This is a genomic window from Acinetobacter sp. GW821-FHT01C12 (assembly GCF_059422625.1).
Map to the genome: position 1 here is coordinate 1 of NZ_JBWKXD010000001.1, position 57,671 is coordinate 57,671.

The window sequence follows — 57,671 nt, forward strand, 5'->3', positions numbered from 1 at the left end:
AGTGAAACCTCTTAGCGCTGATGGTAGTGTGGGGTTACCCATGTGAGAGTAAGTCATCGCCAGCTTTTAAATCTAAAACACCCCGATCTCTAGCGAGAGCGGGGTGTTTTTTTATATGCGGAGAAAAATAATAAATAGTAAGAATAAGATGTAAATTTTGCTGTTTCACTTCCTCATCAAAATATAGCAAAGTAGGATAGAGTTAAGACTAACTATAGTTATTGGTTGCTTAGGCAGAATAGAAAGAAGAATGACATTTAACGGAAATAGATAAAATGTACTGCTTTAAAACCTATCTATCCTCCAACATATTTCCTTATTTTATGAAATTTCCTTTCCTTCCTCATAACTTGAAAAATGAAAGCATCAACTGAATAAATTTATGCAATATACAGTTAAATGAATTGAGCTTAAAATCCATTTTTATTTCTGTTAGGTGTTCTTATGCAATGGGTGGTTGCTGAAACATATTCATTTCCTTACGAGGCTCAGATTGCCAAAACGCAATTAGAAGCAGCAGAAATTCCAGCACGTATTGAAAATGAACATACCATTAATATGGATTGGCTTTACTCCAATGCTTTGGGTGGTGTGCGACTGTTAGTTCCTGAAAGCTATGCAGAAGAGGCTAAAGCATTACTTGCCCAAGATTTTAGTCAAGAATTAGAACAACAGTTTGGAGCAAGCGAAAGTTGCCCTCATTGTGGTAGTCGCGATATACAGCCATATACCGAAGGAAAACGTCCCGCTTATTTGGTTTTTCTATTGCTTGGTTTTCCGCTCTTTTTTTATAAAAATGGAACGAAGTGTAAACAGTGCCAACATTTTTGGAGTTAGTGCTCTATTGGAAAATCGGCAAGATATTTTAAATAAGCAAACTTTAGATCAAGTAAATTACTTACTAGAAAATATCGTAAAATTTGATTAACAAAACCAACGCAACATTCAACAGGATTTTGAAGTTGAAGAGATAGTCAAAGACGATGTGGATTTTCATATTGAAAAATTAGGTGATGATTGCTTAGAAAAAATTGGGATTTCTAATCCATCCACTGATTGTGGTCAAAATAGATCATCTAAGTATCTAAGTTGGGAAAGTTGAAATATAGAGCTAAATCTAACATGTTCATATTTTGCTAAAATGAAACAACGGCTAAGCTTTAAGCTTGATATATTCTGTGTTGAGTTTATATGCTTATTTTTACAAGCATAAGTAGTTAATATTTGCTGAAAGCCGAATAATACAATTTACAAATAATGGATGAATATGGATAGAAATACTCGCATTTATGTTTCTTTAACAGGTACAAATAGCCATCTGATAAAAATTCCAGCTGGGCAAGGAAGCTTCTCAATTGGTCGAATCGGCATGGACAAGAAAAAGTTTGATGTTCTTGTTGAAGAAAATGCTGTAATCAATTGGGATGCTTTTAATACTTTTTATACGCCACATGGTCAACAAAATGTGCATTTGCATCCTTATGGAGATTGGCCAAGATTTTTTTATTATTGGGGAAATGATCAGGGTTTTACTGAATGGTCGAAGAAAAGAGTGATAGAAGATTTTTCTTGGCGACCTACGCAAGCAATTTGTCTAGATTTAAGTCATGCTCAAATTCATAACTTTTCAATCAAAGCAGATCAACATCCAATCACATTAGTTTTAAATCATGCTGATGATGAGAATAAGAAGGGGTTATATTCACTTCATTTGGCTGGTCATATTGAGCATTTTGAAATTATTACCACAGCAGCATATCCCCATATGAGAATAGAACCAACGACAAACAAAGATCCAATGGTGTCGGCATACCATCTTCCTGTTATTAAAAATTTAGCGGCAATAACTTCGTTAGATTTAACTGTTAAACCTTTAGGTCAAGCTTTTGATTGTGAAAGCTTATTACAGTTTCCTAATTTAAAAAATCTAAACTTAACTGGAAATATAACCAATACAGCAAGTTTAAAACAACTTCAGCAACTTGAACGTATTGGAATACGCTATGCTGTAAATTTGGAAGGCTTTCCAGCTTTAAATACTTGGGAAAACTTAACGTCCTTTATTGGATGGAATATTGATGAAAAAATAGGGAAAAGGTTAAATGCTGAATTAAAGCATTTGGCTAAAGAAAAGCAATTGGACTATTCTTCGGTGTCTAAACTGAGGAGTTCAATATGGTTTACCACTGAATATGGAATTCCATTTGAAAACTGGGAAAGCAATAATGCAAAAATTGCGATCAAAGCATATAAATCTGCTTTAAAAGAAATCTCCAAGGCGAAGACGAAGCAAGATGTGAAAGGGGCAATTATTGGACTTGTTGAGATAATTAATACATTACCCAATATTGAAACTACTGAAAGAGAAGATACTGGTCTTGCTGTACTACAACTGGTTGAAGCTTCAACATTCGATATAGATCAAGAAACAGTGAATATTTGGTTTGATGAAATACGAGATTTTTAAAATATTCTGTTGTTAAGTAAAAAACGGCAAGATTTCTTACCATTTTTTAAATTAGGATTAGAAGCTATATCCCGTAATTTACGATCGCCACGACGATTTTTCTGTCGTTGCAAAAATAGATTCAGCTTTTAGTTGAATCGGTGTGGAAGAAGTTGCATATGCAGAGAACTCCATTGAATTATCCGTGCCACACTATTTAATCAATCCACTTCAGTATGTCTAAAAAGCGGATTTGGTTGCACTTGGTGGATAATGTTATGTTAGTAAAGGCTTAAAATCAGGCAGTAAAATAAATGATAAAACAGCAAGAAACATTGAGTCCGTTGCAAGTTGAAAACCTATTAAAAACCTTAGCACAGCGTTTTCAGCAGCATACAGAACGACATGCACAAATGAGCTGGGATTTTGTCCAAAAACAACTTTTGCTTTGTCCTGAAAAGTTATGGGCTTTACAACAAATGGAAATGACTGGCGGCGAGCCAGATGTGGTTGTTTTACCGAACACAGAAGGTGTGTATTTTTTTGATTGTGCAATTGAGTCGCCAAAAGGGCGGCGTAGTCTGTGTTATGACCGAGAGGCATTACTCAGTCGCAAGGATCATCCTCCTGAAGATACCGTGATCGACTGGGTAAATAAGCATGCCTTAGCACTAATGACTGAACAACAGTATTATGCTCTACAGCAAATATTCAATTTTGACTTAAAAACATCCAGCTGGGTCGAAACTCCAACGATATTACGTCAGCAAGGCGGGGCGATCTTTTGTGATCAGCGTTATGGGCGTACATTTACCTATCATAATGGTGCTGCCTCATATTATGCGAGCCGTGGGTTTCGAACCTATATCAAACTTTAATTGTTAAAAATTGACAGCGTGAAATCCTAAGATTCTGTCAAGCTTGTTTGTATTTTTGGTGTTTAGATATAACTGCTGTCATATGCTACATATTGATATTTAAATTAATGATTTTCAGTTTTGGTTTGGGGAGCTGTATGCCTATCCAACGATGAAATTCATGTTGCTAAACGAAAGATCTGTCATAGATGATGAAATGATATGTACACTATTTATAAAAGCGCTAAATTTATATGATGGTTACTCAGCTAATGAATATGTATTTTATAAAATGAGCTTTTGAATTATTGAGTCGAAAAAAACGGCAAGATCACTTGCCGTTTTTTATTAATGGTTCGGATTAGAAGTTATATTCCATACCTAAGCCAATAACAGTTTTCTTTTTCTCTGGTGTAGATGTAGTTGACCAATCACGCTTTTGTTGACCAACAACACCGTAGAAGCGAGCTTGCTTGTTGATGTTGTAATCAGCGCCAATCCCGTAAAGGTCTTGTTTACGATCATCACGGCCATCTAGTTCTGTCGTTGCAGAAATATATTCAGCTTTTAGCTTAATCGGTGTAGAAGGAATTGCATATGCAGCAGTGATGCCATAAGCATTTTCTTTCAAGCCTTTGAATGATGTTACTGTAGTACCAGAAGTGGTTGCAACAGTATCATCAGACGGTTTAGCAGTTTGCCATAATGCACCAAATACTAAGCCATCAAGACCCGCAGGTTTCAAGTCTACAGAACCTGTAACACGGATTGCGTCAGAGTAGATTGTGTTGCTACCTAATTCAGAGTTATATGCATTATATTTAGATGCAACACCGAAGTTACCTGCAACAGCAGCAGCAAAACCGTAGTCTTTGTTGTCATAAGTAAGTGATGTAGAGATACCATCACCGAAACTATCACGGCTACCTTTTTGACCTTTAGCATCATTTTTTAAAGCAGATGATTCTTCACCTTGCTGGAACATGATGTTGAAAGCTAAACCAGCCAATAATTTTTTATCAGTTTCAAAACCGATCACATTTTTTAAACGATCTTCACCAACTAAAATCGCAGTCATATCGAGTTCGTTGTGATCGTTGAAGATATCTTGGTTGTTACCAGCAGCATTTTTGAAATATGAATCAAACTGACCAACTTTTAACGTTGCGATACCGTCTGATTTAATCCCCACGAAACGGTTACGGTTAGTAAAAGCATCGCCATCACCATCAGCACTGATTTGCCATTCTGCCAAGTAAACAGCAGACAATTTATCTGTTAATTTCTCTTCACCTTTAACACCAATACGAGAAGCGTTAGAGTTTACTTTAGTTACGCTTTCGTCTTTAAAGCCATTCTTATCAATTTGATCTAAAGTTACGTTGAATTTACCATACAATGTTGGCGCTGCTTGAGCTGCGCTTATGCTAAGGGTGGCGATTGCTGCAGCGAGTAGCACTTTTTTCATTGAGATTTCTCCAAAACATGTTCAATGGGTTTGCAGTTACTTTTTTTATTCAGTAAGTGTGGGTTTGTGCACTACTTACTAACTTGCATGCAGTATCTGTAAACTTTGTTACATATCAGTGAAGAAAAAATGACAATTTAATGACGCGGATTTAACATTTGTGTAATTTGAATAAAAAATGAGGCTTGATTAGCCCCATTGATTCTAAAAAGGTTTTTAATTAAGCCAGTGCAGCCTTAATTTTTTCAGCAAACCCTTTAATTTTTTCCTGATCGCCCATTTGAATAGCATGACGACCTAATTCATGCACCGAGCTCGGAATCAAATGAAAGTGTACATGAGGTACAGTTTGTCCAGCAGCAGCTCCAGAAAGTTGCATCAATACAATACCTTGAGCATCCAAAGCTGTTTCAATTGCTTGTGCTATTTTTTGCACAATCTTGATTGTATAAGCTGCAATTTCAGGATCTAAGTCGAGCAATGTCACAGCTGGAGTCTTCGGAATAATCAGGGTATGCCCATCGGCTTGCGGCATGATATCCATAAATGCAAGCACATGATCATCTTCATAAACTTTAATTGCAGGAAGTTCACCACGTAAAATTCGTGCAAATATATTCTGATCATCATAAGCCATGTTTATTTCCTTGAAGGTGTGAATGTGATTATTTACAGTTCAATTCTTTCTGACGTTCCTTGATAGAGTCAAGTTTTTGCTGCTCTTTTTCAGAAAATTTAGGCTTACTTGTATAACAATTGTCATTATTATATTTTGCTTTTGCTTCAGGATCTTTAAAACAGAACCCTTTTGATGCGTAAATGACATTGTAATCATCTTGCAATTTTTTACATTCTTGGGTGTTATCAGCAAAAGCGTGACTAGCGACTAAAATAGATAAACTAGAAAGTGTAGCAATTACATATTTATTCATGATACGACCTCGAAATTGACATATTTACATGTCACTTAATGTGATTATAAGGTTTAGTTGTGATTATTCAATGACGAAAAATTAATCTAATGTAATTTTGCTCCATGATTCATACATTTTTACTGCGGTAGAAAAATCGCTATCAGGCTCTGAAAGACTATTGGCTGCGGTAATTAAGCTTTGTGTTAAACCAAGAATAGGTGCTGATAATCTTGCATCACGAACTAAATCAATGGCAATACCTGTATCTTTTGCCAATAAGGGTAAAGCAAAGGTCAGTGGAAAGCTACGATTGAGGATACGTTGCGGTAGTGCAGTTTCAGTCACACCACTTTTACCACTGGATGCATTGATACAATCAAGCGCTTCATTTAAATCTACCCCATGTGCTTTCAGCGTGGTAAATCCTTCAGCGGCAGCACATAAATGAACCGCCATCATCATATTATTTACAGCTTTTACAGCAAAGCCTGCACCTGAGTCACCAACACGTTTAATTAATTTACCCATCGCCTGCATTGCAGGTAGGGCAATTTGAAATGCTTCTGCCGCACCGCCAACCATAAAGGTCAGCGTTGCATTCTCAGCACCAATGGTTTGACCACTTACAGGTGCATCTAAGAAGTGAATATTATTTTTGAGCAGATACTCAGATTGTTTACGCGCAGCATCAGGTACACCACTGGTACAGTCGACCCAAATCGCGCCATTTTTGATCTTTAAATCTTGGATTAAATCATCGATATCTTGGCTGGTCGGTAAACATGAAAAAATAATATCAGCTTGCACCGCTTGATCGAGTTCGACAGCTTGAGTACCAAACTCAGTTGCATGTTGCTTGGCCTTTGCAAAATTTCGATTCCACACATATACGGTATCAAAATGTTTGGGTAAATGTGCTGCCATACGATAGCCCATTGCGCCTAAACCAATAAATGCAACTGTAGTCTTCATATCTATCTCTTAAATTTTTGTCGATCTTTGTTCTAACCATCTGGACAGTGTAGGCCAAAATTCATCTGCACTTTTTTGACTAGACATTAGCCCTAAATGTCCCCCAGGAATAAGAGTAAACGTGACATCAGTACTCTTTGTCAATTCGCTTAAAGGCTTAACTGCATCTGCGGTGACCATTTGATCATTTTTTCCAGCCCCAATCATCAATGAACAGTTGATATTGCGAAGTTCAATTTTATGGTTACTGAGCTGAATTGCCCCATTTTTCAGTGGATTTTGCAGCCAAACATTAAATAACATATCTTGATTGACACCGCCGGGGTAATCCACCATGTGATTTAAAAAATTTCCAAGGGTAGCGTGTTCATGTAAGAGCTCTTTGTCGTCTAAATTTAGCAACAACTGTTTATGACCCTCATACCAACCCTTTGGATCTAAAATCTTAAAACCAATGGCATTGAGTAAACCCGGGGTATGGATCAGTTTTTTCGGTAAACCACCTTTATATAAAGTATCTTTCAGTTTTTGATTCTTTATAATCAGGTTATTTATTTTTTGATAAAGTTTACCGATACCACCTGATGCATAACTGTCAATTGGGCTGGCCAGTATAATTAAGTTTTTAACATAATTGGGTTGACGTAATGCCGTGTAAAGTAATACAAAAATGCCAGCCATGCTCCAGCCATGCAATGAGATTTGCTCACTTTGGGCATGTTCTCGAATTTTATTAATGCATAACGGCATAGCTTCATCAATAAAATATAAAAAGTTTAAGTTGCGATCCTGATAACTGAGTTTTCCCCAATCCAATAAATACACATCATAGCCTTGTTCAGTAAAATATTTGATAAGTGAACGATAAGGGTAGAGGTCGTAAATTGCCATATTGATCGATAATGGCGCTGTAAAAACCAAAGGTTCCTTAAATTTTTTGTCAGCAGCTGCGTAGTAACGCACTTTGGTTTGATGATGCTCCGCAATAATTTCATAAGGGGTACTTTGAGATAAAACCAATGACTTACCATTGAAGATACGTGTGGTTAGATTCTTCAATTTGGATTTGCGCTGTTGGAACTTAGCTGATACTTGTGTCATAAGCGGTGATTGTCTCATTTTTATGCAGATTTAAGCGAAGTGTATGTGATAATTTACGATTTTACCTTGACCTTAAATACATAGGGCGCTCAAAATGTTGGCAATATTTTACAAAGGCAGTTTTTGGACTGAGTAGTTGAAATGAGCCAGCACGACGACATTGAATACCAACTTGATACTTTAGCGATTCGTACAGGTCATACACGCAGTTTTGAAGGTGAACATAGTGAGCCAATTTTCCTCACTTCGTCATTTGTGTATGAAAATGCAGCGGAAGCAGCAGCAAAATTCTCTGGTGCTGAACCAGGTAATATTTATTCACGTTTTACCAATCCAACTGTAGCAATGTTTGAAACGCGTTTAGCTGCACTAGAAGGTGGTGAGCGCGCTGTGGCAACAAGTTCAGGTATGGCTGCAATTATGGCCGTTGCAATGTCGTTCTTAAAAGCAGGCGATCATGTGATTTGTTCACGTGCTGTTTTTGGCTCTACAGTTTCATTATTTGAAAAATATGTCGCTAAATTTAATGTCGCAGTGACTTTTGTTGATTTAACAGATTTAAAAGCTTGGCAAGACGCGGTTCGTCCTGAAACTCGATTACTATTTGTCGAGTCACCATCAAATCCCTTGGCTGAAGTCGCAGATATTCAAGCATTATCAGATTTAGCACATGCAAATGATGCCTTATTGGCGATTGATAACAGTTTTTGCACACCAATTTTGCAGCGTCCATTACAATTTGGTGCAGATTTAGTGATTTACTCTGCCACCAAATATCTAGATGGACAAGGTCGTGCACTGGGTGGTGCTGTGGTCGGTAATCATAAATTACTTGAAGAAGTATTTGGTTATGTTCGTACCACTGGTCCATCGATGAGCCCATTCAATGCATGGATCTTTTTGAAAGGTTTAGAAACCTTAAGACTGCGTATGAAAGCGCATTCTGAAAGTGCACAAAAAATTGCCGAGTGGCTGGTTGCTCATCCAAAAGTGGAAAAGGTTTATTTTGCAGGCTTAGCAGATCATGTCGGGCATGAGTTAGCAGCCAAACAACAAACTGGTTTTGGTGGAATCGTTTCTTTTGAAGTGAAAGGTGAACGAGACGGTGCTTGGAAAGTTATTGACCATACACAATTTATCTCGATTACAGGAAATTTAGGTGATGCCAAGTCAACAATTACCCATCCAGCAACAACGACTCATGGTAAGCTTTCTCCTGAAGCAAAAGCAGCAGCAGGTATTCGTGAAGGTTTAATTCGTTTGTCTGTTGGCTTAGAAGATGTCGATGATATTATCCGTGACCTTTCTCATGGATTAGATTTAATTTAAGATAAGCAAAAATTTGCAAAACAGTTTCTTTCATTTTCTTCTAGGTTTTTAAAAACTAGCCATGAAAGTGCAAGACAAAGATTTAATTTAGGACTTTTGTTCGGAGTATTTTATGAACATTAATATGCTTATGCAGCAAGCGCAACGTATGCAGAAAGATATGGAAAGCAACGTTAAAAAGGCAAAAGAACAACTTGCTCAAACTGAAGTGAATGCTGAAGCTGGTGGCGGTTTGGTAAAAGTAACAATGACTTGCCGTAATGTTGTTAAGCGTATCGAAATCAGTCCAGATTTGTTACAAGACGATCCAGATATGATTGAAGACTTGATTGCAGCAGCAATGAATGACGCGGCTCGCCAAGCTGAAGTCATTACAGAAGCGAAGATGAAAGAAGCCAATTCAGGTATGGGTTTACCACCAGGTCTTTCAGGTTTGTTCTAAGGAATCATAGGTGTTTAGCGACCGTTTTGATCAACTCGTACAAGCTTTACGAATCTTACCCAGCGTTGGGCCGAAATCGGCTCAACGTATGGCACTCCATCTGATCATGAAAAATAAAGAAGGTGCTATTGGTTTGGCGCATGCGCTAAATGAAGCAACTTCCTATATTCATGAGTGTAGTGTTTGTCATTCTTTAACTGAAAATGAAGTCTGTGATATTTGTTGCTCAAATGATCGGGATGATCAGCTGCTTTGTGTGGTTGAGTCTCCTGCAGATGTAATGGCAATAGAACAGTCTGGTAGCTTTAGAGGCAAATATCATGTATTGGGTGGACATTTGTCGCCATTAGATGGTATTGGTCCTGAAGAAATAGGTATTCCATATTTAGTGCAGCGTTTAACCGATGGTAAAATTACTGAAGTAATTTTAGCCACCAATGCAACAGTAGAAGGGCAAGCGACTGCGCATTATCTTGTAGAAGCGACAAAACATTTGTCTTTGCAAATGACACGAATCGCACAAGGTGTTCCACAAGGTGGTGAATTGGAATATGTGGATAGTCATACATTGAGTCAGGCTGTTCATAATCGCATGAGAATGAAATAGCGATCTTAGACTTGGTATCATTTAGAGTTTGTTGAGATTGGGTGTTTAGCGTAAATGCGATAACGATTAAAAGATCAACAAACTCTTTCTCATTTAAAAATTATTTACATTCAATCTAAATTTTTTAGGTAAACTCAAGCTAAAGCAATGATTAGCCATGTTATTTATTACTTTAAAATATACTTTTATTAAGTTGTAAAACCTATATATAAAATAAATATTCACAAGAAACTTTATTGAAAAATAAGGTGTTTACGGAGAATTAGTTTAAAAATATTATATTTAAATTTTATATATTAAGGTAAAATCATATTTCATTTGAATGTAACATTTTGACTTAAACTGACATGTTTCAATTTATTAATCAACAGACCGATCTCGAACATGTGTTGAACTTGATGCAACATACCTCGACTTATGGTCTAGACACTGAATTTATTAAAGTCGACACACTTTGGCCAAAACTCGGTGTATTCCAAATTAATGTCAATGGTCAAGTATTTTTGCTCGACGGCACAACCTTAAATTTAGATCGCTTTTGGTTTCAACTTTTTCAAGCACAGCAAAATATTTTTCATGCTTGTGGAGAAGATATTGATCTCATTTATCATTATGCAGATCAGAAAAATCTGAAGAATGTCTTCGATACCCAAGTGGGGTTGTCTTTTTTAGGACATGGTCTACAAGTCAGTTATCAAAATGCATTGAAATTGGTGTTAGAGATTGATATTGATAAAGATCAAACACGTTCAGATTGGCTGGCTCGACCATTAACAGATGAACAAATGAATTATGCAGCCAATGATGTTTTATACATTATGCGTCTGGCTGAAAAAGTAAAAGCTGAATTGGTCGAGAAAAGCTTATACTCACATGTGCTTGAAGATTGTCAAAATTTAACCTTTGAAATTGCTTCAGAAACACCAAAAGAAAAATTATATTGTGATATTGGTAATTATCGTCATTCCAGAAAACAATTGATGCAATTGCAACAATTAAGTGTTTGGCGTGAAGAAATGGTCAAAGCACTCAATCAACCACGTAGCTTTATTCTAAAAAATGCCACGATGATTGATTTGGTTGAAGTTAATCCTAAAAATAATTTTCAATTGTCCTCTGTGAAGGGAATACGTCCAAATATTGTGCGAGAGCATGGAAAAACAATTTTAGATTTATTGAAATTCCTACCTGAAACCGATGAATGGCCATTGCGTATTGCACGTCCAATCAAGCATTCTTCTCAGGGAATCACCCTTGAAGTAGATGAGTTAATTTCTCAGGTTTCATTTGAAATGCAAGTACCTAAAGAAGTACTTATGCGTAAAAAATGGTTAAATGCCTTGTATCATCATGTGGTATTTCATGGCAATGAACAGGATTTACCCGGTTATTTGTTGGGGTGGCGCTATGAATTGCTTACCCAGCCACTTATCCATCTGTTACAAGAAGATATTAAGTTTTTAAGTATGCAGATGAAGGTCAATGAATAGCGGCTGTTGCTGCTGTTGTTAGATGAATAATCACCAATAGCCAAGAAAGCTTACTGCGTTATTGTTGATCAAAGATTTAGCAATTGGACATAAATAACGACTGATGCGTTAACTTTCGATAATGTATCCGTCGTTTTTTTCATGTATGCTGTCAACTAAGTTTTACTGAAGCTGTTGTTTAAAATGCATTGTGATATTTATAAATCGAGCAAAAAAGATGAAATGTATCTTTATGTGGCTCGCCCAAATCATCCAAATACAGACGAAAGTGCAGATCCCTTAGCGGCTCTTTCTGAGCCACTACGTGTTGCCTTTGGTCGTGCAACGCATGTAATGCATCTTGAACTGAGCGAAGCTCGACCATTGGCACGTGTAAATGTGTTACATGTAATCGATTCACTCAATACAAAAGGCTTCTTTATTCAAATGCCGCCAGAAGGTTTAATTAACCCAAATGCGGTTGAACCAGAGGGATTACGTGGTGCTTGATCAGTTATCAGGAATATGGGCAAATTTTTTAGATCTATTTGATGCTATCCCAGAAGATAATATCGCAATAACCGTCTATATTCTTGGGACGCTGTTGATTTTATGGTGCTGGTATTTGATTTCAAAACGATTGCCATCGCCACTTGGCGGTATTACATGGATCATTGTATTTGCCGTTCTTGCAACCCCGACCATTTCTGAAGGACCAAACTCAGCGATTGCGCCAGCAATATTTGGACTGTTATTTGGTATTCTAACCAAGGATTCACCATTAATTTGGTCAAATCTTGCCTTAATTACATTTGTCATGGGTATTGGTTTAGTCATTGGATTTTTTTGGTCTAAATACAAAACCACGAAAAATACCCAAGCAAGCGCTGTAGCAAAAAATATTTCACCACTTTAAATAAAAAATAAAGGTAAGTTATGTCTGTCGATTCTCAACAATTCACAGGTACTGAACAGTATATCGCAACGGATAGTTTAAAACTGGCTGTAAAAGCAGCTCGAGCATTGCAAAAGCCATTATTGGTGAAAGGCGAACCTGGTACAGGTAAAACCTTATTGGCTGAACAAGTTGCTGAGAGTCTAGGTCTTAAATTAATTACTTGGCACATTAAATCTACAACCAAAGCACAGCAAGGTTTGTATGAATATGATGCAGTTTCTCGTTTACGTGATAGCCAGTTGGGTGATGACCGTGTTTACGATATTAAAAACTACATCAAACCAGGTAAGTTGTGGGATGCATTTACCAGCGAAGAACGCTGTGTATTGTTGATTGATGAAATAGACAAAGCAGATATTGAATTTCCAAATGACTTGCTACATGAATTAGACAAAATGTCATTTTTTGTCTATGAAACAGGCGAAACCATTACTGCAACTCAACGTCCAATCGTAATCATTACTTCAAATAATGAAAAAGAACTGCCAGACGCATTTTTACGTCGTTGTTTTTTCCATTATATTGAATTTCCTGATGAAGCAACGATGCGTGAAATTATCGCAGTTCATTTTCCAAATATCTCTGGAACACTGGTTTCAGAAGCATTACAAGTCTTCTTTAAATTACGCCAAGTGCCTGGCTTAAAAAAACCACCTTCAACATCTGAATTGATTGACTGGTTAAGCTTGTTAATGGCAGATGATATGCCAGAAGACATTTTGCGTAATCATGATAAATCAAAAGCGATTCCACCTTTATATGGTGCATTAATTAAAAATGAGCAAGATGTACAGTTGCTTGAACGCTTAGCCTTTATGTCACGTCGTTAATGAGGAGATCGCAACATGTTTGTGCGATTATTTTATACCCTCAGGAAATATGGTGTTCCAGTTTCAACACGAGAACTCATTGATCTCAACCAAGCAATTAGTGAAGGCTTGGTTTTTGCCGATCAAGATGATTTTTATCAATTAGTAAAGACAGTCATGGTCAAAGATGAACGCTTCTTTGACAAATTTGACCGTGCCATGAAAGATTATTTTGAAGGTATTCATACTTTTGATATCGATGATCTGCTCAGCAAAGTTCAAAAACTTCCCAAAGACTGGTTTGATTTAGAGTTACTTGAAAAACATCTCACACCTGAACAACGTGCTGAATTGCTGAAAGCAGGTTCGCTTGAAGAACTGATGAAGATGTTGGAAGAGCGCTTGCGTGAACAACACAAAAAACATCAAGGCGGCAACCGTATGGTCGGCTCAGGTGGAACTTCACCGTTTGGTGCTTTTGGTGATCATCCTGAAGGCGTGAGAATTGGTGGTCCGAGCCGTAAAAATTCAGCAGTAAAAGTTTGGGAACAGCGTAAGTATCAAAATTTGGATGATGAACAAATTTTAGGTACTCGACAAATGCAAATGGCTTTACGTCGTTTACGTAAGTTTGCTCGTCAAGGCGCTGCAGAAGAATTAGACATTAACAGTACCATTTATGAAACTGCCAAACAGGGCATTTTAGATGTACAAATGGTGCCTGAACGGCGTAATCGTATTAAAGTTTTGATGTTGTTTGATGTGGGGGGGTCAATGGATTCACACATTGCACAATGTGAAAAATTGTTTAGTGCGGCAAAAACTGAATTTAAAACCTTAGAGTATTTCTATTTCCATAACTGTCTATATGACTATGTATGGAAAGATAATCATCGTCGTTCGTCTACCCGAATGAATACATGGGATTTATTTAATACCTATGGTAAAGACTATCGTGTAATTGTGGTAGGTGATGCAAGTATGGCACCTTATGAGCTGAAATCGGTCGGTGGTTCTGTCGAATATATGAATGATGAAGCTGGGGATGTATGGTTACGTCGCTTACGCAATCATTTTGAAAAAACAGCATGGTTAAATCCAGAAGAGCAAGGTTATTGGCATTACACGCAAACCATCGCATTAATTAAACAATTATTTGACGATCATATGTTTCCAATGACCCTGAAAGGCATTGAGGATATGACGAAATATTTATCACGGTAAATTAGAGTCTGTTGATATTGGCTGATTTATTAAATAGGGAAAGAAATGGATCATCAAATAAATGGTATTGCATTACCAAATGAACACGGCTTTTTTGGTGAATATGGTGGTCAATTTATTCCACCTCATTTAAAAGAAGCAATGGATGAAATCAATATTGCATATGAAGAAATTCGTAAAACGCCTGAATTTCAAAATGAATTGGCTGATTTATTTGCCAACTATGTAGGTCGCCCTAGTCCTTTATTTCATGCAAGACGCCTTTCTGATCAATTGGGTGGCGCACAAATCTATTTAAAGCGTGAAGATTTAAATCATACAGGTGCACATAAAATTAACCATTGTTTGGGCGAAGCTTTGCTTGCCAAATATATGGGAAAAACCAAAGTAATCGCAGAAACAGGTGCTGGTCAACATGGCGTTGCACTTGCAACCGCTTGTGCTTTGGTTGGCATTCCATGTGAAATTCATATGGGGCAGGTGGATATTGAAAAAGAGCATCCCAATGTTGTGAAAATGAAGATTTTGGGTGCAAAACTGGTTTCAGTCACTCAAGGTACTGCAACACTGAAAGATGCTGTAGATAGTGCATTTGAAGAATATTTAAAAGACCCTAAAAACTTTATTTATGCGATTGGTTCTGTGGTTGGACCGCATCCTTTCCCAAAAATGGTACGTGATTTCCAATCTATTATCGGCAATGAAATTAAAGTTCAAACCCAAGATCGCTTTGGCGCACAACCCGATTATGTGGTTGCGTGTGTAGGCGGTGGCTCAAATGCAATTGGCGCATTCACAGCATTTTTAAATGATGCAGAGGTTAAACTGGTTGGTGTGGAACCTGCAGGTCATGGTCTGGATACTCAACAGCATTCAGCAACATTGACTTTAGGAAAGCCAAGTCAGATTCATGGTATGGCTTGTTATGTACTAGAAGATGAACAGGGTGCACCATTGCCTGTGCACTCGATTGCATCTGGTTTGGATTATCCGGGTGTAGGCCCTCAACATAGCTTTTTAAAAGATTTAGGCCGTGTGGAATATTCTACATCAACTGATCAAGAGTGTTTAGATGCGTTTATGACCCTTTCACGCGTAGAAGGGATTGTTCCTGCATTGGAAAGTTCTCATGCTGTGGCGTGGGCAATTCGTGAAGCGCCTAAATTAGCGAAAGAAATCAAAATTGTTGTAAACCTTTCTGGGCGTGGTGATAAAGATGCCGACTATGTTGCTGAAAAGTTAAATCTAAACTGATAAAAAATTGATTTGATCTAAAAACCTAGCTTTGGCTAGGTTTTTTATTATTTCGTTAAATTTGAAATTCAGTCTTGGATTTCGTTTAATGAGCTCAATTGTTTATCCCCGTGATAAATGAAGACATACAACTCAAAGCTGGTGGTTATTTCTATTATCTAGAAATTTAAAAAAAAGGTTTTACATACAAGCTGAGCTGCCAATTTTCTGTACACAATAAAAAAACCCTCCACATGGAGGGTTATATTTTTATAATGTCACTTAACCTGAAATATATTGTCTTAACTGTTCAATCAATTTTCGTTGATCTTCCATGGTGGCTTTGACTAAATCACCAATAGACACAAATCCAACCAGCGTTTCACCTTCAATCACAGGTAAATGGCGTAAGTGTCCGTCAGTCATTAAATTTAAACATTCTTCAACTGTATGGCCACGTGTCACAGAAATCACTCTAGACGTCATAATTTCAGCGACCGTTGTATGGTCAGAGGTACGCTGCATAAGCGCAATTTTACGCGTATAGTCGCGTTCTGAGAGGATTCCGACGACCTTTGTATCTTGAGTGACAACCACAGCACCAATACCTTTGTTTGCCATAAGTGTAATGGCTTCTAATACTGTGGCAGAGGGTGAAATCGTATAAATTTCACGACCAATCTTATCTTGGATTACTTGTGCTACTGTCGTCATAATTATTCTTCCTTTTCTAGGGTGCTTACTAATCTGCACACCTTTAACTTAACTGTATTTTTTAACTTTGCAAATACTTTGCAGTCATAAAAATATAAAGTTTATTTTTTACAACAATTTTAAACCACTAAAAATATATCTTCGCCTTTAAGCTGGTTGAAATTGAACATGACTATGGAAAAAGAAATGTTCCATTTGAGAGGTTGAGAGTTTAAATTTCCGAGATGAGGAATTAAACAATGCAGGCATGATATTGAGTCGTGTTAATGTAGGTAACAGTGATTCTCTAAAATCTTTAGGTGTTATTCTGCGAGGGGTGTAGTGAGGCCAATGAATCTTTGCATACTGATGGGCTTGAACAGCGTTTAGCCAAAAAGGAAAATAAACTTCATTTGAACCAGACTTCATTGCCCAGCCATCGTGGTAAAGTCCCCAAAGTACACCACAATACATGAGTGATTTTAAAATAGAAATTTTAATAAACAATTCATTCGAAATGGGTTGAAGATGAATATACTTTTTCATAATTAACAATCTTATTTAGTACATTGCCTATTGTAGTTGAAAATCTTATAAGAACTGTTGGTGCTTTATGCTCAATCGTAAGCATTTATTAAAACAATAAAAAATGTATTGAAAGCGTAATGATTTATTAAAAAATAAAAAAGATAGGGGTTAAAAAAACGCCACCTAGGTGACGTTTTATTATGCTTGCATGGTTGCCATCTTTTGCCAATATTGGGCTTTTAGAGAATCACGTTCAACGCGGAAACCTTGGTAGTAAAGTTCTGCAAGAAACATTGCTGCTTTACCATGACCCGCTTTCGCCGCATCTTCTAATGCTTTTACCGCTTCTACAAAGTTCATTTCACACTGGATTGTATTTACAGCATCTGCATAAACATGTTCTAAGTCTTGGTGAGAGATTTGATGAATCATATATAACTCCTTATTGTAATTATGATCTTTTAACATAGCTCCCCAACGGAGCTTATACTTAACTAATCTAACTTAACTTTATTAAACTAATATTACAATTAGCCTTGGTTGTCAAGCGATTTGAAATCTATGCTTGACGAAGATAAGATTACATGATTAAACATTAATCAGAAATAATATTTATTAAAATCAATATGAGAATTAAGACAAAGGGAGAGCAAAATGACAAACACTATAGATGGCTTTATTTTTGATGTACCCGCTGCTGAGTCTCAGATCGTAGAATTAGCTCAGTATCACCGTAAACAACTGGATGAGGCAATTTATCATCAAGAAATCCATCTTGGGGATTATTGTTTAGCCCAGCGTAAACGCGTGTACGATTATACCCGAAACTTAAATCCAGTGCAAAAAGCGGGCTTTTATCGAATCTATGATGGTGAATTAAGGCGTCTTGCTGATGATGATGATTTGCATCCTGCACATGCAGAGGGGGGAGTGAGTATCTTTGCTGTCAGTATTGCATTGGCAATAATCGCGATTATTTTATATTTCGCATTCTTACGTGCAACGATCCTTTAATTGGCACGATATAGAAATGATTCACGCATTATTTAACTTGGCTCAAGCCCTTTTCTTGAATAAGAGAAGAGGGCTTTAAATTTCATATCGACAGGCGATGATATCTATGGGGAGAATATTTAAGCGCTGTCGTTCTCGCAATTTTGATCTTAAAGATCATCTTACAACCGATCTTCAGCTGTCTTGAAGAAAGGCCTATATTTTTATGGTCAGGATGATAAACTATCTGTAATTAGAGGTAGTTCATGCAAAAATTCAAAGATTATTTTCAAAAATTATTCTATTCATTTCCTGTGGAAAAAATCTTGAATTCTTTTGTTGTTGTGATCATCGCACTGATGATTTTTCTTGCAACATTGGCTTTAACACGGCCAATTAATCCAGATCAATACAAATATGTGATGCAATATTCACAACAAGCCGCCAATCCCAAGACGCAAAAAATTGCCAATCAATTGCGCCACCAAGATCGTATTTATGTGGTTGAATATTTACGCCTACTACGTGCCTATCATTTTGAAAATCAACAAGTAAAACGATATCCTGCGGTAGATAGTAAAGACCCGCAATAATTGATAATACTCATTTGGCTGGTTCCGCTTGCGGGCGAATTGTTTTTTGAATGATCAAAGTTGGGACATCTGGCATGGCTTGCGTATCCACTTGTTTGTTTTGATTTGTACTGGATTGATCTGGGTTGGCTAAATCCGCACTTAACATGTCTTTTAATGCAGTTTGATCCAATGTTGGTGCAACAACAACCAAAGTGAGACGATCCGCACGAAGATGTTTTTGAATGGCTTTTTGAACTTGTTTGGTGGTGACTTGGCTCAATTGCTTTTGATATTGGGTCAAATAATCCGCAGGAAGTTGATAAAAACCAATCGATGCGATTTGGGCATTGATATTGGCATTGGAACTAAAGGTCATTGGAAATGAACGTAACATGCCTTCTTTGGTTTCTTCGAGCTGTTTTCTTTGGATTGGATTTTTTACAAAATCACGTAAGGCTTGATGTGCAACTTTGATACTGTCCATCAATTGATTTTGTTCAGTGGAATAACTCAAACTAAAAAAACCCTGAGCCAATGTGGAGGTCAAATTACTATAGGCTCCATAGGTATAACCCCGTTTAACCCGAAGTTCTTTCATTAAAATGGAATTAAATCCGCTTCCACCAAACATTTGATTGGCAACTTCTAATGCAACACGATCAGGATCGCTGCGCTGAATAGCCAAGTGCCCCATCATCACATTGGCTTGTGTTGAGTTAAATGGAATGTAATGGATATTAAAATCACTTTGATCTTGTGGTTCAGGAAGTGTTTGTGCAGCTTCACCTTGGGTTATATTTTGACTGATTAAATTGGCCAGTTGGGTTGCATCGGCTGCAGTTAAATTACCTGTAATCGCAATATTCATATTTTGGGCAACAAGCAGTTTTTGTCGATAAGCCCTAAGTAGTTCTGGGGTAATTTTTTTAAGGCTCCCATTGGTCCCTACAGTGGGTTCGGCATAAGGATGTTGTCCATATAACGCACGATAAAAGCGAATATTCATAATTCGACTTGGATTTTCTTGGATTTGCTTTTGCCCAACCTTGGTATTATTTAGCACAAGATTTAAACCCGATGGATTAAATTGTGCATGATTCAGCACATGCAACATGGTATTGATGGCAGGGTTTAATTTTTCAGGATCTGACAAGACCCGAAGTCGGATCACAAACATATCACGGTACGCGGTAACGCTAAATTGAGCGCCTAATCCTTCAAATGTAGACGCGATTTCTTTTGCTGTATATTGATCTGTACCTTCAGTGATCAGTTTGGCTGCCATATTTGCCATACCATACAAACCTTTTCCTAGAGCTTCATCCTGTGACGAACCTGCATTAAAGGTGAGTTGAATATCGACAATAGGCAGGTCGGTGGCTGAAACAAACAGTGTTCTGACTTTTTGGTTGTTGGAGAGGTCTTGAACAAAGGGTGCTTGGTACTGTTGATGTTTATCTAAATTTTTTAAGCTCTGTAAGGTCGAATTTGCTTTAAGTGCTGAATCATCTATAACCGCATCCGTTTCATCATGATTGTCTAATTCAACCTCCGCATGGTTAAGGGGGGAGTAGAGTAAGCTGATGCACACAAATAGGGGTATTTTTATCGAATAGGTCGAGAATGGATTAAAATTCATGAGAGATCCTTTTTTATTCTTTTGTACTTTCAGGCATTAAATACAAACTACTCAGATTGGCTTTGACAAAATAAATATTGGCAATTCGTTGTAAATCTTGTGGTGTCACTTTGTCATAATGTTTGGGTAATTCATCCATTAAACGAAAACTTAGGCCGTTTACTTCTAAATTCCCAATCATATTGGCTTGTCCACCAATATCATCCTGACTATAGATTAAATTTGAAACGAAGTTGTTTTTGACACGATCGAGTTCAGTTTGATTGACCAATTCTGTTTTAAATAAATTCATCTCTTTTTCAATCGCTTTTTGTGCCTCATCCAGAGAAACATCATCACTTGGGATCGCGGAGATCATAAATAAACTGTCACCGCGATTATAGGGGTCATAACTGACACTGATTGCGGTCAGCACTTTTTTATCCCGAATCAGACGGTCTTGTAAGCGTGCGGAGATTCCGCCATCCAGTAAGGATTGGATAATGGTTAGTGCGTAAGCATCTTGTGGGTTTTTTGCTGTGGCAATGGATTTAACATTCCAAGCCATAAACAAGTTGGGGACTTGTACTGGCAACTGCACTTCCATGTGCCGATACCCCATTCGATCAAACTCTAAAACATCATTACGATCAGGAAGTTCTTTTTTTGGAATTGCCGCAAAATATTTTTCAACCTGTTTAAGTGCCTGTTCTGCATTGACATCTCCCACAATGACCAAAGTCGCATTATTGGGCGTGTACCATGTTTGATACCAATGTTTAAGATCATCCAGACGAATATTCTGTAGGTTTTTCATAAAGCCAATCACTGGTTGACGATGGTGACTGGTTGGATAGGCGATCCATTTAAAACGTTCGTAGGCTAGATTTCGTGGGTTATCATCTGTCCGTTGTCGTCTTTCCTCCATAACCACTTTGATTTCAGGATCAAAATCTTGTTGTTTGAGGACCAGATTCGTCATACGGTCTGCTTCAAGTTCCAATGCCAATGGAAAATACTTCTTAGGGTAAAGCTGATAATAGTTGGTGTAATTTGTATATGTGGCAGCGTTGGTGCGGCCACCATAAATTCGACTCAAACGAGCAAACTCATCATCAGGAACTTTTTTGGTTCCTTTAAACATCATATGTTCAAGCACATGCGAAATACCAAGTACATTACCTGACTCATCACTACTCCCCACGCCGTACCAGATTTGGGTCATAACAATTGGTGAACGATGATCTTCACGGATAATCACTTTTAAACCATTTTTTAGTGTGGTTTCAAAGGTGGTCCTAGAGAGTTGGCTTTGAGGTGCTGCCTGAAGTTGCGTATTTACCGTGTTAAAAGATAAAAATAAAAGTGGCGCAAGGATAACTTTGGATTGTCTAAGAAGATTTAAGAATTTAGATTTCAGAATATACACAGATAACCCAAAAATTTATTTCAAATTTAGAACTATTCTTAAAAAATTAATGATTTAAAGCAAGGCTGGAATGTTGCATTTTGGTTTGCTTGTTTTATCGCTGCTTTAACGCTAAAAATGATGCAATCTATGCTAAACTCATTCTTTTTTAACGCTATGCTTTTCAAGGAATCGGCATGCAAGAACAGCAAAATAAATTCTTGATTGATGCGGATATCGGGGATGACGATGTCACATTACCTAGTTTACCAGCCGTCAATGTGCCTATTATTGAAAATAATGTAGAAACACCTAAAACGGAACCTGTTCAAACTGAGAGCCAAGACGAACAGATTGAATCGGCAGATGAAAAATCTAAAGGTGGCTTTTTTAGCCGCATGAAAGAAGGTTTGACCAAATCGCGTAAAAGCCTTGCCGATGGTATGGTCAATATCCTGATTGGTGGTAAAGAAATTGATGATGAGTTGCTCGAAGAAGTAGAAGAGCAACTTTTGGTTGCTGATATCGGGGTAGAGGCGACTAAAACCATTATTGCGAATTTGACTGAGCGTACAGAACGTGGTGATTTGATTTACTCACATTCATTGTATAAAGCGCTACAAGAAGAGCTGGTTGCTTTACTTGCACCTCGGGTAAAACCATTGCATATCGATCCCAATAAAAATCCATTTGTGATTTTGGTGGTGGGTGTAAATGGTGTGGGTAAAACCACCACGATTGGTAAATTAGCCAAACGTTTACAAGGTGAAGGCAAGAAAGTCATGCTTGCGGCAGGAGATACCTTCCGTGCAGCGGCAACTGAGCAACTTCAAATCTGGGGTGAACGTAACAATATTGCTGTCGTGGCTCAAGGCCATGGTGCAGATAGTGCTTCAGTCATTTTTGATGCCTTTGAAAGTGCACGTGCCAAAGGTGTGGACGTTTTAATTGCTGATACAGCAGGGCGTTTGCATAATAAAAGTAACTTGATGTCTGAGTTGACTAAAGTAAAACGTGTGATGCAAAAAATTGATGCAACTGCGCCACATGAAGTGATGTTGGTGGTGGATGCTGGTACTGGTCAAAACGCGATTAACCAAGTTGAAATGTTTGACGAAGCTGTAGGCTTAACAGGTTTAACCATTACCAAATTAGACGGAACAGCAAAGGGTGGTGTGTTGTTTAATATTGCCAGTCGTACCCATGTACCAATTCGATATATTGGTGTGGGTGAGAAGATTGATGATTTACGTCCATTCTCTGCAAAATCATTTGTCGCTGCACTGTTTGAAACAGATAAATAATTTAGAAAACTATTTATTTTAAATGAGACTCCGCTTTATGCGGAGTTTTTATTTTCTAAGATTGGGGTTGATGGTGGTATGTTATTGAAAGAAGGCATCATAAGAATGCCATCAAGTTGTACTTTAATGCGATGTCTAGAATCATCTGTTCAGATTTGCAATATTTTTACCACAAAACAAGCAATGAAAAGTATATAGGATATTTGCCATATTCTTATCATTGAAAAGCTCAAGGCAATAGGCTGAGTTTAATGGTAAATTTTAATTAAATTGTTTGATTAATAAATACTTTAATTACAATTCAAAAAGGGGACCACATAAAACACGATAGCATTTTAAAATGCCCGATTTCACATATTGTTCTAAATATAGAACACATTGTTATGTATATAAGCATGACGAAACTAAGAATGATGCAATACACTCAAACCATGTTAAATAACACGACCCATTTGGTCATAGAAGGATTAACACCATGTCATTTTTAAATCAAATCAAACAACGCCGTACAATTTATGCAATTGGTAGAGATTTAAGCTTAGACCAAGCGAAAATTGAAGAAATCATCAAAGATGCAATCAAGCATAGCCCATCTTCATTTAACTCACAGTCTTCTCGTGCTGTGATTTTATTTGGTGATTCACATGTTAAATTCTGGACAATCGTTTTAGAAACTTTACGTAAAATCGTTCCAGCTGAAGCATTTGAAGGAACTTCGGGTAAAATTAACAGCTTTATCGCTGGTGCTGGTTCAGTGTTGTTTTATGAAGATTTAAGCGTGATCAAAGCTCTACAAGAACAATTCCCATTATATGCTGATAATTTCCCAGTATGGTCTGAGCATTCAACTGGTATTGCACAATTTGCAACTTGGACTGCATTGGCTGAAGCGGGTATTGGTGCATCTTTACAACATTATAATCCAATCGTGGATGAAGAAGTGGCAGCAACATTTGATGTACCTGCTGACTGGAAACTTCGCGCACAATTAGTATTTGGTTCAATCGAAGCACCAGCGGGCGAAAAAACATTTATTGATGATGCAACACGTTTTAAAACTTTTAACTAAGTGAAGCATTTCGTTTTAAGCTAAGGTCTATTGCTTATTTAGCTTAGACCTTGCGATTCCAGAAACCTGTTTAGAATGAAAATTTTAAACAGGTTTTTTATGTGCAGCACGTTATCTCTACTTGTCGCCAGATAATAGATCGACGCTGTAAAATTAAATAATCTAAAAAAGTATAAGTGGTTTAAAAAAATTATGCGATTCCACCTTGTTGCTAAAGATTCCAATCATCTAAATTGAAACAATAAGATGAGATTTGAACAAACAGAAAAAATATAAGTGAGTCGAACAATTCTTTACACAGAATTATGGATTGGTTTTATCGACATTTAGCGCTATTCATGGCTTAATCTTTGCTCAAGGAATAAAAGTGTATAAAAAAATGGGAAAATTAGGGTTGATTCAGCACTTTGGTCTAATTTAGACATTTTAAAAAATTTATACACTGTTAAAAAGCGATTTAAGTTGATGATTTAGTTGATGGTGTTGCTGTATTTTTGATCATTATTTTTTAAGTTAATGTAGCTATTTTTTTTAATTAAAATGATCACTATTTAGCAATGTGATAGTACTATTCAGCATGGTTTAAATCGGTATACTAGAAACTCTTGTTATAAAAAGTAGCAATATCAGGAAAGACAATGACTGCACGTATTCAAAAAGGCAAGTTAGCGATTGCTAAAGAACTTTACGATTTCATCGAAAATGAAGCACTACCAGGTTCTGGTTTAGATAGTGAAACATACTGGAAAAACTTTGAGCAAGTTGTTGTCGATCTTAGCCCTAAGAATAAGGCGCTTTTAGCGAAGCGTGATGAGATTCAGGCTAAAATTGATGAATGGCACCGCAACAATAAATTTGAACTCCAAGCTTATAAAGCTTTCCTAAAAGAAATTGGCTACTTATTACCAGAAGTAGAAGATTTTCAAATCAGTACAGAAAATGTAGATGAAGAAATCGCATTATTGGCTGGTTCGCAGTTGGTAGTACCTGTGCGTAATGCACGTTATTGCTTAAATGCGGCAAATGCACGTTGGGGTTCTTTATACGATGCGCTTTACGGTTTTGACGTGATCTCTGAAGAAGGTGGCGCGGAAAAAGGTAAAGGCTATAACCCTGTTCGTGGCGATAAAGTTATCGCATTTGCTAAGAATTTCTTAAATGAAACATTCCCATTGGCAAATGGTTCACATGCAGATGCAACAAAATATGCTGTTGAAGGCAAAAAACTTGTTGTAAGCCTTAAAGATGGTTCAACCTCGACTTTGGCGAAAGAATCACAATTTGTCGGCTTTAATGGCGAAGAATCTGCACCTGTTGAAATTGTACTTTTAAATAACGGCTTACACGTTGTTATTGAAATTGATGCAAATAGCCCAGTGGGTAAAACTGATGCGGCGGGTGTTAAAGATCTTGTTTTAGAAGCTGCTGTTACTACGATTCAAGATTTGGAAGATTCGATTGCTGCTGTAGATGCAGAAGAGAAAGTAGAAGGCTACCGTAACTGGTTAGGTCTAATGAAAGGTACGCTTGAAGAATCAATTGAGAAGAACGGTAAAACCGTGACGCGTACATTGAATAAAGATCGTACACATAAGAACTTGATCGGTGGTGAAACAACACTTCATGGTCGTTCATTGATGCTTCTTCGTAACGTTGGCCATTTAATGACGAACCCTGCGATCCTTGTAGATGGTGCTGAAATCTACGAAGGTATTATGGATGCTTTAATTACACCATTATTGACTTTTGCAGACATCAAAGGCCAAAACGAAAACAAAAACTCTCGTAAAGGGTCAATGTATATCGTTAAGCCAAAAATGCATGGTCCTGAAGAAGTTGCATTCGCTGTTGAATTGTTTGAACGTTCTGAACAAGCACTTGGCTTACCAGCGAAAACGTTGAAAATCGGGATTATGGATGAAGAACGCCGTACATCTGTAAACTTGAAAAACTGTATTGCACAGGCGAAAGACCGTACTATTTTCATCAATACTGGTTTCATGGACCGTACAGGTGATGAAATTCATACCTTTATGGAAGCAGGTCCTTTCGTTCGTAAAGGTGAAGTGAAAAGCCAAATTTGGTTCCCAGCTTATGAAAACCGTAATGTGATGGTCGGTCTACAAGCAGGTTTACGTGGTAAAGCACAGATTGGTAAAGGCATGTGGCCTAAACCTGACATGCTTTTAGACATGTATAAAACCAAAATTGAACATCCAGAAGCAGGTGCAAGCTGTGCATGGGTTCCTTCACCATCAGGTGCTGTGATTCACGCGATTCATTATCATCAATGTAATGTTTCAGCACGCCAACAAGAGTTATTGAAAACTGAAGCGCTTCCGTTAGATGACTTGTTGACACCGCCTTTAGCCACAGATACAAACTGGACTGAAGAAGAGAAGACCAAAGAGCTTGAAAATAACCTTCAAGGTATCTTGGGTTATGTTGTTCGTTGGGTTGATTTAGGTGTGGGGTGTTCTAAAGTGCCAGACATTAACAATGTCGGTTTAATGGAAGATCGCGCGACTTTACGTATTTCTTCTCAGCACGTTGCGAACTGGTTACGTCATGGTATTGTGACTAAAGCGCAAGTTGAAGAAGTTATGCAGCGTATGGCGAAAATTGTTGATGAACAAAATGCCAATGACTCTGAATATAGCAACATGGCACCTGGTTTTGACGGTTATGCATACAAAGCTGCTTATGATTTAGTATTCAAAGGTGGCGAACAGCCGTCTGGTTATACTGAGCCATTATTGCATGCGTATCGCTTAAAGTTAAAAGGCTATACAGGTGATTAATTTTATCGTCTAATTTATCCTATTAACTTATCAATAAAGCCTCTTCGGAGGCTTTATTATTTTTATGGTTTATTTTAAATGTTGCTTTGCTTTCATATATAAAATTTGTAGACGTGACTTTGAGTTTTCAGCCAATAAGATAAAATCTCTGATACAATTTAACGGAATTAATCATTAAGCTGAATTATAAATGACATCAATTCTGAAATTAGATGCGCTGAAAAATGCTGAAGTTGCGAGTACGCCTTATCCGTATTTCGTAGTTGAAAATGCTTTGGCTGATAGTGAAGTCCAGGCGGTAATCCAAGACTTTCCTAAAATTGAACAGGGCGGAAGCTTTAACATCGAAGATGTAGAAATTAAGCCTAATTTTGATCGATTTCTAAAATCATTGGATACACCAGAATTTCGTCAAATTTTAACAGATAAATTTGATGTGAATGTGATGGAACATCCGATGATGATTACTTTACGTGGTTATTCTCGTCAAAAAGATGGGCGGATTCACAGTGATTCAAAAAGCAAATTGTTGACGGTTTTGATCTATTTAAATGAATCTTGGGATGCGCCGAATGGACGTTTACGCATTCTTAATGATGATAAAGACATCAATAACTATGTCACTGAAATTAATGCAGGTCCGGGTTCACTGGTTGCATTTAAAGTAACTGACAATGGTTGGCATGGCTATATTCCTTATGAGGGGCAACGTCAATCTATTCAAATTAATTTTTTGACCAGCGAAAAAGCCAATGCAAAACATAAGTTTTTCCATGGCTTAAGTGCCAAAGTGAAAAAGATTTTTGGATAAAAGCTAAGTGAAGAGGGTAAACTTCGGTTTATCCCCAATTGAAATTGTGAGCTGTCTCAAGTTTTTATCAATGTCTCATCAATGGATAGTGCAATAGATAAATTCAACAATTATAAATCAATATTTTAAATCAATATTTTAAATCTTATTATTATGTGTGCCAATTTTAAACCGATCAGCTTATTACAACTTCAGCAGCTTGGCTTACCTGCGATTCCTTTCCTTTATGAAGAAGAAATATTTCCAAGCTTTCAAACGCCGTTGTTATTTAAATCCGATCAAGGGCTTGAGTGGCGTTTAGTCAACTTTGGTTTAGTGCCAAAATGGGCTGAGGATAAAGATGCCGCAAAACATACTTATAATGCAAGAAATGAAACCCTGATGGAAAAACGCAGTTTTGTCGAGGCTTTTAGCAAGTGCCAATTTGGTGTGATCCCCGTAACAGAATTTTATGAATCCAAATATATCAACGGTCGACCACAACGGTGGGGTGTACGGCGTAAAGATGGTCAGGCTTTTTATATTGCTGCACTGTATGAGATTACCCGATTAAAAACCGGTGAAGTTGTTCGTTCAGCCACCATGATTAGTATGGACGCCCACCTTCATCCGATGATGAGTGAGTTTCATGAACCTCGAACGGATAAACGTTCGGTGGTGGTCATTCCACATCACCGACTTGATGAATGGTTGGGTTTACAGCAACCCAATATTTTGAGTTTTATTGAGGGGTTCCCTGTGGCTGAGTTTGAGTGTTTTTATTGCCCCAAAAGATCGAATAACAAAAACTCGCCACAGTTGAACATCTTTGATGAAGAATCTTAACAATTAATGTGCAAGATTCTTAAAGATGATTTTTAAATTTTCCATGGTTTTTTCAATTTGTAGTGGTGTTAAACCGTCAAATGACTGTTCAAGTACAACACTCATTAAATCATTAATTTTATGGGTCATTTGTTGCCCAGATTCGGTTAAATGTACCCGTGTGATACGTGCATCATGTCCACAAGAATAGGTTTCGACAAATCCTTCCTCTTTAAGTCGATACACAATTTTGGTCGTCGTTGACATTTTTGAAACGATCATTTCTGAAAGCTCTGAGACACTTGCATCTGGTTTTGCTTCTAACGCGACCAATAATCGACGTCTCGAGTTGTCTACCCCATACTTTTTAAGTACGTGATCTAAATTTAAAACATACTGCGAATGAACTTGAGTGATCCAGTAGTATGGGAAATTTTCGATGTTAAAATTTTCAGCAGTAGGTAAAAATTTTGCATATTTTTTAGTCATTTAGAGGTCCCTGTTTTTTGTAATTATTGCCATATATTAAGCGCTAATCATATTTTACTTTGAATACTTGAATCAATATGTGATAGTTCACTTAATGAAAAAAACAATTAAAATTGACGAAATGTAAATTTTTCTTGAAGTAAACTTAAGCTAAAGTATCAAGTAAAAGCATTGTATAACTGTCTCTGTTTAGGTAAAAAAGTAGAAATACTTTGCGTAAATTTAGTCGCTTCTTCATGCAATATGGAATGAAGAAAAATCCATACTCTAATTTTGCTGTTGAAGACAAGGTCTCAAAAGCAACGCTAGAAGTTGATTTTTATTAAATGTCCTTGTGTCATAGTGGTTGATCCTATGTATTTCGGCTTACTCAACTATAAAATTACCAAGAAAATGATATTAAAAGCAAGCTTATTTGTTAAAAAAATTAACATCTGATGTTATTTTAACTGAAAAATGAAAGAAATCAACTTGGCTTAACTGTAATTAATTCATGTTGATTGGGTCATAATGTGAATAAATCTAAGTATTTCTTCTCTAAATACCTGTATATCCGATTGAAAATCATTCATTAAATTAAAGCGATTTATACCTTTAGAAGGTAAGTAGCATTTAATAACTATAGTTATACACAATTTATATTGAAAAAATCCAATGACATTTTTGTTAGATTGGGTGAAAATTAAATTGAATAAGATGAATCGGCATCTATAAAGCATTAAATTCGCATTGTGAGGAGAGTGATTACACAGAATTCACTTGTATCACTAAGTTACCCATAAGAAAAATCTTAAATAAATGTAAAATTTTTGTGAAAAATAATTACAACTGCAAGATATTGTGCATAATTAAGCTAATTTAGTTGAAAAGGTTTCATTCATGGATCCGTCGTCGTGTAGGTCAAATTTATTTTTCTCCGCTTTATATATTGATAATAATAAGCAGGAGCTCTAATAATGGAATTTTTATTAGACCCTGGGATTTGGGTTGGTCTTTTAACCCTGATTGTTTTAGAAATTGTACTGGGTATCGATAATCTGGTCTTTATCGCCATTCTTGCAGATAAACTTCCTCCAGAACAACGAGACAAAGCACGTATTATTGGCTTATCTTTAGCCTTAATTATGCGTTTAGGCTTGCTGTCTATTATTTCGTGGTTGGTCACATTAACCAAGCCTTTAATCACCTTTGGTGGGTTGTCTTTCTCAGGTCGAGACTTAATCTTATTATTCGGTGGACTGTTCCTCGTCTATAAAGCTGTTACTGAGCTACATGAAAAAATGGAAGGCAAACCTGAGGTTAAAAGTTCAGGTGCAGTTGTTTATGCAAGCTTCTGGGCGGTTGTGGCGCAAATTATCGTTTTAGATGCTGTATTTTCACTTGATTCAGTGATTACCGCGATCGGTATGGTCGACAATATCTACGTGATGATGGCTGCTGTAACGATTGCTGTGGTTGTGATGTTGATTGCGTCTAAGCCGTTAACTGCTTTTGTCAATAAGCATCCGACTGTCGTGATTCTATGTTTAAGTTTCCTATTGTTGATTGGTGTGAGCTTAATCGCGGAAGGTTTTGGTTTCCATATTCCGAAAGGCTATATCTATTCGGGTATTGGTGTAGCAATTTTAATTGAAGCCTTTAACCAGTTTTCCAGCCGTAATGTTGAAAAGCATCAGTCGAAAACGCCACTGCGTCATCGTACCGCAGATTCAATTTTAAAATTGATGGGAAGCAAGCTGGATGCAGATTTATTACAAAGCCCTGAAGCTTTAGCCGCTCAAAAAGCCTTTGGTGATGAAGAACGCTATATGGTTGGTGGCGTACTGACCCTTGCTGAACGTTCAGTTGCCTCAATTATGACACCAAGAAATCAAATTTCGTGGATCGATCTTGAAGATGATGCGGAGAGTATTCGTCAGCAAATCTTGGCTGTACCACATAGTTTATTCCCAGTATGTCGTGGACAATTGGATAAAGTGGTTACAGTTGTCCGTGCTAAAGAGTTAATTGATGTGCTGGATGAACCAGAGCAATTACAAGCTTTACTTAAACGTAGTCGTCCAATTTTTATTTTTGAAAAAATGAAAGTAATTGACGCGATTCATACTTTAAGAACATCTAAGGGTTCTTTGGTCTTGGTGAGTAATGAATTTGGCAATATCCAAGGTTTGATTTCTCCATTGGATGTGTTTGAGGCAATTGCAGGTGAGTTCCCTGATGCAGATGAACAGCTAGAGTTGATCAAATTGAATGATACAACGTGGAAGGCGTCAGGCATGCTGGACTTGTATCAGCTTGAGTTGGAACTTGGTATGTTGGATCTGGTTCAAGAAGACTCAGGTTACTTTAGCGTAGCAGGTTTGATTTTAGACAAGACTCAAGGCGAAGCAAAAGTAGGCACTCAGATTGAACAAGAGGGCATTTGGTTTGAAGTCATCGAAATGGATGAAAATCGGATCAAGACGGTAAAAATTACCCGTCCAGAACAATTTTCGTAACTGTTTTATGATTAAACCGCAAGCAGATATTGCAGATATAAAAACTAAGTAGAAAAATGCCTCATTGATGAGGCATTTTTTTTGAATAAAAAGAGCACTTAGATAGGATTACTTATCTAAGTACTTAAAACTAAAAATTAATTAAAAATATTTTGTGTCATCGTTGGCCATAAATTTTGGTGTGATTTCTTAAACATCAGCATATGACCAATGACTTTATGACCTGTATCTTTCGGTTTAAGCTCTATCATTTCTGTGGTGGCTTTGGGATACAAGCGAAGTAAGTCTTTGACATTGGCTTCAGTGGCGATCTCATCATCCGATGACCAATACACCGTAATTGGGCATTGAATTTCGTTGTGATAGTCCTCGAAAATCGTTTTACCTATAGCGTTCATCACATAACCAGGTTTACTGCAAAATTCAGCCCATTGTTTTGCAACATTTTTGGGTAAATTTTCTCCCATGCCTAAAAACTTGGTTGCGCCATAGCCTTTGACTAAGCTCGAAACAGGGAAGATCATCTTAAACATGACAGGCGCCATATGTTTGGTTTGCCCTTTAAGTCCTTTGACATGTCCTGTAGAACCTGAAATTGCAATCACTTGTGCCACTTTCTTGTAGTTAGAAACAATGCCTAATAATTGTCCGCCAGCACTATGACCTAAAAGTATAACTTGTTGTTTTCCTGTCTTATTCAGCAAAGTTTCAATGGCCGCAGGAATATCCAGTTGCCCCCAGTCTTGGATACTTGCTTTGGATTGACGAAGAGGACCGTGTAAGGACTCACCTATACCATGGAAATCGAAGACCAGAACATCTGAACCTTGTTGAGCAAGCCACTCTATAAAATGATGATAAAAACCTTGGGTAATCCCTGTTGCAGGGCAAACTAAAATAGGCAATCGATGGGTTGATTGTTTTGCCGGATAAAAACGTGCAGTTAAGCTATAGCTATCTGCACAAGTTATGGTTAAATTTTCAAATGTATTCATAACAATTCAATGAGTATGCTTTGATGATTACTTTACATAAGTTCCAAAAAGAAACTTGATCAAAGTATGACTTATGAGTCAAAGCTAATCTAAATATTTTAAGCTGTTGGAATTAGGGTGTTTTAAATGGACTTTGTGGGTTTAGGTTTGTCAGTAAAGTTAGCTTTAATATTCAGCGGGATTTATCTATGGGTAGGTATGCTGACAGGGGTGTGGAAATATTACCAAATTAGTCGATCAGAAATGGCCCGAGCGCATTATTATGTCGATATCGCACATCGCAGTAGCTTGCTTTATGCTCCAGCCACTTTGATTTTGGCGGTAATGGCCTATTGTTCAAGCTGGACAGAAACAACAAATTTGATATTTGTCTTGATCAATTTATTCTTTTTTAGCTTTTCAATCGCCAGTTATGTTTTGCATGGTTTTTTAAAAGATACGACCAATCAATTCAAACAACCACACCAATTAGGAACCATGCAATTACCGAAAATATTGTTACGTATAGCAATGCTGTTATTGGTACTCGGGGAGATTATTGCGACTGGAGGATTATTATTAGGAATGTTTAATACTTTGTTTTAATACTTAAATTTTTATAATTTTCTTATTTAAGATGGATGCATGGCATCCATCTTTTATTCTGTAATCTTCGCGAGTTTACGAGATTTATGGTCGACTACATCCCAAACATAGAAGGCAGCAGAAACGACTAATGCATAGGCAAAAAATTCAGGTTTTAAATTGCCTTGAATGAGTCCATGAATAAACAGAGTCACTAAAAGTGCAAGTGTTGTACTTAGATAGATGACCAGTTTTGTATTTGTCTTCAAAGAATTAATGAAGACTTGCTTATTGAAATGTATTGATAACATCCCCATTCCTCCTGTCTGCTCGACAAAAACCACATTGTTTTAGTCTGGATTGGTTTATTCAGTTGTACCACATCTAATTATTATTTCAAGAGCAAATACCTCTATTATTCAAAATAATTATGACATATTTATTACAAATGATGATTATTTTATAAAAAATGAAAATATGAGTGATTTTTTATATAAATGATGTAATTGTTGTGGAGTTAGTGTGAGCCAGTTATCAAAATAAAATACAATAATTGAATAGGTCTTGAAAGCACTTTCGACTAAAGTTGATGAAAAATTATGCAATATTTATGCAAAAATCGAAAAAATTGACTATTTTTTTAAATAATTCGATCTTGGTACGGAGAACGGTTCATTCATGTAAAAAATGCGACAACGCGACTGAATTTATCTGTGCTAAATAAAAATTGAGTTTTAGTATTTTTAAGCCAAATGATTTTATACATAGCGAAAAACTTGATTCGATCTATTCAGGTGCATAGATCACATGTTTGAAGCACTAAGGTGGATCAAAGGACGCTTTAAAAATTGTGTCGCAAACAATAACGGCCTGTGGGGTAAACATGACAATTATTGATCACTGTTAAAATAAGATTTGGGTAAAATCAAATTTTAAGGATGATAATTAAAAAGCTTTATTTTTTAATTTTATCAATTACGACACAGATGATTAACACGATCAATGATGGGATCACCCATGCAAGATTCTGTTCATTTAACGGTAAGTTTTGAATCATTAAAGGTAAGCTGTCTTTAAAGCTTGTGACTTTAATTCCTTCAATAAGACCAAATAGAAATGCAACACCAGTAACAGGTGCGATAACCGTGGTTGGGTTATTGAATTTGCCCCAAAAGAAGCTTAATAGAATGACCACAATTGCGGGTGGGTAAATTGCACTGAGTACTGGGACTGAAAAAGCAATCAGTTTGGTTAAACCTAGATTTGAAATCACCAATGAAAATAATACCAAAATAATTACTAAAACTTTATATGGGATTTTCGTGAGTTCAGAGAAGTATTCAGCACATGCACAGGTTAAGCCAATCGCGGTAACCATACATGCAATAAAAATCAAACCTGTCAGGAATAAAGAACCTAAGTCACCAAAAGCATGTTGAACATAAGCATGCAGGATCACTGCGCCATTTTCAGCATTTGGAGCAGCATCATGACTGCCTAAACCAAGTTTAAATAAGCTGAGATAAACTAGCGTTAAACCTACACCAGAAATCAAACTTGCAATAATGGCATATTTGGTTACGAGCTTTTTATCTGTGACACCACGAGAGTGGATGGCATGAATAATCACAATACCGAAAACCAAAGCGCCTAAAGTGTCCATGGTCAAATAACCATTTACAAAACCTTCAGAAACTGGGCTGGTAGCGTAATTGTTGATCGCAGGAGAAATTGAACCAGTCGGGATCAGAAATGCTGCAATACCTAAAATTGCCAGTGCAATAATTTTTAGCGGCGCAAGAATATGACCCACTGTATCCAATAATTTATTTGGATAAAGAGAAACTAAAGTTACAAATGCAAAATAGATAACACTATAAATAAATAATGATGTACCACCATTTCCAAAGTATGAGGAAAAACCAATTTCATAAGAAACAGTTGCAGTACGAGGTGTAGCAAATAATGGCCCAACCGAGAGATAACACACTACGGTCAGTATTAAACTTGCGACTTTACCTAAAGGCGAGCTTAAAAGCGCAATAGAACCTTCAGTTTTAGAAAGTGCCATAATGGTAATAACAGGTAAGCCTACAGCTGTGACTAGAAAACCTAGCGCTGCGAGCCATACATGTTCACCGGCTTGTTGAGCAACAATGGGTGGAAAAATAATATTGCCTGCCCCAATAAATAAGGCAAAGGTCATAAAGCCTAAAGCAATAATATCCTTTGTACGGAGATTAGTCATAAACTGTGGTTGAAAAAGCAAAACAGCGATTTTAGTAGAAATAGCTTATTTTTTGTATTTTATTTTATGGATAATATTCCCGTTTTTTATAAATTTTAACCAATTAGTCATATTGATTATATTTATGTGGATGATTCACAGTTAATTTTCAAAAATCAAAATTTTCAAAAAAAATAGAATAGATAAAATCATCATATGGAAAGATTATACTCATTCTAAAATTTATGTGCTTGATTTTGCATTTTTATTGAATAAGATAGGCGGTAAATTGCCCTAAATGTATTGAAAAGGCATATAATATTTTTTCACTTTTGCGGACAAATCCAATGAAAGCTTCTACCGTCACCATTAAAACCGAACAAGACCTTGAAAAATTAAGAGTGTCAGGGCGTTTAGCTGCTCAAGTTTTAGCAATGATTGGTGAATATGTGAAGCCAGGGGTGACGACTGAGTATTTAGATGATATTTGCAATGATTTTATTGTCAATACGCTAAAAGTGATCCCTGCAAATATTGGATATTATGGTTATACCAAAACCACCTGTATTTCTCCAAATGAAGTGGTCTGTCACGGTATCCCATCAAAACACAAAGTTTTAAATGATGGCGATATTATCAATATCGATGTTGCAATTATCAAAGATGGTTATTTTGGTGATACCAGTCGTATGTACTATGTGGGTACAGTTAAACCTGAAGCGAAAAGACTGGTTGAAACGACTTATGAGGCAATGGTGGCTGGGATTCATATGGTCAAACCCGGTGCAACACTCGGGGATATTGGTCATGCAATCCAACAAGTTGGGCAACGTGAAGGTTATACGATCGTTCGTGAATATTGTGGTCATGGGATTGGTAAGATTTATCATGAGCAACCTAACGTATTACATTATGGTCAACCCGGACAGGGCTTAGTGCTTAAAAAGGGTATGGTTTTTACCATTGAACCAATGATTAATGCGGGGAAATCCAGTGTTAAAGAGCTGAAAGATGGCTGGACTGTGGTTACTGCGGATAAGTCATTGTCAGCACAATGGGAACATATGGTTGCTGTCACAGATACAGGATTTGAATTGCTTACACCCTGGCCTGAAGGCACTGGCAACTACCCTGAGATTTAATCTTTAGACTTTGGTCTAATGAATGAATTATGCTCAGCGATTTATTGTTTTTTTATCTTTGAAAATGAGATTTTTCTCACTTTATTTGCTGGAAATGTGGATCTTTTAGGGGGTATTTTCGTTTAAGAAATATCCAATAAGTGTTTTTAAGTATTGGTTTAAATATTAACCAATCGCTAAGATAGCTTCCAGATTCTCGCTGTAGTTTCTATTGTTGTTTCAAGCTTTCTAGCTTACCCATCCTAGGGTAAGCTTTTTTTTGTCTATCGCTTCTCGATTTGCTTTGATTCGACGATTGCAAATTTAAAATAAGATGAATGAGCCTACATTCATCTTATTGATCAAAATGCTATTTTTTAAGTTTAAAGTTTAAAATAAACGAAACAGCGAAGCCAAATAGTAGTCCCCAAAAAGCGGAACCAATCCCAAAAAACTGAACACCTGATGCACTGAATAAGAAGGTGAGCAGTGCAGCTTCACGGTCTTTGACTTCATGAAATGCAATCGCAATATTATGGCTAATCGTACCAAACAAGGCGATCCCCGCTAATGCCACAATAAAAAGATGTGGAAAAGACATCAATAGACTTGTCAATGTTGCCGCAAATAACCCCATCAAAATATAAAAGAAACCACAGCTCATGCCGGCAATATAACGCTTCGCAGGGTCTGGGTGAACTTGGTCATCCAGACTGACAGCAGCACTGATTGCGGCAATATTCACGGTATAACAGCCAAATGGTGCAAGCAAAGTCTGCGCTGTACCAGTCCAACCAATAAGTTGGTTAACATGGGGTTTATAGCCATAACTTTTAATCATCGCAATCCCTGGTAAATACTGAGATGCCATATTGATTACAAATAAAGGCAGTGCCAATCCTAGAATCGCAGACCATGTGAACTCAGGTGTCATCCATACTGGTTTTGCCAATCCCCAATGTAAGGTTGGAACATGAAACTCCATAAAAAATGGACAAATGATGATTCCAGCGATCACGGTAATCACAATACAATAACGTGCCCATAGCCGTTTAGTGATGATATAAACCGCCAAGAGGCTGAGAATAAATGCCCAGTCGTTTTGCATACTGGCGAATAGAGCAATACCAAACTTGAGTAATACGCCTGCAAGCATGGCACTGGTCAAACTCTGGGGAATATACGAAATAATTTTTTCAAATATGCCTAAAAAGCCTAGGGTGGCAGTCAGTAAGCCGCTCACCAAGAAAGCACCAATCGCTTCATAGAGTGAGTAGCCGCTGGCAGTGGCAATGATGAGTGCAAGTGCAGCGGTTGACCATGAGGTGGCAACAGGATATTTGAATTTCCAAGAAAGAATTAATCCTGAAAGACCTATACCTAAACCGAGTGCCCAAAACCAAGAGGTAATTTGTTCAGGATTTGCGCCAAGTAATTGAGCTGCTTGTATAACGAGTACAGCCGAAACACTGATACCAATTAAGAAGGTAATGAAACCTGCAAATACAGCAGGTATAGAGAAGTCTTGGAGTAACTTTTGCATGATCCCTTGCTTTTAAATTTGATTGAATGGTTGAAAATGCAACCATCATACATGGATCATTTTAAAGCTTATAGGGTTAATTGGAATTAAATAGCAAAAGGAAAAATAAAATTGAATAAATTCTCATTTTGGGAGAATTTGGCTTTTTAAAGTTAAAATAGTTTAGTGGAAAGTAATTTATACCTACTTATAAGGATTAGATATTATCTTGAATAGAAAGCGCAGTTTATCCAAAAGAACGATCCAAAAAAGAATGCTTTTAATCGGGAAATTTATTGAGCTAAATCAGCTTACATCGTTGAAACGGCAAGTTTTATTCCAAAGGCACAGAACAGTAAGCCTACACAAGCAACACAACCTGCAGCAATTTTGTAGCGTGTATTGAAAAAAGTGGCGAGTTTAACCCCTGAGAAGATCAAGATCGTCAAATAACTCATACTGATGATTTGCAGAATCACTGAAAGTGCCGCAAAACTTAAAGCAGGGTAAGGGTAATCAGGATCGACAAACTGAACAAAGAACGAAAGATAAAATAAAATTGCTTTTGGGTTGAGTAAGCTAATGGTTAGTGCTGTTCGAAATGGATGAAATTGTTCGTGAGTTGCAGTATTCGATGTATTTGTTTGCAGCGTTTGTGGTTTGCTCTGCCAAGTTTTGATACTTGCGATCAACAAACGAATACCGAGATAAGACAGATAGCTTGCACCTACAACTTTGAGAATGATAAATAACCAAGGAAAGGCATGTAGTAAAGAGGCAGCACCTAAAACAGTACAGAGAATCAGGATTAAATCTCCTGTAAATACGCCTAAGGCACCAATATAGCCCGTTTTAATCCCAAATCGAGAGGCAATTGACATCACATACAATGAGTTGGGACCGGGTAAAATGACGATAAAAATAGTCCCTAGTATATATGTCACAATATCGGTAATACCAAACACAACATTCTCACTGTATAAGAAAAGCGAAATAAAAAAGCCGAGCGTTTATGATAACAAACTCGGCTTTAGAGTGTGAGCGATTTTAGTGCAATTTTAACCAAAAGCGCATCTACAATTTAGATTTATATAAATCATTCTAAAAGCATAGATTAGTCAATAAAATCAGCATCTAGGCCAAAAGATTGACGCAATAATAATGCGAGTTGTTCACGCGCTTTGATAAAACCGTCAATCCCGCTTTGCAATAATTGGAATGCCATTAAATCAGCTTCCAATTGTTGTTTAAATTCAGCTTTAGAGATCTCTTGATGTTCTTGAGCAGTCTGTTCAGTGTCTAAGCTGAGTTGAGAAACCACATGACGTTGATCATTTTTCAATTTTTCTAGCAGACCCGGTGCAACGGTTAAAAGGTCGCAACCTGCTAAACCTAAAACTTGGTCAATGCTACGGAAGCTTGCGCCCATCACTTCAGTTTTGATTTGATGTTGCTTGTAGTAATGATAAATTTGTTTAACAGACAATACGCCTGGATCTTTCTCAATTGGATAGCTCTCTACATTTTCAGCTTTTTTAAACCAATCTAAAATACGACCGACAAATGGAGAAATCAAAGTAACATTGGCATCTGCACAGGCTTTGGCTTGGTGTAAACCAAAAAGCAGGGTTAAGTTACAATGAATGCCTTCTGCTTCTAGCACTTTCGCTGCCTGAATACCTTCCCATGTAGAGGCAATCTTGATCAGAATACGGTCTTGGTCGATCCCATATTCTTTATACAATGTAAGTAGCTCTTTAGCCTTGGCAATGGTTTCTTCGGTATTATAGGAAAGGGCTGCATCCACTTCTGTTGAAACACGACCTTCTACAATATTTAAAATTTCGACACCCAGTTTGACGGTGAGAATATCGATGGTGCGTTCGACGAGCGCATCTAATTCATAACCTTCTTTTTTTGCTTGCGCATAGGCATCTTCAATCAGCTCACGACTTTCAGGCTGTTGTGCTGCTGCTGTAATGAGTGACGGGTTAGTCGTTGCATCCAAAGGGCGAAATTGTTGAATTGCGTTTAAATCACCTGTATCAGCAACGATAGTGGTTAAGCGTTTTAATTGATCTAATGCAGATTGTGTCATTACCGATTATTTCTTAGTTAAAATATTTGTGATTTATTTATAACACAATGCGATTTGAGCAAAAGAGGAAAATGTATTGAAAGGCCTATTATTTTGTATGAATTCTTTGATTTCGAATGTGATTAATCAAAAAACGAGCAGCTGAGCCTAAATTGCTCTCACGACTCCAGACTAAGTCGACAAAATATTCAAATTTTGGTGTGAAATCGAGCAAATCTAAGATTTTTAACTTATGTTTGAGCTCAGGATTTTCATTAAACATTTCCAAGGGAAGTACACCCCAACCCAGTTCTTTTAAAATTAAAGCACATGCTGAGTGGTGATTGTCTGTCCGCCAATAGTTTTTAGAATAAAGCAGTTCGGGTTTAATGGTTCGATCACGACTTGCCACGACAATTTGTCTGGATTGTAGAATTTGTTCAAAAGTAACTTGTTTATGTGCTGATAATGGATGATGAATAGCTGAAACAGGAACCAAGGCTTCTTTTTTAAATTCGACAAATTGCTCACGGCTTTCAAGTATTTCACGTTCAAACATCAATGCCAGTTGTGCCGTCTGATTCATCAGCATTTTCAGCGCATCTTCTTGTGGTGCTGAGAAGATATTAATTTCTAAAGTTGGAAAATGCTCTCCCAACAGTGCAATGTATTCAGCCCAGTCTGTATGCAGTAATTCTGAAACCACCACGATATTTAATGAGGATTCCAAGCCTTCGCTAAGTGCAATCGCTTGTTGTTTCCATTGATTCATTTCTACCAGTAGTTGTTCAGTTTTTTCATATAAGCGTTGAGCTTGAGGTGTGGGGATTGGTTCACGTCCCACACGATTAAAGAGTTTTAGATTTAAGTCTATTTCCAAGTTGGCGATAGACATACTGACAGCGGAGGGAACTTTGCCAAGCTGTCGGGCTGCTGCTGAAAATGAACCTGTTTCCATCACCGTTTTAAAGATAGTGAGTTGTTCTTGGTTAATATTCACGCGCTTGGCACCATTATGTTTAATTTTTCAGTCATTAAATTTACTCCAATTCACGCAACCTTTCAATAAAATTGAAAGAACCTGACTCGATTGATCAATATTATAAAAATATAATGCATCCATCGAATCAAGAAAGAGTAGTTTTAAATGATGATTTCCAAAAGAAGGGTTATTCATGCATTAAGCTATGAAGTCATCCTATTGGTGATCATAGCGATTGCATTAAGTTTTATTTTTGAAGTACCAATGGAAGTTACCGGTGTATTAGGTGTTGCAATGGCCGTGACTTCAGTGGTTTGGAATATGGTGTTTAACCATTTCTTTGAACAATTTGAGCGTAAGAGAAAACTTAAACGTACCATTGGTGTACGTATTTTACATGCCATTGGTTTTGAGGGTGGTTTGATGTTAGCCACGATTCCAATGGTTGCTTACGCAATGGATATGTCTTTGTGGCAAGCAATTTTATTGGATTTTGGAATGACCACCTGTATTTTGGTGTATACCTTTATTTTCCAATGGTGTTATGACTTGATTGAAGAGCGCATGGGGGCAAAGCCTGTACATTCTTAATTAAGCCTGCGATGCATTTATTTTATTTCAAATGTGTTGCGATAGAGATCCCCTTAGTTTTATTGAAAAGTAAGGGGATCTTTTTTATAAAAATTTAATTGAATAAATAACATATAATTAAAATAGATTTGAAATAATGAATAAAGACTGGATAAAACATAATCAATAAAGATAAAACCCGTTACACGATCACAGCTCAGTTTAAACAAACTTTTGCAAAAGATAATTGAATTCAATTTGTTTTGTAAAATTGTTCGCCTACAATAGGGTCTGTTAACATTTCATAAATGGCTTGCGTTGTAGGCTAAAATTGAGCAGGCAAGGCATGAAACGAAGAGAATAGCGAGACTATTTTCGAGTTTCATAACACAGACTGAGATAATTTTAACTACAACCCTTCGGGACTAGAGTTTTTTTGTCGCTACGTCGTTACGAACTACTCATTTAGCTGACTAAATTTCGTATTTCGTGCCTCGAATCGTCTAAAAAAACTCGTTGTCGCAAACATAGAAGAAGTGTCAACAGACCCTAATAAATTCAATATATGTAAGAGATGGATTGAGGCAAATATGGTGCAGACAGTTCAGGAGCAGCTGCCACATAGACACCAGCTTGCTGCTCAAGAATTACTTCAGGTTTCAGCAAATTTAAATAAGATTTATCTTGATCAATTTGACTATTTGTCCGAGATTACTGCGCACAACTTTTTCCAGTTTGATCCACAGCAGCATAAATTCAGTCTGGCAAATCAGTTACTCAATATTTACTTTGATGAAGAAAAGGGTTTAATTTTTGATTTAAATTTTGAAAAGTTACCGCGTTGTTTAGAAAATAAAATCAATATCAATCGTTTTGTTCAATATTTCTCAGAAAATATTTATTTTTATACAACAAAATATCATGAGATACATCCAACTGATTTAAAGACCAAAGCTCAAATCATCCGCCAAACGCTGATTGAGCAGGTTTTCGAGTGGGTGGATGGTGAAAATCGGGTAGAGCAGTATTTATATAATATTAGTGAAGCAGATGCAGAGCGTATTGATCAAATTTTGCTGTACTATGAATATTTTGATTATGCCTATGTTTCTGATTTTGCCAAATATGGTAAAGCGATTCCTTTAAGTGTTGAAATTAACATTAAGCATTTAGTGCTGATTAATTCTGTATTGGGTCAAGAGTTTTTACCGATTCAGTCATTGGTACCCAAATTTCAACAGGCCATTTTTTCTTTAGATCAGTTTATTCCAGCGCATTATTTGCGTATTTTAAAGATTTTTCACCCAGAATCATTACGCTTACACGAACTCAGTCAGTATTTTGCAAGTTATCAATTACTGGCTGTACATGCTCAAGAACAACCGCAAATGCTTGCTTATGCAAAATATATGAAACGGGGCTTTTGGCAATATCAGGATTTATTGAGCAAGCAACACTTTTTACAAAAAGATGCTGAATATTGGGAACAGGATCAAGTTCCACAATTTCCAATTTGTAGCCTTAAGCGCACTGCAAATTGGCTATTTAAACAAGATGAACAGGTCAATGATTGGATTAGTCGACATATAAAGGATCCCAATGTCAGGATCACGATCACAGCATTAAGTCTGATTGATACTTCAAAGATTTATCCTGAAGTCACTGTAGGTGTTTTAAAGTATTTTAAAAATATTGCAGCACGGCTATTTTTAATTGAGTGTTACTCTTTTGCAATTACAAATGAATGGCAGAATCATCCAAAGAACAATCGTTATAGTTTTTTAAAAACAGAGATTGAAAATAAATCGAATAAGAAAACGATTTCTAATTCTTATTTATATATCGAAGAATGGTTGGATTTCGCTGCATTGATGTTAGCGGATCAACCACAGATGTATAAAAAAATATACCTTAAGATAAATCGTATCATTCAAGCATTTATGCTGTTTGTACAACACATTGCTCAGGGTTTACCCAAGCAACTGATTAAATTTATTGATCCGCAACGACAACAACATGCAGAATTTTTTATTCAGTTGCAAAAGCACAATATAACAGTCGATGATTTTCGTAAAAAACTGAAACACATGCAGATCGGTCGTGCATCTAACCATAGTATTTACGACAGCTTTGTTTTGGACTATGTGATGCATTTATTTAATGATCATCACGATATAGAGCGGAATGTCACTTGGTCTGGTCTATATCAACAAGCACAGCGTTGGCATCAACATCATTATTTTGTTGATACCTTATCAACACTTAAAGAAAAAATAGATGTAGAGCATTGGGATCGCGTTGCACCAATGCAAAAGATTTATTTTGAAGAGTGGTGCTATGAGGAACTGAATAGCTTAAAACGAATTATCCAAGAGTCGCTGGTGTTTAAACACTGTTTGGCATTGTCCTATTGTGCGCGGATCGCAGATCGTGAATATGTAGCATTTCATGTATCGAAAGTTGATGATGCGACTCAGGAAATGACGCTAGGTTGTTATTATAAATTAGGACGTTTGGTCTTTGATCAATTGCGTTTACCTAATAATCATATTCCTGATGAGTTTTATATATTGAAAGCTCAAGCTTTTATTGATGATGTAAATCAGCATTTAAAATGGAAAAGCAGTATTCAACCCAATGAAGAATTGGGGAATTTATAGTTTGACGCAGATCATTTTTGAGTGAGCGACTTGGCTTTAATTCACTTTTCATGATGCATTTGGCTTAACTTTTTATGTAAAAATCGTTAGGCTATAGCCGTCCCATCCTGTTTAGGTAATTCAAGGCTGTTATGAAACAAGAAACTGCACTCAAACTTATGAAAGCGGGTGAAAATGTCTTTTTGACTGGATCTGCTGGTGCAGGAAAAACCTATACGCTTAATCAGTACATCAATTATTTAAAAGCACGCAAAGTCCCTGTTGCAATTACAGCATCTACGGGGATTGCAGCAACACATATGAATGGAATGACGATTCATACTTGGGCAGGCATAGGGATCAAAGATACGCTGACTGATGATGATTTAAAGCGTATGAAAGAGCGTAAATACTTAAAAGAGCATTTAGAAAATGCCCAAGTCTTGATCATTGATGAAATTTCAATGTTACATGCCAAACAGCTTAATTTGGTCAATCAAGTTTTAAAATATTTTAAAGAATCTGATGATGCTTTCGGTGGTATTCAAGTAATTGCAGCTGGAGACTTTTTTCAGCTGCCGCCTGTAGGAAAAAATAGCGAACTAAATCGAGATAAATTTTGTTTTATGTCAACCGCTTGGGTTGAAGCAAAATTTCGTGTTTGCTACCTGACAGAGCAGCATCGTCAAGATGATTCGGCATTGAATGATGTACTCAATGCGATTCGTGCCCAGAATATTCAGCCACAGCATATTCAAGCGCTACAAGATACCCGTAATCAAGACATTGGCGATACCTACACGCGTTTATATACCCACAATATGGACGTGGATAGCATCAACTTTCAGCATCTCAATGCGATTGAAGGGGATGATCATCAATTTGTAGCGGTGACAGATGGTAATGAAAAGCTGATCGAAACATTGAAATCTTCTGTACGTGCACCTGATGAGTTGACGCTTAAAAAGCATGCCAAAGTTATGTTCGTTAAAAATAACTTCGATATGGGCTATATCAACGGTAGTTTAGGTGAAGTTATTGGTTTTGAAGAAGACGATGAACTAGGAATGTTGCCTAAAGTCAAAATGACCGATGGTACAACCTTATTGGTTGCGCCAGAAACGTGGTCTGTTGACAATGAAGGTGGTAAAACCATCGCCAGTCTACAACAAGTGCCATTACGGTTAGCTTGGGCGATTACGATTCATAAATCACAAGGGATGACCTTGGAAGCCGCGGAAATCAACTTAAGCCATACCTTTGAAAAAGGTCAGGGTTATGTGGCTTTATCCCGGCTTAAATCGATTCAGGGTTTAAGATTGTTAGGTTTTAATGATCAGGCGTTGGAACTGGATAGTCTTGCAATTAAAGCAGATCGCCGTTTTCAAGAGTTATCCAATGAAGCCGAAGTGCATTATGCAGATTCAGACTTAACCACACAGCACAATGCCTTTATTCGTCATTGTGGCGGGACGTTAAATACCACTGAAATTGAACGTAATGAAAAGAAGCTGGCGCGTAATAGTGGTAAAACCAATTATGCTTCGGCAACACTTGATGAAACACGTGAATTGTTTGAAAGTGGCTATGAGATTCAGGATATTGCGGTTGAACGTGGATTAACTCCTGCGACGATTATCAATCATTTGGCTCGTTTACATCGAGAGCAAGGTTTAGATATCTCGATTGCAAATCCTGGTGAAGAAGTTGTAGAAAAAATTCGTGTGATCTATAAAAAATTGAAGAAACGTCAAGATCCAAGTCATTTTAATGATGATGGTGCGATTAAATTGCGTCCAATCGTTGATTTAACCAGTCCCAAAATGGGCTATGATCAGGTACGTTTGGCATTGTTATTTGTTGAGTGATAGATGTTTTTAGTGATGAATTAATGGCTAAATTTGAGAAAAAGTTATTAAGTCCACGTTTAGCTATTTTGTCTAAATGCAAATATTCTAATAGTTATAATCTCAGCTTTCAGTTGTGCCCATTTTATTATGCGCATGAATTGATAGATTCAAATATTTCTTTTGAAGGGTTGGAGCTACCATCTCCATTTTTAAAAGATTTGCTTGGGTTGACGTTGGTTTTTGATGAAAATGAATGTGATGCATTTAATGGGTGTTTTACCATTAAAAGTATCCATAATCCTGTCGATTTATACCAATTGGCATTTATTGAAAGTCGTGACGGTTATCTAAAAGTGATTGCGAAAATCAAGATCGATTTTGAGTTTGAGCAATTTGACGATTTTGAAAATCTAGAATTGGTGATCAATGCTACTGTTGCATCTCAGATCTTATGATTCAATCGTTTTAAGTTAAAAAGAATGCATTAACACAGATGTTTATTGATGATTTTGTTAAGGTCTATCAATAGAATACAATAGATGTCGTGCTTTGAATGAGATAAAGAACCATAAAGCACCCTAGTGCAGAAATGTTTCATCTTATGGTTATTCTTATTCTAAAATTAAAGTGAATTTCAGCATCGTATAGTTGTGTAGTAAATTTGGATGCTATACTCACACTTTAACTTCCTTCAAAACCAGTGCTTTTTTATGACACTTACGCCACCTTAAGTTTATTTACCTCTTCTAATCTGTAAATAACTCATCATTGTCTAGTGATGTGGTGTAGTCGTTTGTGTGTCGTATATCACATCACTAGCCTATCAAAAAATCAAAAAAATAGGCGCTATTTATGTTATCTAATATCCGAGAACAATGGTTCTCTAACATCCGTGGGGATGTGCTTGCTGGACTTGTTGTGGGGCTTGCACTCATCCCTGAAGCTATCGCTTTTTCAATTATTGCTGGTGTAGATCCAAAAGTGGGTTTATATGCATCATTTTGTATCGCCGTCGTGATTTCGTTTGTTGGGGGACGTCCAGCAATGATTTCGGCAGCAACAGGCGCTATGGCATTGCTTATGGTCACTTTAGTAAAAGAGCATGGCCTTGAATATTTACTTGCTGCAACAATTTTAACGGGTGTGATTCAAATATTTGCAGGCTATTTGAAGTTAGCGAAGTTAATGCGGTTTGTTTCTAAATCCGTAGTGATTGGTTTTGTGAATGCTCTAGCTATCTTGATTTTTATGGCTCAGTTGCCTGAATTTGTGAATGTGACGTGGCATGTTTATGCTTTGGTTGCATTAGGTTTGGTAATCATTTATTTATTTCCGTTCATTCCAAAATTAGGAAAAATACTGCCTTCTCCGCTTGTGTGTATTATTGCAATTACGATATTGGCAATGAGTCTTGGATTTGATGTGCGAACAGTTGGAGATATGGGGGCTTTGCCTGATACGCTTCCAATATTTTTACTTCCAGACATCCCTTTGAATGTTGAAACATTGAAGATTATCTTGCCGTATTCATTCGCATTAGCGGCAGTTGGTTTACTTGAATCTATGATGACAGCGACGATCGTGGATGAAATGACTGATACACCAAGTGATAAATATCAGGAATGCAAAGGGCAAGGAATCGCGAATATTGCATCTGGTTTTATGGGAGGAATGGCGGGTTGCGCAATGATCGGTCAATCTATGATTAATGTGAAATCAGGCGGTTTTTCTCGCTTATCAACATTCTCAGCGGGTATTTTTCTTCTTATTCTTGTTGTGTTTATTAGCGACTGGCTCAAAGTGATTCCAATGGCTGCATTGGTTGCTGTAATGATTATGGTTTCTATTAGTACCTTTGAATGGCGTTCTCTAACTAGCTTTAAAGCAAATCCTAAAAGTAGTAATGTTGTCATGATCGTGACCGTCATAGTGGTCGTAGCTACTCATAACCTCGCATTAGGTGTGCTCAGTGGCGTTTTGCTTTCAGCGCTATTTCTTGCCATTAAATTAGAAGATGATATTCAGGTGAAGTCTGCTTTTGAAGGATCAGCACGTTTATATGATTTAAGCGGTCAGATTTTCTTTAGCTCTTCTGAGAAATTCATGCAAGGTTTTGACTTCAAAGAGAAAATTTCAGATGTCATTATTGATTTGACTCACTCCCATATTTGGGATGTCACATCTGTTGCGATGTTGGATTCTGTTGTAAGCAAATTTCGTAAGAATGGAATCAACGTCACAGTACGTGGTTTAAATGAAGCGAGTTCAATTATGATCGATAAGTATGGCACACATGCCAGAATTTAAATTAAGGAGACTCTACATTTATGTAGAGTATGTAGAGTCTCTAAAATGGGTATAGCTTAATCATTCAAGTACTTCTTAATATGAATTAGCTAAGATTCATTTATGGGATATATGCCACAAATGCTAAAACTAAAATTAGCAAGAGAGAACGGTTTTAGCTTGTGAAATATTGATACAGCTGAAAAATATAATCAATGTAGTATAAAAAATAAAATGTTTGAAATAATTAAGATGCTAACTTAAGCCCAATATCTAGCTTTTAAAAAAGATTCAAACTTAAAGTAATATTTACAGATTAAAATCAACGAAATATAGATTAGTATTTGATTTATCTCGAATTCCTTATCATTTAGAAAATTTAGTATTTGGAAGTAAATTTGTAGAGCTAAAAGTAAGCTGAAAAAAATCATACCTTTACGGCTTGCTTTTTCTTTTACAGTTCTCATGAATCTAAGCGCTAAAATGCTAATTTAGTGTTAATTTTACAGTTTTTTTATATGTTAATGCTATAATTCTGACCAATATCCAGTACTTTCAAACGGTTAATACGATGCCACAAATGTTTATTGATTATTCTGACAATATTCAGAATTTAGATAAAAAGAAATTGATGTTGGGTTTAAATCATGCATTGTTTGATACAGGCTTAGTGAGTGAAGCACATGATATTAAATCCCGTATTCAATCAGTTTCGGATTATTTGATTGGCTTTGGGGATGAAAGTGGCGAGCAGAGTAATCAAGCATTTATTTTTGTACGTTTACAAGGTCTAAGTGGTCGTACTGAACCACAAAAAGATTTAATGACTGAAAATTTATCGCAATTTTTACAGTCATTTGAAGATTATTCTGCACAGGGTTTAGAAATTCAGCTCTGTGTAGAGTTTGCTGAAATGCCACGAGAAATTTATAAAAAAGTTTTTGTGCAAAAATAATCAGCTTGGGGCTTAAAAAATAAGCCCCAATCTTTTACTTATTCACTTCTGAGTTCGCATATTGCTTTAACCAGTTTTGGATATCGCGTTTGTAACTCAACACCATTGAGTAAATCTCTTTCAATCTCGCTCGCTGCAAAATCATAGTGATGTTCAGGATATTGTAAATATACCGCATCACGAATCACAGACTCTTCTTCATTTTCATGATGAACGCTATATGCCTCATCAGCAACATAGAGTAGACCCTCAGCCCAAGTGTCGCCTATATCAAAACTATATTTCCCGCTAACAAAGTTTTGAATATCTTCTTGTATGTCATCAAAGAATTCCTTGCCTTTGAGGATTAACCAACATCTAAAATAAATAAAACCATCATCTGATAAATAGGCATCGAAATTGAAAATACCATCTTTTTCAGTAAAATCAGATTCTAGAATTGTCGAGAGTTCTGCGATTTCAGCACTATAGAGTTGTGAGAGTTTGAGCTGGAGTGTTTTTTCAAAAGTAATCAGTTGTTGTTTATCTAATTGAGATAAATATTGCACAAGATCTTGTAAATGCTGGTCAATATCATAGTCAGACCAGTGAGCATCTTTGTTGTGATTCGACTGGTCTATTGCGTCCCAAAACAATTTTTCTTCTTCTCGTAATGACATAAGTGATTCCATAGGTTTAAGCTTAATTTTAATGCTAAAAAGCAACTTTATCAGTTTGGTCTAAAGGCTTAAAACTTCTATGTCTGCATATTGCCAAATTTTATCTGCACTCATTTGATATATTTCATCTAAAAATGCGACATTAAAGCTTCCAACAGCTTGGGCTTTTTCAAAAGCCAATTTTCCTGCAATCGCAAAATGGATATGTGCAGAGACTGCTGCGATTGTGGCTGTTGTGACTGCACTATACGCAGCAATTAAAGCGCCTAAAGCGCAACCTGTTGCCGTGACTTTAGGCTGTAAAAAGCTTCCGCCATTAACCTGAATCACACTATTAAATTCTTTAGATAGAATAAAGTCAGATTCACCAGAAATTGCAACACATTCGGTATGAGTTAAAAGTGCTAAAGCCTGTAAATACACTTCATTGCTTGACACAGTACTGTCTACACCTTTGGATTCAACTTGATTGCCTGCAAGTGCACTGATCTCTGAGGCATTACCACGAATAACAGTCGGTTTAAGCAAAACCAACTGATCAACCATTTCACTGCGCCATTTGAGAAATGCACCATAACCAACAGGGTCGAGAACCCACGGTGTATTTTTACTTGCTACAGTTTGCGCTGAAATTTGCATAGCCTGCATTTGTTCAGAGGTTGGTGTTCCCACATTGATACTTAATGCCGCAGCAATAGAAGCAAAGCTTTCAGCCTCAAATGGGTTATCAATCATTGCAGGTGAAGCCCCAGCAGCCAGTAAGACATTGGCAGCATAATTTGTTGCAACACTGTTGGTGATACACTGGACTAAGGGCTGTTGAGTTTGCAACTCAGTCCAAGCATCCACAACTTTTTGTAAAATGACATCAGTGTGGGTATGAAGTTGATCCGTTTGAGAATGTGTAATATTTTCAGGATGATTCATAAATGCTCCTTACTGAGTAAAGTAGTGGTCTTGGTGTTTGCAACTGCGACAAAATAATGTCACATAATTTTGTGCATCATACTCAACCGTTAATTCGTTTGAGCCACAATACATACAGCGCTTTTGCGAATAGAAATTTAAGCGTGGCTCAATCTTTTTCCAAGATTTCCACACAGGTTGAAAGAAGATACCTTCATCGTAGCCTAAAAACCGATAAAACAGTATTTCACTCATTCTACTCAATGGAATATTTGGTGGACGTGGCAGGGTTGAGGTTTCCCATTTTTCTGCAATTGCACGGTCTCGATATTGTTGCACTGTTTTCTTGAGAATATTGGTATTAATAAAGTTTTCGTTACGAACTTGTAGCGCCTTTTTTTGATATAGATATTCAAGCGCAGTCTGAATGAGATAGAAAATTTGCCCAACAGCCAATGTGTCGAGTAGGTGGTAACAGAAGATTTGGAAGTTTTTATTGCCCGAAATCTGGATACCCCACGTGCGGCAATAATGTTGGGTAAACTGTACAATTTCTTGATACAGCACAACATAGAGTGCATTTTTGACTTCTTCGGATGTTTTAAATGGGATACCTTGGCTTAGATTTTCATAGAACCAGTGGCGAAGTTGTGTTGCGATACTAAACATACTCGGTTCGGAATAACCATCCAAACGGACATTGATATAGTATTGGTGTGCATCATCACTAAAATCTTTGGCAACAAAAACATTGTCTTTAATCAGTTGGTTGAGAAGTTGACTTTGGAAATAGTAATTGGGGGTAATAGGATGATATTTAATCACTTCCCAATCAATAAACTCTTGATGGTTGGTATTTTCATGCACTTGATTGTCTAAAATACTCAGTAAAAATAATTTATGTAAAAAACTAAGCTGGTCTAAACCTAATTCAAAATTATCTTTTTTCTTTAGCTTACGGGTTTCTTGTAAGCGAGTTTCTTTAATCAGTTTACGCCGTTTGCTTTGGCATGTTTCACAATGACAGTTGCGTTGATTGTTTTGAAAAACTTGATGATTGCAATGGCTACATTGGTGAAAACTGACTTCTTTCTCAAATTCTTCAGCTTCAACATAATACATACTTGCCTGACAAAGTGGGCAAAATGTACTTTCATCCAGCTGTTTTTGCAGAATTTGAAGCATAGAGATAAATATATAAATTATTAAGGACTTTTCATTATACACATCTATATAGATGAAAGCTGATTGCTTAAAATGAATGTATTATAAAATATACATATTCGATGATGATAGAACCCATTGTATTATTATTCAATGATATTTAAAGACTAAATCTCAACAAGCGAATCCAGTTGAGTGCAAATTTAGATGTTTTGGAATGGGGTCATTTTTTAATCTTTTCATCTAGTCTGTACGTAGAATGCCGTTATGGTATTTTCTTGCTCAAAGCACTTAAAAATATTCAAATTGATCTGATTGAGAACCGTTATATAGGGCGCTTCGTTGCGTCAAAACATATTGACTATTCAAAAGTATTGCAGGATAAAATAGTGCAGTCTGGTTTACATTATTATTTTGAAAAGCAAATATTTATAATCCCTTTGTAAAAGCAACAATGTGGGACTTTGGGGGAAAGAAGCTTGTATGGTTTAGCAGTTTGTATGGTTTAAATGCGGTAAATAGAACGTATCTATTGATTCTATTTACCGATAAAAGGTGATTTAAACAATAACCCTAACGCTTACCTGCCTTAATAAGCAGCAGGGCACGGTAATTCAGAATCCTCAAAATGCTCCATTTTAGCCTGAAGCAATGCCTTGGCTTTTTTAGCTGGAACTTTGTGCTGTCCTAGCATTTCATATTGTTTTAAAAGCGCAGTCACTTCACTGGTTTTTAAAGGAATGCCTTCACAAGTCATAAACATCGCAATAACCTGATGATCTAACTTCGCTTTATCCAGCATTTGCATCGTTTTAATATTTTCAACACGGACTATATGGTCTTTAAAAATCATGTTGCACCTCATTTTTTGTTGAGTATTTTTATTGTGCGATATACACAACATTAAACAAGCAAGAACTGTGCTCAAAATGTAGTCGCTTTGAAAAAAGTGTAATGTTGTGCATCGGGGGTTTAATGTTTTATCGTGCGCCTACTGGTTGGTATAAGCCATTTCCTCTACCAATCTCTGCTTGATAGATGGGTATCCATGGCGCAAAGAATATATTTTGTTTCCATTCATTTAACACATTAAAACCATTACGTGCAATTGCGATACGATGTTGTACATTGGCCAGATTGGTTGCTGTGAATGGTGCGCGTATAATCAGATAGGGGGTGAAAATTAATTTAAATTTATTGATGCCCACAAAGATATCACCACGTAAGCCCAAATTCTCTAAACTCAGCGAGAGCATAAAATTATTAATTTTAGCAAAATCACGCATTATTGGCTTATCCCACATCGGCTGTAGAATTTTTTCCTGTTCATGAATGCCAAAGCTGATAGCTGCATCTGTAGCCAACTTTTTAAATTTTGATGAATAAATACCTGATCTAAGCGCTTCTTCATCCGCGATTTTTTGTAATTGAAACGCTTGTGTCAGGGTAGATCCATAGCCAGTCAGTTGTTGTGCTAACACCAAAGCATCATAGTGTTGATGCATAATACTGAGTCCACCAATATCTGCCATCACATTGGCTTGCCCATTAATTAATTCATTATTGGCTTGGGCAATGGTGGACTGTAATGTGGGTACATTCATCCCTGCAATAATGACACTTTGACCATTGGTGACATTTAAGGGGTCTAAAGCATTGGACAATGAGAAGGTTAATGCATACGTAGAACGGACATCATTGGCTACAAAAATACCCAGATTTGGCCAGAAGAATTTTGGGTTATTACGACTGAGTGCATCGTAATACATCAAAATAAAAGCATTAGTTGCAAGTAATATTTTTTGTTGTGACTGGTTGCCATAAGTATTTATAGCAAGCTGCCTAACTGTGGAAAATTGCTGGCGAATTTTGCTACGTATACTTTCATATTGTTGGATCGTGGAGGTGATAGACGGGTCGTATAAGGAGGTTTGATTATTGGCAATGTTGTAAAGTTGCTGATACAGATTTTTTTCAGATGTGTTGAGGTTACGTTGTGCCATATTGGCATTCATATTGTAGGCAAGTTTTGATAGTTGTGCTGGGCTTGCTTGAGTGGCATAGCTGTTTGCTGCCATTGTTTGTGTGGCATAAGGTACGGCAAAAACAGTTGTAATACCGATGATACATCTCGTTAAGATTGCTTTAAATCTGGATATGGTTTTCTTATTCATGGGGAACATCCTGTTAATTTGTTTTTTAGAATTATGCTTATTCTGAATATGTGTTATTCAAATGCTTTAGTTATAAATAAGAAAAAATAAATTTAAAATGTGCTTTTAGGACAAGCAGATGAATGGTTTTTCCAGTAAATGACAAAATTATGTGACAAGTAAAATGAAAATGGTTTCATTATAAAAATCAGAACAAATCGCCATTGTCATAAAACTGTCATCACGACATTGCATAGTGCAATAAATTTTACATATATTTGACATAAGAGTAGAGCAATATGGCATTTAAATACGGCGTTGCTGCATTAGCTTTAATGCTAAGCGGATCAGTTTTTGCAGCAGCCACCTTATCTGCGCCAGAAGAAATTGTAGTATTGGCGGTAAACGATCAAGAAGTGAATTCAGGTTTAATCCGTAAAAAGAATGAATATAAAGTCGATGCAGGTCAAGTTGCGGTAAGTGTTCGTTATCAACAGTATTTTGAACATTTAAATGGTGAACATGACATTTTAAAATCGGGTGTGGTCACAGTGACAGCGCCAGATTTAAAAGATGGTCAAACTTATAAAATTGCTTTAGTGAATCCGCCTCAGCGTTTTGAAGATGCAAAAAAATATGCAGAACAACCAACGATTGCGATTTATGACAATAAAAACCGTCTTGTGGTGCAACAGACTGGTGTAAATACTGAAGCGAAGCCGTGGTTAGGTTCTGGTTTATTTGGCAAAGTGATTGATTTAACTTCAAGTAAGAAAGCGCCAGTAAATCAACCCGCAGCTGTATATGCAACAACGACAAGCCAATCACCAGCAACAACCTCAGTTGCTAAGACCACTCAAACCGTGACTGATGTCAATTCAGCAGATCGCCAATTGATTCAAATCTGGCAAAATGCAAGCAAGGCGGAACGTCAGAAGTTTATGACTTGGTTAGCTGAGCAATAATTTTAAGTACATGTAAAAGACCATTTCGATGGTCTTTTTTTGTGTTATAACAAAGTGTGTTTTTGAAAAAAAAAAGAATAAAATGTTTGAAAGTTTTTTGATGTCAGATGATTTTCTTTATACAGCAGCGATCATTTTTACCGTTATTGGTTTATTTGCTTTTAGCTGGATTCCATATCGAGCTTATTGTATTACAGCGAAACTCTTTCAAAATAAATCTAATATTTTCCATTTTCTAGCTTTCTTTGCTAGTTTAGGTATTTTATATATCTGGTCAATCTCATTTTATAAGCTGATCTTTAAATGTATTGCGGGAACTGCCCAAATGCATTGTTCGGCTAGTCGAAGTGGGGAATTGCTAATTCTCATTGAGGTTGCTTTATCACTGGTCATTTTTGAATTGGTCCTATTTATCTTCAATTTTTTAAAAAGCAAACTGCATGCAGCTTAATTTTAGAACAGCACGAATATCCGACATTACAAATTTAGTTGATCTGATTAATTCTGCTTATCGACAACAAGAAGGTCGTAGTTGGACCAGTGAATCAGAAATTGTCACGGGTGATCGAATCAATGCCAAGCAATTAGAACAAGCCTTGGCTCAGGATAATTTTCAGTTATTTGTTGCTGAATTGGATGAGCAAATTGTCGCATGTATTGGTTTGACTTTTACCCAACATGATGTGGAAATCGGCACATTTTGTATTGCAGCTACATTACAAAATCAAGGTATCGGCAAATATGTTTTAGATTTTGCTGAACAGTATGTGTATGACAAAGCTCTATTCAACCACTGTCATTTTACGCATTTCGTTATGTGGGTTTTAAGTGTACGTCATGAATTGATTGCTTATTATCAGCGCCGTGGCTATATACAAACGGGTATAGTGGAGGATTATCCTTTAAATGCAAATGTAGGTATACCTATTGTAGATTTGCATTTAATCGAAATGAGAAAGAGTGTCGCGAGTAAAGCTTCATCCAATTAAAATAAAACCCTGAGTAAATCAGGGTCTTATTTTTTCAAATTTAGGACTTAGCTAAAGAACCAAGTGTAATAGCCCCATAGCATGAGTGGCCATGCGACATAGGGACTAAATAACCATTTCCATAACCAAAACTGTGGTAGGAATCCTACCCCATGTATAAAGCCACCTGAAATACCAATCATCACCATCATGAGCGCACTATGGTTATAGTGACCATTGGCATCAAGCATTGCCCCAGGGTGAATCAACAATACCGCAGCAAGAGGCAATGCCATCAAAAACGAAATGGCCATTGCAAACTTATTCGGCTTTCTTTGTTTTGTTGTCATTGCGATCTCTGTCATGGTTTATTCCTCATCCAAATCTTGATGATGTTCAATATAGAGTGCGCTTAACACACCTGCAAAACACGCCATCAAGATCCCAAGAATCCAAGCGAAATACCACATAAATATTCTCCTATTTGCTTAGACACAGCCTTAGTACAGGCTGTGTGAGTTATCTTGAACATGTTTGTTGGTGATAACGCCCCACATTTTGTAATAACACCATGTGGTATAGATTAAAATAATGGGCACAAATATAGAAGCAACCACAGTCATTACTGTCAATGTATTCTTACTTGAAACCGCATCCCACATGGTTAAACTTACAGTTGGGTTAATGCTTGATGGCATTAAGAATGGGAACAGTGCAAAACCAGCAGTTAAAATTGAACCCGTCACCGCTAAGGTAGAACCTGTAAAGCTGACACCAGCTTTGTTTTTACCAGCACCAAAGATAATCAGGATTGCACCAAGGATTGCAGAAATAGGTGCAAGCATGGTGATTGGGTAAATTGAATAGTTATTCATCCAACCATGATTACCCGTTGTTAATACTTCCTTCGCAAGCGGATTGGCAACAGCATTGGTATTAAATGGTTGTACCAAAGTATATCCTTCGATGCCACCAAAATATAACCAAGCACCCACGCCCAAGAAGGTAACTAAGAAGAGAATACCCATCAGTTGTGTTGCTTTAGCAGAACGTTGACGTAATACACCATCTGTACGCAGCATTAACCATGCACCACCATGTGCACACAGCATCGACAAACTTACAATACCGCAGACCAATGCAAATGGATTAAGTAGGGCAAAGAAGCTACCTGTATAAGTTGAACGTACAGTCTCATCTAAAGTAAACGGGACGCCCAAGAACATATTACCAAATGCAACACCGAAAACCAGCGCAGGTACAGCACCACCGATACATAAGCCCCAATCCCAAGAATTACGCCATTGGGTATTTTGCAGTTTAGAGCGATAGTCAAAGCCAACAGGTCTAAGGAAGAGTGCAAATAAGACCAGCAAGAGTGCCCAATACATACCTGAGAAAGCCGTTGCATAAACCATAGGCCAAGCAGCAAATAGTGCGCCACCCGCAGTCACGAACCAAACTTGGTTGCCTTCCCAATGCGGTGCAATGGTATTGATTGCTGCACGGCGTTCATCATCAGTTTTACCTACAAATGGCATCAGTGCCATTGAGCCCATATCGAAACCATCTGTGAGGGCAAAACCAATCAGTAGAACACCGACTAAAACCCACCAGATAATTTTGAGAAGTTCATATTCGATCATGA

58 protein-coding genes (1 of these 58 running past the window's edge) are annotated in these 57,671 nt (G+C 36.9%); 31 read left to right on the top strand and 27 right to left on the bottom strand.

The genetic code is table 11. From position 1 onward, the window contains the following. Positions 1-444 precede the first annotated feature (444 nt). The 3 genes from AC07WY_RS00005 (at position 445) to AC07WY_RS00015 (ending at position 3,324) form a co-directional block, all read left to right on the top strand. Positions 445-837 carry a putative signal transducing protein gene (locus AC07WY_RS00005; RefSeq protein WP_151802911.1) on the top strand — a complete coding sequence of 131 codons (393 nt, stop codon included), beginning with the start codon at positions 445-447 and terminating at the stop codon, positions 835-837. Between the two features lie 430 nt (positions 838-1,267). Continuing rightward, positions 1,268-2,467, top strand: coding sequence for a hypothetical protein (locus AC07WY_RS00010; protein ID WP_494735457.1), 1,200 nt, complete (start codon positions 1,268-1,270; stop codon positions 2,465-2,467). Positions 2,468-2,763: 296 nt separating this feature from the next. Further along, complete coding sequence (locus AC07WY_RS00015; RefSeq protein WP_494735916.1) at positions 2,764-3,324, top strand: DUF4256 domain-containing protein; 561 nt, start codon at positions 2,764-2,766, stop codon at positions 3,322-3,324. 340 nt (positions 3,325-3,664) lie between these two features. Here AC07WY_RS00015 and AC07WY_RS00020 read toward each other — a convergent pair whose 3' ends face one another. The 5 genes from AC07WY_RS00020 to AC07WY_RS00040 form a co-directional block, all read right to left on the bottom strand. After that, positions 3,665-4,771 carry a porin gene (locus AC07WY_RS00020; RefSeq protein WP_004822251.1) on the bottom strand — a complete coding sequence of 369 codons (1,107 nt, stop codon included), beginning with the start codon at positions 4,769-4,771 and terminating at the stop codon, positions 3,665-3,667. A gap of 220 nt (positions 4,772-4,991) precedes the next feature. Beyond that, positions 4,992-5,408, bottom strand: coding sequence for an HIT family protein (locus AC07WY_RS00025; RefSeq protein ID WP_004719575.1), 417 nt, complete (start codon positions 5,406-5,408; stop codon positions 4,992-4,994). 28 nt (positions 5,409-5,436) lie between these two features. Continuing rightward, positions 5,437-5,703: a YARHG domain-containing protein gene (locus AC07WY_RS00030; RefSeq protein WP_004719576.1), complete on the bottom strand. Its 267-nt coding sequence runs from the start codon at positions 5,701-5,703 to the stop codon at positions 5,437-5,439. Positions 5,704-5,784: 81 nt separating this feature from the next. Continuing rightward, positions 5,785-6,657 carry an NAD(P)-dependent oxidoreductase gene (locus AC07WY_RS00035; RefSeq protein WP_239045446.1) on the bottom strand — a complete coding sequence of 291 codons (873 nt, stop codon included), beginning with the start codon at positions 6,655-6,657 and terminating at the stop codon, positions 5,785-5,787. Positions 6,658-6,666: 9 nt separating this feature from the next. After that, the gene (locus tag AC07WY_RS00040; protein ID WP_262086347.1) at positions 6,667-7,758 is read right to left on the bottom strand and encodes an alpha/beta fold hydrolase; all 1,092 of its coding nucleotides are present in this window, start codon (positions 7,756-7,758) and stop codon (positions 6,667-6,669) included. Between the two features lie 141 nt (positions 7,759-7,899). On the opposite strand from AC07WY_RS00040, the gene AC07WY_RS00045 reads away from it, so the two are divergent. The 9 genes from AC07WY_RS00045 to trpB all read left to right on the top strand — a co-directional run bounded on the left by AC07WY_RS00045 (position 7,900) and on the right by trpB (position 15,850). Next, positions 7,900-9,087, top strand: a complete 1,188-nt coding sequence (locus AC07WY_RS00045; RefSeq protein ID WP_494735458.1) for an O-succinylhomoserine sulfhydrylase — start codon at positions 7,900-7,902, stop codon at positions 9,085-9,087. A 112-nt stretch (positions 9,088-9,199) separates the two neighbouring features. Then, positions 9,200-9,529, top strand: coding sequence for a YbaB/EbfC family nucleoid-associated protein (locus AC07WY_RS00050; RefSeq protein WP_004719585.1), 330 nt, complete (start codon positions 9,200-9,202; stop codon positions 9,527-9,529). Positions 9,530-9,539: 10 nt separating this feature from the next. Continuing rightward, complete coding sequence (gene recR / locus AC07WY_RS00055) at positions 9,540-10,136, top strand: recombination mediator RecR (protein WP_004719588.1); 597 nt, start codon at positions 9,540-9,542, stop codon at positions 10,134-10,136. Between the two features lie 347 nt (positions 10,137-10,483). Continuing rightward, positions 10,484-11,626, top strand: a complete 1,143-nt coding sequence (locus AC07WY_RS00060; protein ID WP_016539239.1) for a ribonuclease D — start codon at positions 10,484-10,486, stop codon at positions 11,624-11,626. Between the two features lie 183 nt (positions 11,627-11,809). Next, a complete protein-coding gene (locus tag AC07WY_RS00065; protein ID WP_004822235.1) occupies positions 11,810-12,115 on the top strand; it encodes a YcgL domain-containing protein in 306 nt (101 codons plus the stop codon). After that, a complete protein-coding gene (locus AC07WY_RS00070; RefSeq protein ID WP_494735459.1) occupies positions 12,108-12,521 on the top strand; it encodes a hypothetical protein in 414 nt (137 codons plus the stop codon). The genes AC07WY_RS00065 and AC07WY_RS00070 overlap by 8 nt, the downstream gene beginning before the upstream one ends. Before the next feature lie 20 nt (positions 12,522-12,541). Then, positions 12,542-13,393, top strand: a complete 852-nt coding sequence (locus tag AC07WY_RS00075; protein WP_004719598.1) for an AAA family ATPase — start codon at positions 12,542-12,544, stop codon at positions 13,391-13,393. Between the two features lie 15 nt (positions 13,394-13,408). Next, positions 13,409-14,596, top strand: a complete 1,188-nt coding sequence (locus AC07WY_RS00080; protein WP_494735460.1) for a vWA domain-containing protein — start codon at positions 13,409-13,411, stop codon at positions 14,594-14,596. Positions 14,597-14,641: 45 nt separating this feature from the next. Then, complete coding sequence (gene trpB, locus AC07WY_RS00085; protein WP_494735461.1) at positions 14,642-15,850, top strand: tryptophan synthase subunit beta; 1,209 nt, start codon at positions 14,642-14,644, stop codon at positions 15,848-15,850. A gap of 261 nt (positions 15,851-16,111) precedes the next feature. On the opposite strand, the gene AC07WY_RS00090 is transcribed toward trpB, so the two are convergent. From AC07WY_RS00090 to AC07WY_RS00100, 3 genes are all read right to left on the bottom strand, one after another. Next, positions 16,112-16,543, bottom strand: coding sequence for a CBS domain-containing protein (locus AC07WY_RS00090; RefSeq protein WP_004822228.1), 432 nt, complete (start codon positions 16,541-16,543; stop codon positions 16,112-16,114). A 147-nt stretch (positions 16,544-16,690) separates the two neighbouring features. Then, positions 16,691-17,068 carry a DUF2750 domain-containing protein gene (locus AC07WY_RS00095; protein WP_004719606.1) on the bottom strand — a complete coding sequence of 126 codons (378 nt, stop codon included), beginning with the start codon at positions 17,066-17,068 and terminating at the stop codon, positions 16,691-16,693. Between the two features lie 180 nt (positions 17,069-17,248). Continuing rightward, positions 17,249-17,482 carry a hypothetical protein gene (locus AC07WY_RS00100; RefSeq protein ID WP_004719607.1) on the bottom strand — a complete coding sequence of 78 codons (234 nt, stop codon included), beginning with the start codon at positions 17,480-17,482 and terminating at the stop codon, positions 17,249-17,251. A gap of 222 nt (positions 17,483-17,704) precedes the next feature. On the opposite strand from AC07WY_RS00100, the gene AC07WY_RS00105 reads away from it, so the two are divergent. Further along, a complete protein-coding gene (locus tag AC07WY_RS00105) occupies positions 17,705-18,064 on the top strand; it encodes a hypothetical protein (RefSeq protein WP_004822225.1) in 360 nt (119 codons plus the stop codon). Positions 18,065-18,309: 245 nt separating this feature from the next. Beyond that, positions 18,310-18,636: a hypothetical protein gene (locus tag AC07WY_RS00110; protein ID WP_262086342.1), complete on the top strand. Its 327-nt coding sequence runs from the start codon at positions 18,310-18,312 to the stop codon at positions 18,634-18,636. A 10-nt stretch (positions 18,637-18,646) separates the two neighbouring features. Here AC07WY_RS00110 and AC07WY_RS00115 read toward each other — a convergent pair whose 3' ends face one another. Together AC07WY_RS00115 and AC07WY_RS00120 are read right to left on the bottom strand one after the other, a co-directional pair. Beyond that, positions 18,647-20,257 (bottom strand): M16 family metallopeptidase, encoded by a 1,611-nt coding sequence (locus AC07WY_RS00115; RefSeq protein ID WP_494735462.1) that lies wholly within the window; start codon positions 20,255-20,257, stop codon positions 18,647-18,649. 13 nt (positions 20,258-20,270) lie between these two features. Then, on the bottom strand, positions 20,271-21,665 hold the full coding sequence (locus tag AC07WY_RS00120) for a M16 family metallopeptidase (protein ID WP_262086340.1): 1,395 nt from the start codon (positions 21,663-21,665) through the stop codon (positions 20,271-20,273). A 176-nt stretch (positions 21,666-21,841) separates the two neighbouring features. Between AC07WY_RS00120 and ftsY the strand changes: the two genes are divergently transcribed. The 5 genes from ftsY (at position 21,842) to AC07WY_RS00145 (ending at position 28,454) form a co-directional block, all read left to right on the top strand. Further along, on the top strand, positions 21,842-22,948 hold the full coding sequence (ftsY, locus tag AC07WY_RS00125) for a signal recognition particle-docking protein FtsY (protein WP_262086339.1): 1,107 nt from the start codon (positions 21,842-21,844) through the stop codon (positions 22,946-22,948). Positions 22,949-23,423: 475 nt separating this feature from the next. Continuing rightward, entirely contained in the window at positions 23,424-24,017 is a 594-nt protein-coding gene (locus AC07WY_RS00130; protein WP_004719619.1) for a nitroreductase family protein, read from the top strand. Between the two features lie 638 nt (positions 24,018-24,655). Then, positions 24,656-26,818, top strand: coding sequence for a malate synthase G (locus tag AC07WY_RS00135; RefSeq protein WP_004822212.1), 2,163 nt, complete (start codon positions 24,656-24,658; stop codon positions 26,816-26,818). 190 nt (positions 26,819-27,008) lie between these two features. Continuing rightward, complete coding sequence (locus AC07WY_RS00140; RefSeq protein ID WP_004719624.1) at positions 27,009-27,629, top strand: 2OG-Fe(II) oxygenase; 621 nt, start codon at positions 27,009-27,011, stop codon at positions 27,627-27,629. Positions 27,630-27,782: 153 nt separating this feature from the next. Continuing rightward, positions 27,783-28,454 (top strand): SOS response-associated peptidase, encoded by a 672-nt coding sequence (locus tag AC07WY_RS00145; protein ID WP_494735463.1) that lies wholly within the window; start codon positions 27,783-27,785, stop codon positions 28,452-28,454. A 3-nt stretch (positions 28,455-28,457) separates the two neighbouring features. On the opposite strand, the gene AC07WY_RS00150 is transcribed toward AC07WY_RS00145, so the two are convergent. Beyond that, a complete protein-coding gene (locus AC07WY_RS00150) occupies positions 28,458-28,922 on the bottom strand; it encodes a MarR family winged helix-turn-helix transcriptional regulator (protein ID WP_262086336.1) in 465 nt (154 codons plus the stop codon). Positions 28,923-29,878: 956 nt separating this feature from the next. Here AC07WY_RS00150 and AC07WY_RS00155 point away from each other — a divergent pair. Next, positions 29,879-31,420 (top strand): TerC family protein, encoded by a 1,542-nt coding sequence (locus tag AC07WY_RS00155; protein ID WP_262086335.1) that lies wholly within the window; start codon positions 29,879-29,881, stop codon positions 31,418-31,420. 137 nt (positions 31,421-31,557) lie between these two features. Here AC07WY_RS00155 and AC07WY_RS00160 read toward each other — a convergent pair whose 3' ends face one another. Next, positions 31,558-32,415: an alpha/beta hydrolase family protein gene (locus AC07WY_RS00160; protein WP_494735464.1), complete on the bottom strand. Its 858-nt coding sequence runs from the start codon at positions 32,413-32,415 to the stop codon at positions 31,558-31,560. Positions 32,416-32,541: 126 nt separating this feature from the next. On the opposite strand from AC07WY_RS00160, the gene AC07WY_RS00165 reads away from it, so the two are divergent. Then, entirely contained in the window at positions 32,542-33,000 is a 459-nt protein-coding gene (locus AC07WY_RS00165) for a hypothetical protein (protein WP_262086333.1), read from the top strand. A 53-nt stretch (positions 33,001-33,053) separates the two neighbouring features. Here the strand turns inward: AC07WY_RS00165 and AC07WY_RS00170 are convergent, their stop codons facing one another. Together AC07WY_RS00170 and brnQ are read right to left on the bottom strand one after the other, a co-directional pair. Next, on the bottom strand, positions 33,054-33,290 hold the full coding sequence (locus AC07WY_RS00170) for a hypothetical protein (RefSeq protein ID WP_004719635.1): 237 nt from the start codon (positions 33,288-33,290) through the stop codon (positions 33,054-33,056). A 644-nt stretch (positions 33,291-33,934) separates the two neighbouring features. Further along, entirely contained in the window at positions 33,935-35,227 is a 1,293-nt protein-coding gene (gene brnQ / locus AC07WY_RS00175) for a branched-chain amino acid transport system II carrier protein (protein ID WP_262086332.1), read from the bottom strand. Between the two features lie 326 nt (positions 35,228-35,553). Here brnQ and map point away from each other — a divergent pair, with 326 nt between their 5' ends. Then, positions 35,554-36,348, top strand: a complete 795-nt coding sequence (map, locus tag AC07WY_RS00180; protein WP_004822201.1) for a type I methionyl aminopeptidase — start codon at positions 35,554-35,556, stop codon at positions 36,346-36,348. 349 nt (positions 36,349-36,697) lie between these two features. Here map and AC07WY_RS00185 read toward each other — a convergent pair whose 3' ends face one another. The 4 genes from AC07WY_RS00185 to aceR all read right to left on the bottom strand — a co-directional run bounded on the left by AC07WY_RS00185 (position 36,698) and on the right by aceR (position 40,926). Further along, positions 36,698-37,870, bottom strand: a complete 1,173-nt coding sequence (locus AC07WY_RS00185; RefSeq protein WP_034617575.1) for a benzoate/H(+) symporter BenE family transporter — start codon at positions 37,868-37,870, stop codon at positions 36,698-36,700. A 290-nt stretch (positions 37,871-38,160) separates the two neighbouring features. After that, positions 38,161-38,814 carry a leucine efflux protein LeuE gene (gene leuE / locus AC07WY_RS00190; protein ID WP_034618364.1) on the bottom strand — a complete coding sequence of 218 codons (654 nt, stop codon included), beginning with the start codon at positions 38,812-38,814 and terminating at the stop codon, positions 38,161-38,163. Positions 38,815-38,963: 149 nt separating this feature from the next. Next, positions 38,964-39,947 (bottom strand): transaldolase, encoded by a 984-nt coding sequence (gene tal, locus AC07WY_RS00195; RefSeq protein ID WP_262086331.1) that lies wholly within the window; start codon positions 39,945-39,947, stop codon positions 38,964-38,966. Between the two features lie 88 nt (positions 39,948-40,035). Next, a complete protein-coding gene (gene aceR, locus AC07WY_RS00200) occupies positions 40,036-40,926 on the bottom strand; it encodes an HTH-type transcriptional regulator AceR (RefSeq protein ID WP_034618362.1) in 891 nt (296 codons plus the stop codon). 147 nt (positions 40,927-41,073) lie between these two features. On the opposite strand from aceR, the gene aceI reads away from it, so the two are divergent. The 6 genes from aceI (at position 41,074) to AC07WY_RS00230 (ending at position 49,208) form a co-directional block, all read left to right on the top strand. Beyond that, positions 41,074-41,499, top strand: a complete 426-nt coding sequence (gene aceI / locus AC07WY_RS00205; protein ID WP_004822192.1) for a chlorhexidine efflux PACE transporter AceI — start codon at positions 41,074-41,076, stop codon at positions 41,497-41,499. A 569-nt stretch (positions 41,500-42,068) separates the two neighbouring features. Continuing rightward, a complete protein-coding gene (locus tag AC07WY_RS00210) occupies positions 42,069-44,138 on the top strand; it encodes a hypothetical protein (RefSeq protein WP_494735465.1) in 2,070 nt (689 codons plus the stop codon). A gap of 131 nt (positions 44,139-44,269) precedes the next feature. Further along, entirely contained in the window at positions 44,270-45,985 is a 1,716-nt protein-coding gene (locus tag AC07WY_RS00215) for an AAA family ATPase (protein WP_004822190.1), read from the top strand. A 23-nt stretch (positions 45,986-46,008) separates the two neighbouring features. Next, positions 46,009-46,422, top strand: coding sequence for a hypothetical protein (locus AC07WY_RS00220; RefSeq protein WP_262086329.1), 414 nt, complete (start codon positions 46,009-46,011; stop codon positions 46,420-46,422). A gap of 397 nt (positions 46,423-46,819) precedes the next feature. Beyond that, positions 46,820-48,274, top strand: a complete 1,455-nt coding sequence (locus tag AC07WY_RS00225; RefSeq protein ID WP_262086328.1) for a SulP family inorganic anion transporter — start codon at positions 46,820-46,822, stop codon at positions 48,272-48,274. A 550-nt stretch (positions 48,275-48,824) separates the two neighbouring features. Then, positions 48,825-49,208, top strand: a complete 384-nt coding sequence (locus AC07WY_RS00230; protein ID WP_262086327.1) for a 5-carboxymethyl-2-hydroxymuconate Delta-isomerase — start codon at positions 48,825-48,827, stop codon at positions 49,206-49,208. 38 nt (positions 49,209-49,246) lie between these two features. Here AC07WY_RS00230 and AC07WY_RS00235 read toward each other — a convergent pair whose 3' ends face one another. From AC07WY_RS00235 to AC07WY_RS00255, 5 genes are all read right to left on the bottom strand, one after another. Next, positions 49,247-49,867 (bottom strand): DUF4240 domain-containing protein, encoded by a 621-nt coding sequence (locus AC07WY_RS00235; protein WP_262086326.1) that lies wholly within the window; start codon positions 49,865-49,867, stop codon positions 49,247-49,249. 60 nt (positions 49,868-49,927) lie between these two features. Further along, the gene (thiM, locus tag AC07WY_RS00240) at positions 49,928-50,794 is read right to left on the bottom strand and encodes a hydroxyethylthiazole kinase (protein WP_262086325.1); all 867 of its coding nucleotides are present in this window, start codon (positions 50,792-50,794) and stop codon (positions 49,928-49,930) included. A 9-nt stretch (positions 50,795-50,803) separates the two neighbouring features. Beyond that, positions 50,804-51,958 carry a hypothetical protein gene (locus AC07WY_RS00245; RefSeq protein ID WP_262086324.1) on the bottom strand — a complete coding sequence of 385 codons (1,155 nt, stop codon included), beginning with the start codon at positions 51,956-51,958 and terminating at the stop codon, positions 50,804-50,806. 568 nt (positions 51,959-52,526) lie between these two features. Beyond that, positions 52,527-52,790 carry a hypothetical protein gene (locus tag AC07WY_RS00250; protein WP_004719666.1) on the bottom strand — a complete coding sequence of 88 codons (264 nt, stop codon included), beginning with the start codon at positions 52,788-52,790 and terminating at the stop codon, positions 52,527-52,529. A gap of 127 nt (positions 52,791-52,917) precedes the next feature. Beyond that, entirely contained in the window at positions 52,918-54,111 is a 1,194-nt protein-coding gene (locus tag AC07WY_RS00255) for a hypothetical protein (RefSeq protein ID WP_494735466.1), read from the bottom strand. 278 nt (positions 54,112-54,389) lie between these two features. On the opposite strand from AC07WY_RS00255, the gene AC07WY_RS00260 reads away from it, so the two are divergent. From AC07WY_RS00260 to AC07WY_RS00270, 3 genes are all read left to right on the top strand, one after another. After that, positions 54,390-55,055, top strand: coding sequence for a YccT family protein (locus tag AC07WY_RS00260; protein ID WP_262086322.1), 666 nt, complete (start codon positions 54,390-54,392; stop codon positions 55,053-55,055). 100 nt (positions 55,056-55,155) lie between these two features. Beyond that, a complete protein-coding gene (locus AC07WY_RS00265) occupies positions 55,156-55,506 on the top strand; it encodes a hypothetical protein (protein WP_262086321.1) in 351 nt (116 codons plus the stop codon). Further along, positions 55,496-56,044 carry a GNAT family N-acetyltransferase gene (locus AC07WY_RS00270; RefSeq protein WP_262086320.1) on the top strand — a complete coding sequence of 183 codons (549 nt, stop codon included), beginning with the start codon at positions 55,496-55,498 and terminating at the stop codon, positions 56,042-56,044. Before AC07WY_RS00265 ends, AC07WY_RS00270 begins: the two co-directional genes overlap by 11 nt. Before the next feature lie 47 nt (positions 56,045-56,091). Here AC07WY_RS00270 and AC07WY_RS00275 read toward each other — a convergent pair whose 3' ends face one another. The 4 genes in view from AC07WY_RS00275 to AC07WY_RS00290 are tightly spaced (at most 30 nt apart) and all read right to left on the bottom strand, a layout consistent with a single transcriptional unit that may run on beyond the window. Beyond that, entirely contained in the window at positions 56,092-56,388 is a 297-nt protein-coding gene (locus tag AC07WY_RS00275) for a cyd operon YbgE family protein (protein ID WP_004719673.1), read from the bottom strand. A gap of 3 nt (positions 56,389-56,391) precedes the next feature. Beyond that, positions 56,392-56,493: a cytochrome bd-I oxidase subunit CydX gene (gene cydX / locus AC07WY_RS00280; RefSeq protein WP_002120988.1), complete on the bottom strand. Its 102-nt coding sequence runs from the start codon at positions 56,491-56,493 to the stop codon at positions 56,392-56,394. A gap of 30 nt (positions 56,494-56,523) precedes the next feature. Beyond that, positions 56,524-57,669, bottom strand: coding sequence for a cytochrome d ubiquinol oxidase subunit II (cydB, locus tag AC07WY_RS00285; RefSeq protein ID WP_004719675.1), 1,146 nt, complete (start codon positions 57,667-57,669; stop codon positions 56,524-56,526). Beyond that, positions 57,666-57,671, bottom strand: the 3' portion of a protein-coding gene (locus AC07WY_RS00290) for a cytochrome ubiquinol oxidase subunit I (RefSeq protein ID WP_004719676.1). The gene runs 1,581 nt beyond the window's last position; only the last 6 of its 1,587 coding nucleotides appear in the window; the start codon falls outside the window, past its right edge; its stop codon occupies positions 57,666-57,668. Before AC07WY_RS00290 ends, cydB begins: the two co-directional genes overlap by 4 nt.

Coding starts and splice junctions, on each gene's coding strand:
- AC07WY_RS00005 (WP_151802911.1), top strand. CDS start 445: ATGCAATGGGTGGTTGCTGAAACATATTCATTTCCTTACGAGGCTCAG.
- AC07WY_RS00010 (WP_494735457.1), top strand. CDS start 1,268: ATGGATAGAAATACTCGCATTTATGTTTCTTTAACAGGTACAAATAGC.
- AC07WY_RS00020 (WP_004822251.1), bottom strand. CDS start 4,771: ATGAAAAAAGTGCTACTCGCTGCAGCAATCGCCACCCTTAGCATAAGC.
- AC07WY_RS00025 (WP_004719575.1), bottom strand. CDS start 5,408: ATGGCTTATGATGATCAGAATATATTTGCACGAATTTTACGTGGTGAA.
- AC07WY_RS00030 (WP_004719576.1), bottom strand. CDS start 5,703: ATGAATAAATATGTAATTGCTACACTTTCTAGTTTATCTATTTTAGTC.
- AC07WY_RS00035 (WP_239045446.1), bottom strand. CDS start 6,657: ATGAAGACTACAGTTGCATTTATTGGTTTAGGCGCAATGGGCTATCGT.
- AC07WY_RS00040 (WP_262086347.1), bottom strand. CDS start 7,758: ATGACACAAGTATCAGCTAAGTTCCAACAGCGCAAATCCAAATTGAAG.
- AC07WY_RS00045 (WP_494735458.1), top strand. CDS start 7,900: ATGAGCCAGCACGACGACATTGAATACCAACTTGATACTTTAGCGATT.
- AC07WY_RS00050 (WP_004719585.1), top strand. CDS start 9,200: ATGAACATTAATATGCTTATGCAGCAAGCGCAACGTATGCAGAAAGAT.
- AC07WY_RS00060 (WP_016539239.1), top strand. CDS start 10,484: ATGTTTCAATTTATTAATCAACAGACCGATCTCGAACATGTGTTGAAC.
- AC07WY_RS00065 (WP_004822235.1), top strand. CDS start 11,810: ATGCATTGTGATATTTATAAATCGAGCAAAAAAGATGAAATGTATCTT.
- AC07WY_RS00075 (WP_004719598.1), top strand. CDS start 12,542: ATGTCTGTCGATTCTCAACAATTCACAGGTACTGAACAGTATATCGCA.
- AC07WY_RS00080 (WP_494735460.1), top strand. CDS start 13,409: ATGTTTGTGCGATTATTTTATACCCTCAGGAAATATGGTGTTCCAGTT.
- trpB (WP_494735461.1), top strand. CDS start 14,642: ATGGATCATCAAATAAATGGTATTGCATTACCAAATGAACACGGCTTT.
- AC07WY_RS00090 (WP_004822228.1), bottom strand. CDS start 16,543: ATGACGACAGTAGCACAAGTAATCCAAGATAAGATTGGTCGTGAAATT.
- AC07WY_RS00095 (WP_004719606.1), bottom strand. CDS start 17,068: ATGAAAAAGTATATTCATCTTCAACCCATTTCGAATGAATTGTTTATT.
- AC07WY_RS00100 (WP_004719607.1), bottom strand. CDS start 17,482: ATGATTCATCAAATCTCTCACCAAGACTTAGAACATGTTTATGCAGAT.
- AC07WY_RS00105 (WP_004822225.1), top strand. CDS start 17,705: ATGACAAACACTATAGATGGCTTTATTTTTGATGTACCCGCTGCTGAG.
- AC07WY_RS00110 (WP_262086342.1), top strand. CDS start 18,310: ATGCAAAAATTCAAAGATTATTTTCAAAAATTATTCTATTCATTTCCT.
- AC07WY_RS00115 (WP_494735462.1), bottom strand. CDS start 20,257: ATGAATTTTAATCCATTCTCGACCTATTCGATAAAAATACCCCTATTT.
- ftsY (WP_262086339.1), top strand. CDS start 21,842: ATGCAAGAACAGCAAAATAAATTCTTGATTGATGCGGATATCGGGGAT.
- AC07WY_RS00130 (WP_004719619.1), top strand. CDS start 23,424: ATGTCATTTTTAAATCAAATCAAACAACGCCGTACAATTTATGCAATT.
- AC07WY_RS00135 (WP_004822212.1), top strand. CDS start 24,656: ATGACTGCACGTATTCAAAAAGGCAAGTTAGCGATTGCTAAAGAACTT.
- AC07WY_RS00140 (WP_004719624.1), top strand. CDS start 27,009: ATGACATCAATTCTGAAATTAGATGCGCTGAAAAATGCTGAAGTTGCG.
- AC07WY_RS00145 (WP_494735463.1), top strand. CDS start 27,783: ATGTGTGCCAATTTTAAACCGATCAGCTTATTACAACTTCAGCAGCTT.
- AC07WY_RS00150 (WP_262086336.1), bottom strand. CDS start 28,922: ATGACTAAAAAATATGCAAAATTTTTACCTACTGCTGAAAATTTTAAC.
- AC07WY_RS00155 (WP_262086335.1), top strand. CDS start 29,879: ATGGAATTTTTATTAGACCCTGGGATTTGGGTTGGTCTTTTAACCCTG.
- AC07WY_RS00160 (WP_494735464.1), bottom strand. CDS start 32,415: ATGAATACATTTGAAAATTTAACCATAACTTGTGCAGATAGCTATAGC.
- AC07WY_RS00165 (WP_262086333.1), top strand. CDS start 32,542: ATGGACTTTGTGGGTTTAGGTTTGTCAGTAAAGTTAGCTTTAATATTC.
- AC07WY_RS00170 (WP_004719635.1), bottom strand. CDS start 33,290: ATGTTATCAATACATTTCAATAAGCAAGTCTTCATTAATTCTTTGAAG.
- brnQ (WP_262086332.1), bottom strand. CDS start 35,227: ATGACTAATCTCCGTACAAAGGATATTATTGCTTTAGGCTTTATGACC.
- map (WP_004822201.1), top strand. CDS start 35,554: ATGAAAGCTTCTACCGTCACCATTAAAACCGAACAAGACCTTGAAAAA.
- AC07WY_RS00185 (WP_034617575.1), bottom strand. CDS start 37,870: ATGCAAAAGTTACTCCAAGACTTCTCTATACCTGCTGTATTTGCAGGT.
- tal (WP_262086331.1), bottom strand. CDS start 39,947: ATGACACAATCTGCATTAGATCAATTAAAACGCTTAACCACTATCGTT.
- aceI (WP_004822192.1), top strand. CDS start 41,074: ATGATGATTTCCAAAAGAAGGGTTATTCATGCATTAAGCTATGAAGTC.
- AC07WY_RS00210 (WP_494735465.1), top strand. CDS start 42,069: ATGGTGCAGACAGTTCAGGAGCAGCTGCCACATAGACACCAGCTTGCT.
- AC07WY_RS00215 (WP_004822190.1), top strand. CDS start 44,270: ATGAAACAAGAAACTGCACTCAAACTTATGAAAGCGGGTGAAAATGTC.
- AC07WY_RS00220 (WP_262086329.1), top strand. CDS start 46,009: ATGGCTAAATTTGAGAAAAAGTTATTAAGTCCACGTTTAGCTATTTTG.
- AC07WY_RS00225 (WP_262086328.1), top strand. CDS start 46,820: ATGTTATCTAATATCCGAGAACAATGGTTCTCTAACATCCGTGGGGAT.
- AC07WY_RS00230 (WP_262086327.1), top strand. CDS start 48,825: ATGCCACAAATGTTTATTGATTATTCTGACAATATTCAGAATTTAGAT.
- AC07WY_RS00235 (WP_262086326.1), bottom strand. CDS start 49,867: ATGTCATTACGAGAAGAAGAAAAATTGTTTTGGGACGCAATAGACCAG.
- thiM (WP_262086325.1), bottom strand. CDS start 50,794: ATGAATCATCCTGAAAATATTACACATTCTCAAACGGATCAACTTCAT.
- AC07WY_RS00245 (WP_262086324.1), bottom strand. CDS start 51,958: ATGCTTCAAATTCTGCAAAAACAGCTGGATGAAAGTACATTTTGCCCA.
- AC07WY_RS00250 (WP_004719666.1), bottom strand. CDS start 52,790: ATGATTTTTAAAGACCATATAGTCCGTGTTGAAAATATTAAAACGATG.
- AC07WY_RS00255 (WP_494735466.1), bottom strand. CDS start 54,111: ATGAATAAGAAAACCATATCCAGATTTAAAGCAATCTTAACGAGATGT.
- AC07WY_RS00260 (WP_262086322.1), top strand. CDS start 54,390: ATGGCATTTAAATACGGCGTTGCTGCATTAGCTTTAATGCTAAGCGGA.
- AC07WY_RS00265 (WP_262086321.1), top strand. CDS start 55,156: ATGTCAGATGATTTTCTTTATACAGCAGCGATCATTTTTACCGTTATT.
- AC07WY_RS00270 (WP_262086320.1), top strand. CDS start 55,496: ATGCAGCTTAATTTTAGAACAGCACGAATATCCGACATTACAAATTTA.
- AC07WY_RS00275 (WP_004719673.1), bottom strand. CDS start 56,388: ATGACAGAGATCGCAATGACAACAAAACAAAGAAAGCCGAATAAGTTT.
- cydX (WP_002120988.1), bottom strand. CDS start 56,493: ATGTGGTATTTCGCTTGGATTCTTGGGATCTTGATGGCGTGTTTTGCA.
- cydB (WP_004719675.1), bottom strand. CDS start 57,669: ATGATCGAATATGAACTTCTCAAAATTATCTGGTGGGTTTTAGTCGGT.